This is a genomic window from Streptomyces sp. NPDC060049, from assembly GCF_042736715.1.
Lineage (GTDB): Bacteria > Actinomycetota > Actinomycetes > Streptomycetales > Streptomycetaceae > Streptomyces.
The window spans coordinates 1-56,465 of the sequence record NZ_JBHWVV010000017.1 but is presented as its reverse complement, the minus strand read 5'-3'; the positions used below and the strand labels follow the sequence as shown (position 1 = coordinate 56,465).

Genomic DNA, 56,465 nt, shown 5'->3' with positions numbered 1-56,465 from the left:
CCGACCGCGGGGACGGATCCGCGCGGACACCGCCCGGGCGTTCCGCGGACACCGCGAGGCGCCCGCCGCCTCACCGCCGCCGCTCGCCGCCGCCGGGGAGCGGCGGCGGCGAGAGCGCCGATGGCAGGGCCATGACACTGCGCTACGCCCGCCCTCGGCCTCCGGCCGCCGTGCCGGCGCGCGCCCCCGTCGAAGCCCGCGGAGCGGCCCCGAACAGCGGGAACGCGGTCGCCGCGAAGATCACGGACCGCCTTCCGCACCGTTCCCCCGATACCCCGGGGCCACTCCCGGGATCCCCCCGGATCCCGGCGTTCCGGAGCTTTCCAGCCGCGGGGATACAGCGGGCGAACCCCGGGTTACATCCTGGTTCCGACTGCCTGGCCGCCCGACCGCCGGCTACCCGACCGCCCGGCCTCCCGGGCCACGGCGGGCGGGCGGCGATCGGCAGTGGGCGGTCAGCCGGGAGGACTACTCCCCGGTCGGCGGCCCCGCTTCCGCCACCGGCTCCAGGAACCCCTGCTCCACCAGCATCCGGATCGCTTCCGGTGTCCGGTCCCGCAGGACCACGGGGTCCTGCTCCACCAGCTGCGCGATGGCGTCCAGGATCCGTCCCGCGCTCAGTGATCCGTCACACACACCGGCGAAGCCGGCCCCGACCGTGTCCACCTTGGTGGCGCGCCGCATCCCGCGGTGCTGCCGCAGCACCACGTGTTCCGGATCCTCCGCACCGGGGGCTCCGACCTGCTCCTGAACGACCTCCTCCGTCAGCCGGAAGTAGCCCGCCAGCAGGGACGCGTCGTCGTGGTCGCGGAGGTAGTCCTGCCGGGCGAAGTGCGCGAGGACGGTCTCACCGAGGGGCTGCTCCACCGAGTGCGGCCACTCCTCGACGACGATCGAGGGCTCCGCCGCCTCACTGCGGCGCAGCGTGATCCAGCCGAAGCCGACCGCCTTGGTCTTGCGGGCCTCGAACTCGTCCAGCCAGTCCTCGTACCGCTGCTCGTAGGCGGCCGGGTCGGAGCGGTGGTCGCCCGCGTCCCGCAACCACAACTCCGCGTACTGCGTGACGTCCTGCACGTCGCGCTGCACGATCCAGGCGTCGCATCCGCGCGGCACCCACGCCCGGACCCGGTCGTGCCAGTCCTCGCCCTCCACGTGCTGCCAGTTGCCGAGGAACTGCGCGTACCCGCCCGGGTTGAGCCGGGCGCCGGCCTCCTGGACCAGGGTCCGGCACAGGTCGTCGCCGCCCATCCCGCCGTCCCGGTACGTCAGTCGGGCTCCGGGCGAGATCACGAACGGCGGATTGGACACGATCAGGTCGTACGTGGCCCCGCCGACCGGCTCGAACAGCGATCCGGGGAGCAGCTCCGCCTCCGGGGCTCCGGAGAGCGCCAGCGTCAACCGGGTGAATTCCAGGGCCCGGGGGTTGACGTCGGTCGCGGTGACCCGGGTCGCGTGCTGCGCGGCGTGCAGTGCCTGGATCCCGGAGCCGGTGCCGACGTCGAGGGCCGAGCCGACCGGGATGCGGACGGTGATCCCCGCCAGGGTGGTGGAGGCCCCGCCGACGCCGAGGACCACACCCTCCTCGCGGCTGCCGATGCCCCCGGCCCCGCCGACGGCGCAGCCGAGGTCCGAGACGATGAACCAGTCCTCGCCCTCGGGACCGCCGTACGGGCGTACGTCCACGGTGGCGTGGACCTCGTCCCCCTCCCGGCGCAGCCAGCCGTCGGCCAGCGCCGCGTCGACGGGCAGCGCGGACGCGGCGTGCACGTACGGGACCGGCTGCTGGAGCAAGAACAGCCGGACCAGGCTCGCGAGCGGCCCGTCGCCGCGGTTGCGCGTGGCGCGCAGGGCGGGGACGGTCTCGCTGCGGGCGAGCGCCGCGTAGGCCGGGGCGCCGAGCATGTCGAGCAGCCCGTCGGCGGTGAAGCCCGCGGCGAGCAGCGCGGCGCGGAGCTCGGCGGCGCGGTCGGACGAGGGGAGGCGGGCGGGCAGACCGGAGGGAAGGCTGGTGGTACTCACCCGACCATTGTGGCCGCTGCGACCGGTATTCCCCGCGCCACGCGGCCTTCGGCGTGGACGCCCGTCGGCGCCGGCGCCACCGCCGGGGTGTTCGGGCCCGGGACGCTCCCCGACCGCGCGCAGGTCCGTACGCCCCGGGGACCAGGCCGTGGGGGCGCCGTGCGCGGCGCGGGTGACTGCGCGGCGGGGCCCGGACGCGCCGGGGCGGCCGGAGTCCCGTAGGACCCCGGCCGCCCCGGTCCGCGTACCACCGCCGTCAAGGAGGCGGCTCGCGCTACGGCTGCGCCTGCGACGGCGTCGTCACCTGACAGCCCTTCTGGCTGTTCATCGCCTTGTCCAGACCGCCCGCCTTGAGCTGGTCGAGCGCGTCCTTGCCGCCCTTGGTGGCTTCCTCCAGACCGCCCGCCACCTCCTTCAGCCCCTCGGCGAACTTGCCCTGGTCCTTGGCGTCGAGGGCGTCCATCTTCGCCTTCAGCGCGGTGTAGCCCTGCGACGTCTCCTCGAAGCCCTTGACCGCCGCGGTCTGGGTCTTCTCGCCGTCCTTGACCGGCGGAACTCCCGCGCTCTGCAGGGCCGCACCCATCGCCTTGTACGACTCGGACATGCTCCCGAAGGCCGCCGAGTCGGTCGACTGGACCTCCTCGGGCTTGCTGCTCTCGGTCGCCACCCGCTTGATGTCGGAGTTGGCCTGCTCGATCTTCTTGAGCTCGGACTGCCAGCTGTCGCAGACCTTCTTGGCCCAGGCGTCGGTCTTCTTGTCGCCGTCGTCCCCGCCGCAGCCGGACAGGACGAGCATCAGCACGGCACCGCCCGACACCGCGGCCGCAAGCTTCTTGTTCACCGGATTGGTCCCTTCGAAGGCTCTCGGCCCGGAAGATACACGCCCGCCATCCGGGAAACGCAAAGGCGGACGGACGGCGCGTCAGTACGCGCCGCCCGTCCGCCGTTCGGGCGTACGATCGAGTCGGTCCGATCTCCGGTCGGGAACCTCGGCCACGACCCCGGCCACGACCCCGGCCACGGCATCGGCATCGGCATCGGCATCGGCCACGACCTCGGTCGGTGACCCGGGTCGAGAGCTCCGGTCACGGGCCTCGGCCACGGCGTCGGCGTGAGCCGGACGCAGGAACCGGGGCCCCCGGCCCGCGTCCCCGAGCCTCCGTCAGGACGCCCGGGGCCGACGACTCAGGAGGAGACCGCCGCGGGGTCGCCCTGCTGGGCCGCCCGCTCGGCGGCCACGCCCTCGCCCTCGCCCTCGCTGTCGTCGCCGACCGCGATGCCGCGACGCTTGGAGACGTACACGGAACCGACGATGACTCCGATCGCGAGGATCGCGACGATCGCCCGCACCATCGGGTTGGTGTCGTCGCCGTAGCTGAACTGGATGACCGCCGGTGCGATCAGCAGCGCCACCAGGTTCATGACCTTGAGCAGCGGGTTGATGGCCGGACCCGCGGTGTCCTTGAACGGGTCTCCGACCGTGTCGCCGATGACGACCGCCTCGTGGGCCGCGCTGCCCTTGCCGCCGTGGTGCCCGTCCTCGACGAGCTTCTTCGCGTTGTCCCACGCGCCACCGGAGTTGGCGAGGAAGACCGCCATCAGGGTGCCGGTGCCGATGGCTCCGGCCAGGAAGGACCCGAGCGCGCCGACACCGAGCGAGAATCCGACGGCGATCGGTGTCAGGACGGCGAGCAGGCCGGGCGTGGCCAGTTCGCGCAGCGCGTCCTTGGTGCAGATGTCCACGACGCGCCCGTACTCGGGCTTCTCCGTGTAGTCCATGATCCCGGGGTGCTCGCGGAACTGGCGGCGCACCTCGTAGACGACCGCGCCCGCCGAGCGGGAGACGGCGTTGATGGCGAGGCCCGAGAACAGGAACACGACCGCCGCGCCCAGGATCAGGCCGACCAGGTTGTTGGGCTGAGCGATGTCCAGGCTGAGGTTCATCTCCCCGGCCTTGGCGCCGACGTCCCTGACCGCGTTGGCGATGGCGTCGTTGTACGAGCCGAAGAGCGCGGCCGCGGCGAGCACGGCGGTGGCGATCGCGATGCCCTTGGTGATGGCCTTCGTGGTGTTGCCCACCGCGTCCAGGTCGGTCAGCACCTGCGCGCCGGCGCCCTGGACGTCGCCGGACATCTCGGCGATGCCCTGGGCGTTGTCCGAGACCGGCCCGAAGGTGTCCATGGCGACGATGACGCCGACCGTGGTGAGCAGGCCGGTGCCGGCCAGGGCCACCGCGAAGAGCGCCAGCATGATCGAGGTGCCGCCGAGCAGGAACGCCCCGTAGACGCCGAGGCCGATGAGCAGCGCCGTGTAGACGGCGGACTCCAAGCCCACCGAGATGCCGGCGAGGACGACGGTGGCCGCGCCGGTCAGGGAGGACTTGCCGATGTCCCGCACGGGACGGCGGTTGGTCTCGGTGAAGTAGCCGGTGAGCTGCTGGATCAGCGCCGCGAGCACGATGCCGATGGCGACGGCGATCAGCGCCAGGACGCGCGGGTCGCCGGAGTGCCCGGAGATCGCGGGGTCGTCGACTCCGACGAGCTCCTTGTAGGTGGCCGGCAGGTACGCGTAGACGGCGATCCCGACGAGCACCAGCGAGATGACGGCGGAGATGAAGAAGCCGCGGTTGATGGCGGTCATCCCGCTGCGGTCGGTGCGGCGCGGGGAGACCGCGAAGATGCCGATCATCGCGGTGACGACCCCGATGGCGGGGACGATCAGCGGGAAGGCCAGACCCAGGTCGCCGAAGGCGGCCTTGCCGAGGATGAGGGCCGCCACGAGGGTGACGGCGTACGACTCGAAGAGGTCGGCGGCCATTCCCGCGCAGTCTCCGACGTTGTCGCCCACGTTGTCGGCGATGGTCGCGGCATTGCGCGGGTCGTCCTCCGGAATGCCCTGCTCGACCTTGCCGACCAAGTCGGCGCCGACGTCGGCGGCCTTGGTGAAGATGCCGCCGCCCACGCGCATGAACATCGCGATCAGGGCGGCGCCGAGGCCGAAGCCCTCGAGGACCTTGGGCGCGTCGGCGGCGTAGACCAGGACGACGCAGGAGGCGCCGAGCAGTCCGAGGCCGACGGTGAACATGCCCACCACGCCGCCGGTGCGGAAAGCGATCCGCATGGCCTTGTGGGAGACCTCGGTCAGGTCCTTGGCGGGCTGCCCCTCGGCGGGGGTGGCCTCGCGCGCGGCCGCGGCGACGCGGACATTGGCGCGGACCGCGAGCCGCATGCCGATGTAGCCGGTGGCGGCGGAGAAGAGCGCGCCGACGAGGAAGAAGGCGGAACGCCCCGCCCGCTGCGACCAGTCGTCGGCGGGGAGCAGGAAGAGCAGGAAGAACACGACCACGGCGAATACGCCGAGCGTGCGGAGCTGCCGGCCGAGGTAGGCGTTGGCGCCCTCTTGGACGGCGGCGGCGATCTCCTTCATGGAGTCGGTTCCCTCGTCGGCGGCGAGGACCTGGCGGACCAGGATCTGCGCGACGACGAGCGCGGCGATGGCGACGGCCGCGATGATGATCACGATGAGCCGATTGTCATCGGTGAGTACCGCGGATGCCAGGTCAGTGGTGCGACCGGGCGCGATAGGGGTGAAGAGCCCCGTCATTCGTCCTCCTTGACGTGATGAGCTCAAGATGTGGACGGATTGTAGGGAGCTCCACCCGATCAAAACAGTGCGCGGGAAACGGAATTGGCCTGCACTTGCTCCTCACCAATAGATCCGGTCACTCCATTACCCTCGAAAGTGGTAACGGGACAAAGGCATTGACGCCTGATCATCGATCTAGAAAACCCGCCGGAGCCGGGTCGGGATTTCGATCTACGGACACACGAAAGGCCCTGCTCGGCAGGGCCTTGAATAAGATCGAATGGAGATCCAACGGCGATCACCAAAAGATCAGGTGATCAAAGGATCAAAGGATCAGATGATCAGGGGGCCAGGGGGTCAAAGGGCCAGAAGAAGATCGGACGATACGTCGCCCCGCGCGGCCGGCACCATCGGGACCCACCGGAGCGGAGCCTCACCGCCTTACCGGCACCCACCCGTCCCCCGATCGGCAGACGGCCTAGCCGGGCGACTCACGGCACGCCCGGCAACCCCGGGGCACGAAGGCGCGCGGGAACGCCCGCGCGGTGGGAGATCACTCAGGCCGCGTCAGCCCCCGGCCACCACAGCCCCGCGGCCGCGTCAGCCGCTCGCCTGCGTCAACCAGTCGGGCGCGACGGCGGCGGGCCCGGAGGTCCTCGACCGGCCGCTACGCCGGCTCGGAGGAGGCCGACACGGGCCACCTCATCCGGATGGTCCCGCCCGACTCCCCGCTGATCACCTCGACGTCGTCGACGAGACCGCTGATCACCGCCAGGCCCATCTCGTCCTCGCCCTCGTGGTCGGGGTCCAGGACGGCGTCGATTCCGGGCACGCCGGAGGACGGACCGCCGCCCGGTCCGGGCACTTCGTCGCCGACCTCGATGGAGAACACCTTCTCCTCCTCGGTCAGCACCACCCGGACGGGCGCGGTCAGCCCGTTGCTGCGGTGCAGTCCGACGGCGCGCGTACAGGCCTCGCCCACGGCGAGGCGAACCTCGTCGAGGACGGCTTCCTCCACACCGGCCCGGCGCGCCACGGCGGCCGCGACCAGGCGGGCCGTCCGGACGTGTTCGGGCTGGGCGCTGAAGCGGAGTTCAACGGTGGCCATGCGCGTCCCCCTCGGACTACGGGCGTGCCTTACAGGGGCCCGGGCCGCCTATGGCCCGGTACCCCCCGCTCCTCATCGGCCGTTTCGCCGCCGAGAGCCGTCAGTCGGTGGCGTTGACGGCCTCTTCCACCGAGTTGTGGATGGGAAACACCTTGGTCAGACCGGTGATTCGGAAGATCTTCAGGATGCGCTCCTGGTTGCACACCAGTCGCAGCGAGCCCTCGTGCGCGCGGACGCGCTTGAGGCCTCCCACGAGCACACCAAGCCCGGTGGAGTCGAGGAAGTCCACTCGCTCCATGTCGACAACCAAGTGGTAGCTGCCGTCGTTCACCAACTCGACCAACTGCTCGCGCAGCTTGGGCGCGGTATACACATCAATCTCGCCACCGACCTCCACGACCGTACGGTCGCCGACAGTGCGAGTCGACAGGGACAGGTCCACGGATCCTCCAGCACCTTGCTATCGAGCGGCGCCCCCCAGGGGCCTCCCCACCCGAAGGTAGGCGAGGGATTGGCTGCCGCGATGGCATTCAATCACTTACCGGCAGGCGCGCACGACGCCTCGGGCCCATTGTCCCGCACGCCGGTGACACACTCGCTTCCAATGGCCAACACTCACCGTCCCGGTCCGCCCACGGCAGCCGCGGACGTCAGACCCACCCCCGGCACGGTTCTGGACCGGCTTTCACGGGGGCCTTCCCGTGCTGCGCGCATCACTCATACGGAGCACTTGCCCCCTCGGGCGGGTCGTCATGCGGTCTGGCCGGACCGCATCCGAACTGATGTCGTAGCCGCGATTCAGGCCGCCGGGATCGACCATCCGTGGGAACACCAGGCCGCGGTCGCCGAGCACGCCCTCGACGGCGAGTCCGTGGTCGTCGCCACGGGCACCGCCTCGGGCAAATCGCTGGCCTACCTCGCGCCCGTGCTCTCCGCCCTCGCGGACGGCTCGGAGGCCCCCAACGGGCGGGGCGCGACCGCCCTGTACCTGGCTCCGACCAAGGCACTCGCAGCCGACCAGCGGCGCGCCGTACGGGAACTGGCCGAGCCGCTGGGCAACGCCGTGCGCCCTGCCGTGTACGACGGCGACACCCCCTTCGAGGAACGCGAGTGGGTGCGCCAGTACGCCAACTACGTCCTCACCAACCCCGACATGCTGCACCGGGGGATCCTCCCGTCCCACCCGCGCTGGTCCTCCTTCCTGCGGGCCCTGCGCTACGTCGTGATCGACGAGTGCCACACCTACCGGGGCGTCTTCGGCTCCCACGTCGCCCAGGTGCTGCGCCGGCTGCGGCGGCTGTGTGCCCGCTACGGCTCCGAGCCCGTCTTCCTGCTGGCCTCCGCGACCGCGAGCGATCCGGCGGCCGCCGCGTCCCGGCTGACGGGCCTGCCGGTGGTGGAGGTCGCCGACGACGCCTCCCCGCGCGGCGAGGTCGTCTTCGCCCTGTGGGAGCCGCCCCTGACCGACCTCAAGGGCGAGCGGGGCGCCCCCGTACGCCGTACGGCCACCGCCGAGACCGCCGACCTCCTCACCGACCTGGTCGTACAGGGCGTGCGTACGGTCGCATTCGTCCGCTCCCGGCGCGGCGCCGAGCTGATCGCGCTGATCACCCAGGAGCGGCTCGCCGCGGTCGACCGCTCGCTGCCCGGGCGTGTCGCGGCCTATCGGGGCGGCTACCTGCCCGAAGAGCGCCGGGCCCTGGAACGGGCCCTGCACTCCGGCGAGCTGCTGGGGCTGGCCGCCACGACCGCCCTGGAGCTGGGCGTGGACGTCGCCGGCCTCGACGCCGTCCTGATCACCGGCTACCCGGGCACCCGTGCCTCCCTGTGGCAGCAGGCGGGCCGGGCCGGACGCTCGGGCCGGGGCGCCCTGGCGATCCTGGTCGCCCGCGACGACCCGCTGGACACCTACCTCGTCCACCATCCGGAGGCGTTGTTCCGGCGGCCCGTGGAGGCCACGGTCCTCGACCCGGACAACCCGTACGTCCTGGCCCCCCACCTGTGCGCGGCCGCGGCCGAGCTCCCCCTGACGGAGGCCGACCTCGCCCTCTTCGGCCCCGCGACGGCCGAGCTCCTCACCCAGTTGGAGGCGGCCAGACTCCTGCGCCGCCGGGCGGCGGCCTGGCACTGGACCCGCCGGGAGCGGGCCTGCGACCTCACCGACATCCGGGGCGGCGGTGGCCGCCCCGTACAGATCGTGGAGGCGTCCACGGGCCGGCTGCTCGGCACAGTCGACGAGCCGGCCTCGCACACCGCCGTCCACGACGGGGCCGTGCACCTGCACCAGGGCCGTACGTACCTCGTGCAGCACCTGGACCTGGAGGATTCCGTCGCGCTCGTCGAGGAGGCGGACCCGCCCTTCTCCACCACCGCCCGCGACACCACCTCCATCTCCGTCCTGGAGACCGAGACGGAGATCGCCTGGGGCAGGGGGCGGCTCTGCTTCGGCTCCGTGGAGGTCACCAACCAGGTCGTCTCCTACCTGCGCCGCAAGCTGATCACCGGCGAGGTGCTCGGCGAGTCCAAGCTGGACCTGCCGCCCCGCACCCTGCGCACCCGGGCCGTGTGGTGGACGGTCACGGAGGACCAGCTCGACGAGGCCCGGATCAACCCGGAGATCCTCGGCGGCGCCCTGCACGCCGCCGAGCACGCCTCCATCGGCCTGCTCCCGCTCTTCGCCACCTGCGACCGCTGGGACATCGGCGGGGTCTCCGTCCCGCTGCATCCCGACACCCTCCTCCCGACGGTCTTCGTCTACGACGGCCACCCGGGCGGCGCCGGATTCGCGGAGCGCGCCTTCCACACGGCCCGCGGCTGGCTGACGGCGACCCGCGACGCGATCGCCGCCTGCGAGTGCGAGGCCGGGTGCCCGTCCTGCATCCAGTCGCCCAAGTGCGGCAACGGCAACGACCCCCTCCACAAACGCGGAGCCCTCCGCCTCCTCACCCGCCTCCTGGCCGAGGCTCCCGAGACATCCGAGGCTCCCGAGGCTCCCGAGGCTCCCGAGACATCCGCCGCTGCCGCCTCACAGGCACCAGAGGCCGCCGTGGACGCCCCCGGAGCACCCCGGGCAACCGATGCACCCGAAGCCGCGTCACAGGCATCCGAAGCGCCCATAGACGCACCCGAGGCACCCGAGGCACCCGAGGCACCCGAGGCACCCGAGGCACCCGAGGCACCCGAGGCACCCGAGAGCTGACCCTGGCCCGGGCTCGCGCACCAGTCCCGCGATTGGCTGGTTCTCGACCCTCGCAGGCACCCGACCCGTGACCCGGCGCACCCTTCCACCGGGCCCGGCCCCGGACCCGGACGCCGCGCCTGCGGGACCCCGGGCCCGGTCGGCCGTCACCTCACGGGAGCTCCCGGGGCAGCGGGGGGCCCGCGCGGGAGCGCAGCTCCGGAGCGAACGGACCCGTCGGGGCGCGGGCCGTGACCTCCACGACCTCGCCCGTCACCACGCATCCGGTGATCCGCGCGGCTTGCGCCACCGCCACCCGTACCGCCGTGGCACAGGCCGCCTCCGGTCCGTGGGACCAGGTCGCCGCCGCGGCGAGGCCGGCCAGGTCGGCGGCCGCGGCGGCACGGTGCCGGGCCACCAGTGCCTGCCCGAGCAGGAGGACACCGCCGAACACCGCCACCAGCACGGTCACCACCACGACCCCCCACACCGTGGCCGACCCCCGCTCCGGGTCAGGCGCCCGAGCCCGAGCCCGCCCTTGCTCCCGGCTCACGGCGGTGGCCCCACGCTGTCCTCGGCCAGCGCGGCCGCCTGCGCGGTGAGCCGGACGGGCAGGGCGGCCGGGCCCGGGGCGGGGGCCGAGACGCGGATCTGCCAGAGGTCGCCCGTCCGCGACAGCTCCACCCGCGCCCCGGGCGGCGCTGCGGCCCGCGCCGCCGCCACCGCCCCTTCCGCCGGCTCCGACCGGGCCGCCGCCCGGGCACCGGCCCTGGCGGCGTCCACGCACCGGATCTGGGCGGCGGCCGCCATCAGCGCCCACACCAGCAGCGCCGCGAACAGCACCAGCGCCGGAATCACCAAGGCCGCTTCCGCCGTCACATATCCCCCGTCAGAACGGCGCATCGAGGGCCTTCCCGATGGTCGTCTGAAGTGCCGTCGAGACCACTTCACTCGTCACCACCTTGTACAGGACCGCCGCGAACGCACACGCCGCGATCGTGCCCATGGCGTATTCCGAAGTGGACATTCCCGCGTCACCCGCACGGCCGCTCAGCGCCGCCCGCACACGAAACCAGATGATCCTCATGACAACCTCCCGTTGATTCAGCTTTTTGACGTGATCTCAGATGGCGATGTGAGCCGGTATTACCGGTGTGATTCGAGGTGGATGTTCACGTGCCCGAGAGGAGACCGGAAGCCATTCCGATCACCACCGGCGCCACCCCGATCGCGAGGAAAGCGGGGAGGAAGCACAGCCCCACCGGCGCGGTGATCAAAACCGCCGCCCGCTGTGCCCCGGCCGCCGCACGACGCGTCCGGTCCGCACGGAGGGTCACCGCGAGCCGGGAGACCGTTTCCGCCGCGGGCGCCCCCGTACGAGCGGAGCGCTCCAGGCATTCGGCCAGCCCGCGGGCACCGGGTATCTCCGCCAACCTCCCCCACGCGGCTCCCGGTTCGCCGCCGAGCCGCAGTTCCGCCCCGGCCATGGCCAGCCGTTCGCCCACCGGGCCGCCCAGCGACTCCCCCACCACCTCGGCGGCGTCCACCGGGCCGGCTCCGGCCGCAAGGCACGCGGCCAGCAGGTCGGCGGCGAAGGGCAGTTGCCGTTCGGCCTCACCCGGGTCCACCCCGGCGGCCGGCCGGGGCCTCGCGAGCCATCTGCGGACCCCGAAGGCCGCCGCGCAGCCGGCCGCCGCGCCCAGGACGCCGCCGATCAGCACCCAGGCCGCCGCCAGTGCCCCGACCGGTCCGGCCCACACCGCCACCGCGCTCCGCAGCCGGGCCGCGACCAGCGGGCGCCGCCGCGCCGCTTCCACCGCGAGCAGGGACACGAGCCGGCGCCGGGCCGTACGCTCCCGGAGCCGCGCCGCCACCGCAGACGTCGTGCACAGTGCCGCCGCGAGGCACAGCGCCATCCCCAGCCTTTGGATCGCGAAGCCGTCCATCACCGCTCCCCCGTCCGTACGATGCGCCGGCACCACAGCAGCCCCAGCGTCTCCAGCGCCCCGCCCGCCAGCAGGCAGCCCCAGCCCGCCGGCGTGTGCAGCAGCACCCGCAGCGGATCGGCCCCCAGCCCGGTTCCGATGAGCAGGCCGACCATCGGCAGCAGGGCCAGTACCCCGGTCGTGGAGCGCGCTCCGGCCAGCTGGGCGCGCAGTGACTCCTTCCGGTCCCGCTCGGCCCGCAAGGCTCCTTCCAGCCGGTCCAGTCCGGCGGCCAGCCCCGCGCCCCCGTCCACCGAGACCCGCCAGCAGGCCGCCATCCCGGCCAGCCCCTCCGCGCCGGGCTCCCGCGCCGCCTGGCGCAGCGCCTCCGGGACGTCCCCTCCGAAGGCCGCCGCCGCCAGGAGTCCGGCCTGCTCGGCTCCCGGACCGCCCGGACCCGACACCGTCCGGCGCATCGCCGCGGTCAGCGCCCGGCCGGGCTGGGCGCCGGAGCGCAGCTCGCCCACCACCGCTCCGCACAGGGCCACCACCTCGGCGGCCCGCGCGGCCCTGGCCCGGGCGCGATGCCTGGTCCGCAGCCACCGGCGGACCAGGGGCAGCGCCGCCGCCCCGGCCACCATCGGGATCACCGATCCGCCCAGCAGCGCGAGGGCCAGTCCGGCCCCGAGGCAGGCCCACTCCCGGCGGTGCGCAGCGCCGCGCCGCACGGCGAGCACCAGCCGCTCCCCCCACACGGGCCCGCCCGGTACCGCCGGACCCGGCCCGGCCAGCGCCGCCTTGGCCCGCCGGGACACCCGGTCGCCCCCGGCCAGAGCCCAGGCGGCCGCCCCCGCGCACAGCACCCCGGTCAACACCGGCCCGGGGACCACCGCGGCCGCGCTCACCGGGCTCCTCCGAGCAGCGGGCGCAGCCGCTCCCAGCCCCGCTCCCTCACGAAGCCGCGGGCCGCCCAGCGCAGCGCCGGGACGGTGACGACGAGCCCGGCGGCGTCCCGCTCCAGCACGTGCACCTCGGCGACCCGGCGCCGGCCGGTCCGGTCCCGTACGAGGTGGACGACCAGGGTCAGCGCGGCCGCCAACTGGCTGTGCAGGGCGGCCCGGTCGAGTCCGGCCGCCGTACCGAGCGCTTCCAGGCGGGCCGGTACGTGGGCGGCGGCGTTCGCGTGGACCGTGCCGCATCCTCCTTCGTGGCCGGTGTTGAGAGCGGCCAGCAGGTCCGCGACTTCGGCGCCCCGGACCTCGCCGACGACGAGCCGGTCGGGCCTCATCCTCAGCGCCTGGCGGACCAGGTCGGCGAGGGTGACCAGGCCGGCGCCCTCCTGATTGGCCGGCCGGGTCTCCAGGCGCACCACATGCGGATGGTCGGGCCGCAGTTCGGCCGAGTCCTCGGCGAGCACGATCCGCTCTCCGGGACCGACCAGTCCCAGCAGGGCGCTGAGCAGCGTGGTCTTGCCGGTGCCGGTCCCGCCGGAGACCAGGAACGACAGGCGGGCCTCCACCATGTCCCGGAGCAACCGCTGGCCGCCGGGCGGCAGCGTCCCCGCCGCGACCAGTTCCTCCAGCGTGAACGCGCGCGGCCGGACCACCCGCAGGGACAGGCAGGCCGATCCGACGGAGACCGGCGGCAGTACGGCGTGCAGGCGTGTGCCGTCGGGCATCCGGGCGTCCACCCAGGGCCGGGCGTCGTCGAGCCGGCGGCCGGCGACCGAGGCCAGGCGCTGGGCGAGCCTGCGCACGGCATCGGCGTCGACGAAGGTCACGCCGGTCAGTTCGAGCCCGCCGCCTCGGTCCACCCACACCCGGTCGGGCGCCGCCACCAGCACGTCGGTGACCTCGGGATCGGCGAGCAACGGCTCCAGTGGGCCCGCACCGACCAGTTCGGAACGCAATGCGGCGGCGGCGCCCAGCACTTCCGTGTCGCCCAGCAGCCTGCCCTGTGCCCGCAGCGCCGCCGCGACCCGGGCCGGGGTGGGCTCCGCCCCGCTCTCGGCGAGCCGTTGGCGCACGGCGTCGAGCAGTACGGCGCTCATGCCGTCACCGCTCCTTGGGCGGAGCCGAGGGCGCGCTGCCAGAAGCCGTCGCAGAAGCGGGCCAGCGGGCCCCGTCCGTGGGAACCCGGTGGTTCTCCCTCGGCCACCCGGCCGGGGAGGCCCACCTCGACGGGCACCTCGCCGGCCAGTGGGGCTCCCAGCAGGGCGGCGACCGCTTCGGCGTCGAGCCCGCCGGGCACACGGCCCCGTACGACCACGCGGACGTCGCGGGCCGCCATCCGGACTCCGGCCGCCACCCGGCCGGCCGCGGCCACCGATCGCAGTTCGCCCGGCACCACCATCAGCACAAGGTCAAGCTGCGCCAGTACCTCGGCCACGGCCTCGTCGACCCGGCGCGGCAGGTCGACCACGACGACTCCGCCGCGCCGGCGTGCGGCGGCCACCACGGACCGCATCGCGGCGGGCGGCACCACCACCCGGTCCCCGCGGTCCCAGCTGAGCACCCGCAGGGCGTGCAGCTCGGGGAGGGATTCCGCGAGGGCTCCTGCCCCGACCCGGCCGCGCGAGCCCGCGAAGTCGGGCCAGCGCAGGCCTTCGGCGGCTTCGCCGCCGAGCAGGACGTCCATCCCGCCGCCGAGCGGGTCGCCGTCGATGAGGATGGTCCGCTCCCCGGCGCGGGCGGCCCGCAGGGCCAGGGCGCAGGCGAGGGTGGAGGCTCCGGCACCGCCGCTGCCGCCGATCACCCCGACGGCGAGGGCGGGACGCCCGGCCCCTTCCACGACGTCGGCGATGCGGTCGACGAGCCGGCTCTCGGCGTCGGGGAGCGTCAGTACCTCCTCGGCGCCGATCTCCAGCGCCCGCTGCCACACCCGGGGGTCGTCCAGGTCCCGGCCGACGAGGAAGACCCCGTCCCGCCGGGGCGCGCCGCGCACGTGCCGGGCGGCGTCATCACCGATCAGGATGAGCGGCGCGGACTCCCATCCGGCACCCGGGACGCTCCCGGTCCCACCGTCACCACCGGCTCCGCTTTGCTCCGGCACCGCCCGGTGCACATGCGGCTCGGCTCCCGCCGCGGCGCACAGCCGCAGCAGATCGTCGAGCAGCAGGGCGTCCTCGGTGATGATCAGCGGCCGTCCGCCGCCCGGTACGGGCCCCCTGGCACCGGCGTGCGGGCCGTCCCCGCCCCTCACCACGACATCCCGGAGTTCACACGACTTCGATCCAGCCACGATCTCCGCCTCCTTCTCACCGCATATCCCGCGCCGCGGACTTCGCGGCCGGAATCACCGTGACGGGATCGGGGAAAAGAAGTGGATCTTGCTCCAAAACTGTGGACAACCGGCCCATTGTGAATAACCGGCTCACCCCAACAGGTGAGTTCCAGAGCGCGGCGGAACCGCTACGCACGGTTACCAGTTGGACGGGGTGAGGGTCCTCGCCACGCGGGCCCACGGAAGAGGAGGAGGCCCGAGGAGTGATCACTTGGGGCGAAGACGGGGACACGAACCGCGTCCGGACATGCGACGACCCCCGCCGGGGGGGAGAGCGGGGGTCGTCCCCACGGTCCGACTCGGGGGGGGAGGAGCCAGACCGGGTTAGCACGGTCGCGAACGATCCGTGACTTCCATGGTGTACCCGAGAGGCTTCTCAAGCAAACCCACGCGCCACACTTTACGCCGAATGGTGGGCGCATATGCTCGGGGCGTGGAAAACCAGCCCCTGCCGCACTCCTTGCCTCGCACCGCAGCCTTCTTCGACCTGGACAAGACGGTCATTGCGAAGTCGAGCACTCTGACGTTCAGCAAGTCCTTCTACCAGGGCGGCCTGATCAACCGGCGGGCGGTGCTGCGCACCGCCTACACGCAGTTCATCTATCTGGCCGGCGGCGCCGACCACGATCAGATGGAACGGATGCGGGAGTACCTGTCCGCCCTGTGCAAGGGGTGGAACGTGCAGCAGGTCCGGGAGATCGTCGCCGAGACCCTGCACGACCTCATCGACCCGCTGATCTACGACGAGGCCGCATCCCTCATCGAAGCCCATCACACAGCCGGCCGCGACGTGGTCATCGTGTCCACCTCCGGCGCGGAAGTCGTCGAGCCCATCGGGGAGATGCTGGGCGCCGACCGCGTCGTCGCCACGCGCATGGTGGTGGGCGAGGACGGCTGCTTCACGGGCGAGATCGAGTACTACGCCTACGGACCCACGAAGGCGGAGGCCGTGCGCGAGCTCGCGGAGTCCGAGGGGTACGACCTCGCGCGCTGCTACGCGTACAGCGACTCGGCCACCGACATCCCGATGCTGGAAGCGGTCGGCCACCCGCACGCGGTCAACCCCGACCGCGCGCTGCGGCGCGAGGCGCTGGCACGGGAGTGGCCGGTGCTGGTCTTCAACCGGCCGGTACGCCTCAAGCAGCGGCTGCCCGGGCTGTCGATGCCCGCACGGCCGGCGCTGGTCGCCGCGGCGGCCGTCGGTGCGGCCGCGGCCACCGCCGGGCTGGTCTGGTACGCGAGCCGGCGGCGTGCCCTCGCCGCCGCCGCGTCGGCCTGACCCCGGATCCGCAGCCCGGGCTCCCCGGGCTGCGGCGGTCCTTCCGCGCACCTACGGGGCGGAGCGGGACGGGACGGGGGGATCACCCTGACCTGCGGCGATATTCCATGTCCGGTACGGACCATTACATGCCGAAAAGCAAAGAAATGCGGACAGGGGTTTCCCTCCGCTCAGAAGCGGAGTACAAAGGAGTCAACGGCCCGCGAGACCAAAGAACATCCGAGAGGATCATCTTTAAAACGCAGTAAGGCCCACGGACCGAAGCATGAACGCCGAGCACCCACGCGACGTCGACCCGTCGATTACGGGCCAGCCGCACCAGGTGACGGGCAAAGTTCCCGACCTGATGGGCAACCTTCGAGGACGCTTGGTAACTGGGCGTGAATGCCAGCGGCGACACCAGAGCAGTGTGGTGTCGCCGCAACCCATGTCCGGACCCCGTCGGGCCGCTCGGGCCCCTGATCAGGCCGCGCCGCGCTGGAGCGCCTCGCAGACCGCCGTCGATTCGCGGACCCCGAGCTCGATCGCGCGGCCGCAGTGCGCGATCCAGGCCGACATCCCTTCCGCGGTCCCGGAGACGTAGCCCCCGAAGGCCTCCAAGTAGGCCTCCCGGCCCTGTTCCGCGTGCCCGACCTCCGCCGGGCAGATCGCCTTCGGATCCAGACCGCTGTTGATCAGCACGATCCGCTCCGCGGTGCGGGCCACCAGGCCGTTGTACGAGCCGAAGGGGCGCAGGGCGAGCAGTTCGCCGTGCACCACCGCCGCCGTGACCAGTGCCGGAGCGGAGCCGCCCGCGATGATCAGGCGGGAGAGGCCGTCCAGGCGGCCCGCCACCTCCTCGGCGTCCGGGACGGGAAGGGCGATCAGGGGCTCGTCCACCGCTTCACCGGCGAGGCGGGGCCGGCCGACGACGTCACCGTCGGCCGTGGAGCCCGAGGCCACCAGGTGGAGCCGGGCCAGGACCCGCAGCGGCGACTGGCGCCAGATGCTCAGCAGTTGGCCCGCCTCGGCCGTCAGGCGCAGGGCGGCGCCCACCGTTCGGGCCTCCGCGTCCGAGCCGAAATCGGTGCGTCGGCGGACCTCCTCCAGCGCCCAGTCGGCCCCGGACAGCGCCGCGCTCCCGCGCGCGCCGCGCAGCGCGGCCTCGGAGGTGATCTCCCCGGCGCGGCGGCGCATGACGCGGTGGCCGTAGACCCGGTCCACGGCCTTGCGTACGGAATCCACGGACTCGGACACGCCCGCGAGAGCGGCCAGCGGGGCGAGCGGGTCGGCGGCGGCGGAACCAGAAGCGCTACTCATAAGTAGGGAGCCTACGCACTGCTCCCCCTTAGCACCGACCCCTCCTTGGAGTGGTCTTCTTCACTCAGCTAGGCAACGGAAAGACACCGACCCACTACGCTTGGTGAACATGAAGATCGCTTTCGTGGGGAAGGGCGGCAGCGGCAAGACCACGCTCTCGTCCCTTTTCATCCGTCACCTCGCCGCCAATGAAGCCCCCGTCGTCGCGGTGGACGCCGACATCAACCAGCACCTGGGCGCCGCGCTCGGGCTCAGCGACGAGGAGGCCGCCGCACTGCCCGCCCTGGGCGCGCACCTGCCCCTCATCAAGGAGTACCTCCGGGGCTCCAACCCGCGCATCGCGTCCGCCGACACGATGATCAAGACCACTCCGCCGGGCAGCGGCTCCCGCCTTCTGCGGGTCGACGAGGACAACCCGGTGTACGACGCCTGCGCGCGCACGCTGCTGCTCGACGGCGACCCCGTACGGCTGATGGCGACGGGCCCGTTCACCGAGTCCGATCTGGGGGTGGCCTGCTACCACTCCAAGGTCGGCGCGGTCGAGCTCTGCCTCAACCATCTGGCCGACGGCCCGGACGAGTACGTAGTCGTCGACATGACGGCCGGCTCGGACTCCTTCGCCTCCGGCATGTTCACCCGTTTCGACGTGACCTTCCTGGTCGCCGAGCCGACCCGCAAGGGCATCTCCGTCTACCGCCAGTACAAGGCGTACGCGCGGGACTTCGGGATCACGCTCAAGGTCGTCGGCAACAAGGTGCAGGGCCCGGAGGACATCGAGTTCCTGCAGGACGAGGCCGGTGAGGACCTGCTGGTCACCGTCGGGCACTCGGACTGGGTGCGGGCGATGGAGAAGGGCCGCCCGGCCGCCTTCGAGCTGCTGGAGGCGACGAACCGGCTGGCCCTGCAGTCCCTGCAGGACGCGGCCGACGACTCCTACGGCCGGCGCGACTGGGTCCGGTACACGGAGCAGATGGTCCACTTCCACCTGCGCAACGCGCAGAGCTGGGGCAACGCGAAGACCGGGGCCGACCTGGCGGAGCAGGTCGACCCCGGCTTCGTCCTGCGGGAGCACGCGGGGGCCGGCGCCCGGGAGGCGCCTGCGGCCGCCGGAGCGGTGGACGGGCTCCCGGACGGGGCCGGCGGCGGTCCGGAGGCCGCCGGGCTGCTCAGTCCTCGCTCTGACTCGCTTCGGCCGGCTCCGCAGCCGGCTTGACCCCGGCGGGGGCGGCCGGCTTCGCCGGCGGCCCCGCCGTCAGGAACTTGCTCCAGCCCTCCTTCGGCGCCTCGCCGACGTCGAGGGTGCGCATCCACGCCAGGGTCTTGGGGTCCTGGGCGTCCAGCCAGTCCGCGAGCTCGCGGAACGGCACGCAGCGGACCTCCTTCTGCGTGCACATGGTCTTGATGGAGTCCTCGACGGCGCGCATGTAGGTGCCGCCGTTCCAGGACTCGAAGTGGTTGCCGATGATCAGCGGTGCGCGGTTGCCCTGGTAGGTCCGCTCGAAGGCCTTGACCAGGCCGTCGCGCATCTGCTCGCCCCAGTACGCGTGCTGCGAGGGGTCGCCCTGCGTCGTCGTACCGGACTGGTTCACGAGGTAGTTGTAATCCATGCTGAGCGTCTCGAAAGCCCGGCCCGGCATGGGGACCAGCTGCAGCGGGATGTCCCAGAGGCCGTCCGTCTTCTTCGGCCAGATCTGCTTGCTGATGCCGCTGGAGTCGTAGCGGAAGCCGCCCAGCTCCTTCGCGGCCAGCATGAAGTTCTTCTGGCCTTCGAGGCAGGGGGTGCGGGCCCCGATCAGCTCCTTGTCGTAGTCGAAGGGGAGCGCCTCCAAGTTCTTCAGGCCCGGCGAGTTCGTCTTCCAGCTCTTGACGAAGGACTTCGCCTGCTTGATCTCGCTCTTCCACTCCTCGACGGACCAGGTCCCGACTCCGCCCTCGGGTCCGCAGAAGTGGCCGTTGAAGTGGGTGCCGATCTCGTTGCCCTCCAGCCAGGCGGCGCGCACCTGGGTGGCCGTGTCCTTGATGCCCTGCGGATCGCCGAAGCCGATGTCCGAGCGGCCCGAGGAGTGCTGGGGAGCGGTGTAGAGGGAACGCTTCTCCTCCGGGAGCATGTACACGCCGCTGAGGAAGTACGTCATACGGGCGTTGTACTTCTTGCCCACCTCGCGGAAGTGCGAGAAGAGCTTCTGGCTGTCCTCGCCCGCCCCGTCCCAGGAGTAGACGACGAACTGCGGCGGCTTCTCGCCGGGCTTGAGCTTCTGCGGCTTCTGCACGTTCGGCTGCAGGCCCGTGTACGCGGTCGAGCCGTCGCCGATGAGCCGGTTGACACTGCCCGGGGCCGGGGCTTCCGGGGCGGCGGCGCCCTTCGTGGCCTGCCCGCCCCGGCGCGAGTCGGGCTCCGAGGTGCTGCACCCGGCTGCTCCCAGGACCAGCGCCGTGGCGACCAGGCCGCCGGCGATCTTCTTCGTCGCGGCCTTCTTCGTGGTGGCAGTCATCCGCCCACCCCTTCCCTCGCAGTGCCATCGCAGGACTTCCGCGCCGCAACGTCCCATGCGGTCCGTTTAAAGGAAGGTGTGACAAGCCGGACAAAATGCTTAATCACTCTTGAGTGCTAATTTCTAGGCCATTTGCCCCCATAACCCACCACGGAGCTTTACTCTCCATTACCGTTCGTTTACCGAGTGTTGAGAATCCCGCCGCTTCAACCCTCCCCCGAGGAGACGGGACCTATGACAGCCATCACCGCCAGCACCCCCCAACCCCCCACCGCCAAGGACCTCCCCGCCGACCTCTCCGCTTCCATCGCGGTCTTCTTGATCGCCCTGCCGCTCTCGCTCGGCATCGCCCTGGCCACCGGCGCCCCGCTCCAGGCGGGACTCGTCGCCGCCGCGGTCGGCGGAATCGTGGCCGGGCGGCTCGGCGGAGCCCCGCTCCAGGTGAGCGGCCCCGCGACCGGACTCACCGTCGTCACCGCCGAGTTGATCCAGCACTACGGATGGCGCACCACCTGCGCGATCACGGTGCTCGCCGGCTGCTGCCAGCTCGGCCTCGCCGCTCTGCGGACCGCGCGCTCCGCGCTGATGGTGAGCCCGGCCATCGTCCACGGCATGCTCGCGGGCGTCGGTGTGACGATCGCTATCGCCCAGCTGCACATCGTCCTCGGCGGCACCCCTCAGAGCTCCGCCCTGGCCAATGTCCGCGGGCTGCCCGACCAGTTGGCCGACCTGCACCCGGCAGCGCTCGGCGTCAGCGCGCTCACCCTGGCCGTCCTGCTCGGCTGGTCCCGGCTGCCCGGGCGGGCGGGGCGGGCCTGTCGCAAGGTGCCCGCCGCGCTCGCCGCCGTCGCCACGGCCACGGTCTTCGCCTCGCTCGCCGGTCTCACCCTGCCCCGCGTGGACCTGCCGTCGTGGCGCAGCCACGCGCTGCCCGAACTGCCCGAGGGCCCGGTGCTCGGCATCATCGCGGCCGTACTGACCATCACCCTGGTCGGCAGCGTGGAATCGCTGCTCTCGGCGGTCGCCACCGACAAGCTGATCGCCGCCGAGCGCGGCAGGGGCAACCGACCCGCCCGGGCGGACCTCAACCGCGAGCTGCGCGGCCAGGGGACGGCGAACATCGTCTCCGGAGCACTGGGCGGACTGCCCGTCGCGGGTGGCGCCGTGCGCAGCATGGCGAACGTCAAGTCCGGTGCCGTCAGCCGCCGGTCGGTGATGCTGCACGGCCTCTGGGTGCTGATCGCGGCGGGAGCGCTCGTCCCCGCGCTCGACCTGATCCCGCTCGCCTCACTGGCCGCGCTGGTGATGGCGGTGGGCGTGCAGATGGTGAGCGCCACGCACGTGCGCACGGTCACGCGGCACCGCGAAGTCCTGGTCTACGCCACGACGATCACGGCCGTGGTGTTCGGCGGGGTCCTGGAGGGCGTCGCCATCGGCATCGCGGTGGCCGTCGCCGCGGCCCTGCACCGCCTCGCCCGGACCCGCATCACCATCGAGCGGCTCGACAGCGGGGCCCACCGGGTCTGGGCCCGGGGGCAGTTGACCTTCCTCGCGGTGCCGAGGCTCAGCCGGATGCTGAACCAGCTCCCCCACGACGGGCACGTGGTCATCGAGCTCGACGGCTGCTTCATCGACCACGCGGCCTACGAGACGCTCCAGGACTGGCAGGAGTCCCATGTGGCCCACGGGGGCACGCTGGAGGTCACCGGCCGGTCGAAAGCCACCATCGAGGAAGCCGAGGAGGCCCAGCGGGCCGATCGCGCGGAGCGGGCCCATCGGGGTGCGCAGCGCGGCGGTCACCACTGCTGCCGGCCCTGGACGCCCTGGCAGAACCACTGCGACCACCGGAGCGCGGTTCCCCGTACGGCCGACGAGCTCGCGAGCGACGCGGCCGCGCCTGCCGCACCCGCGCCGCCGGGCGCATCCCGCGGCCGCGGCGCCGGTCAGCTGGCCAACGGGATCAGCGCCTTCCAGCGGGACACCGCGCCGCACGTCCGGGACGAGCTGGCCCGGCTGGCCCGTGAAGGGCAGCAGCCCTCGCAGCTCTTCCTCACGTGCGCCGACTCCCGCCTGGTGACCAGCATGATCACGGCCAGTGGTCCCGGGGACCTGTTCACCGTGCGCAACGTCGGCAACTTGGTCCCGCTCCCCGGCGCCGAGTCCACGGACGACTCGGTCGCGGCGGCCATCGAGTACGCCGTGGACGTCCTCGAGGTCGACAGCATCACGGTGTGCGGGCACTCGGGCTGCGGCGCCATGCAGGCGCTGCTCAACTCCTCGCCCGGAGCGCCGATGACGCCCCTGCGGCGCTGGCTGCGGCACGGGCTGCCGAGCCTGCAGCGGATGGCCAGCCGCCATCACGCCTGGGCGCGGATCTCGGGCCGGCTGCCGGCGGACGCCGTGGAGCAGCTGTGCTTGACCAATGTGGTGCAGCAGCTCGAGCACCTGCGGGCGCACGAATCGGTGGCCCGCCGCCTCGCCGAGGGCACGCTGGAGCTGCACGGGATGTACTTCCACGTCGGCGAGGCGCAGGCCTACCTGCTGTCGGAGGGCGAGGACTTCTTCGACTGCCGGGTCTTCGACACCCCTGGTATGGGCGCGCTGCGCGGCTGAGGCGGGCGGCGCGGCCGAACACGCGGCGCCGGGCAGCACCCGGGCCCGATCAGGGTCTTTATCCGGCCATGGTCTTGTCCCGCCCGCGCTCCCGGGGCGGGTGGGGCCGCATGAACCGATACCCTCCCCTATCCGTGCCACCGAGTGGCCCCTTTCCGCACCTTGCAGCGGGGAAGGGGCCACTCGTGCGTCGGCCCAGCCGAGTAATAGGTCTACACCAATTTCCGGCAACCCCTTGTCACCTGGGCCATTGCCTGATGAGCTATGCCCGGGGACACAACGGACACCCTGGGAAAGGGAGATGTCGTGAGCAATGAAAGCCTGGCCAATCTGCTCAAGGAGGAGCGGCGGTTCGCACCGCCCGCCGATCTGGCCGCCGCCGCCAACGTGACGAAGGCTGCGTACGCACAGGCCGACGCGGACCGGCTGGGCTTCTGGGCCGAGCAGGCGCGGCGGCTGAGCTGGGACACCGAGCCGACCGAGACGCTCGACTGGAGCAACCCGCCCTTCGCGAAATGGTTCGCGGACGGCAAGCTGAACGTCGCGTACAACTGCGTGGACCGCCACGTCGAGGCCGGCAACGGCGACCGCGTGGCCATCCACTTCGAGGGCGAGCCCGGCGACAGCCGCTCGATCACCTACGCCGAGCTCAAGGACGAGGTCTCCAAGGCCGCGAACGCCCTGACCGAGCTGGGCGTGCAGGCCGGCGACCGCGTCGCCGTCTACCTGCCGATGATCCCCGAGGCGGTCGTCGCGATGCTCGCGTGCGCCCGCGTGGGAGCCGCGCACTCCGTGGTCTTCGGCGGTTTCTCCGCCGACGCCGTGGCCTCACGCATCCAGGACGCCGACGCCAAGCTGGTGATCACCGCCGACGGCGGTTACCGCCGCGGCAAGCCCACCGCCCTCAAGCCCGCCATCGACGAGGCCGTCGCCAAGTGTCCGCAGGTCGAGCACGTCCTCGTCGTGCGCCGCACCGGCCAGGACACCGCCTTCACCGGGGGCCGCGACGTCTGGTGGCACGAGATCGTCGAGCGGCAGTCCGCCGAGCACGCACCGCAGGCCTTCGACGCCGAGCACCCGCTCTTCATCCTCTACACCTCGGGGACCACGGGTAAGCCCAAGGGCATCCTGCACACCTCCGGCGGCTACCTCACGCAGGCGGCGTACACCCACCACGCGGTCTTCGACCTGAAGCCGGAGACCGACGTCTACTGGTGCACCGCCGACATCGGCTGGGTGACCGGGCACTCCTACATCGTCTACGGGCCGCTCGCCAACGGCGCCACGCAGGTGATGTACGAGGGCACGCCCGACACCCCGCACCAGGGCCGCTTCTGGGAGGTCGTGCAGAAGTACGGCGTCACCATCCTCTACACCGCGCCCACGGCGATCCGTACGTTCATGAAGTGGGGCGACGACATCCCCGCGAAGTTCGACCTCTCGAGCCTGCGCGTACTGGGCTCGGTCGGCGAGCCGATCAACCCCGAGGCCTGGATCTGGTACCGCAAGCACATCGGCGGCGACCGCTGCCCGATCGTGGACACGTGGTGGCAGACCGAGACCGGCGCGATGATGATCTCGCCGCTGCCGGGCGTCACCGCGACCAAGCCGGGATCGGCGCAGCGCGCGCTGCCCGGCATCGGCGCCACCGTCGTCGACGACGAGGCGAACGAGGTGGCGAACGGCGGAGGCGGCTACCTGGTCCTCACCGAGCCGTGGCCCTCGATGCTGCGCACCATCTGGGGCGACGACCAGCGGTTCATCGACACCTACTGGTCGCGCTTCGAGGGCAAGTACTTCGCGGGCGACGGCGCCAAGAAGGACGAGGACGGCGACATCTGGCTGCTCGGCCGGGTGGACGACGTGATGCTGGTGTCCGGCCACAACATCTCGACCACCGAGGTCGAGTCGGCGCTCGTCTCGCACCCCTCGGTCGCCGAGGCGGCTGTCGTCGGTGCGAACGACGAGACCACCGGCCAGGCCATCGTGGCCTTCGTCATCCTGCGCGGCAGCGCCACCGAGACGGATTCGCTGGTCGGCGAGCTGCGCAACCACGTCGGCGCCACGCTCGGGCCGATCGCCAAGCCGAAGCGGATCCTTCCGGTGCAGGAGCTGCCGAAGACCCGCTCGGGCAAGATCATGCGCCGTCTGCTGCGCGACGTGGCCGAGAACCGCGCGGTCGGGGACGTCACCACGCTCGCGGACTCCTCGGTCATGGACCTGATCCAGAGCAAGCTGCCGGCCGCCGGCAGCGAGGACTGAGGCAGCGGCTCGACCCGTACGCGGGCCGTGCGTGCGACCCGTACGACACGGTGGGAGGGGCATTCGGCGCAGCGCGCCGGATGCCCTTTTCGCACATAAAGTGAAGATCGCCGGATACATCCTCGCGTGCACCCTGTAGGGTCTCCGAAGCGTAAATGATCGCTCCACAGGGTGCGCCGGGAAGTCTGGTCGGCAACGTGCTTCGTCATGCCGTCCACCACCCCGGAGGTGCCACTCGTGGCCGCGCCCACCCCCACCGACCGCCACAGCCGCAAGTTCCTCGGCCGCCTCTCGCTGCCGGAGCGCCGCTTCGTGGCCGACGCCCTGCGTGCCGAGACGGTCGGCGGCGTACTGCTCCTCGTGGCCGCGATCGCAGCCCTCGTCTGGGCGAACGTCCCGGCCGTCTCGGCCGGCTACGACAGTGTCCGCTCGTTCCACATCGGCCCCGCCTCCCTCGGTCTGGACCTCTCGCTCCAGCACTGGGCAGCCGACGGCCTGCTCGCCATCTTCTTCTTCGTCGCGGGCATCGAGCTCAAGCGCGAGCTCGTCGCGGGCGACCTGCGCGACGCGAAGGCGGCCGCGCTCCCGGTGATCGCGGCCCTCTGCGGCATGGCCGTACCCGCGCTGGTCTACGTACTGGTCAACGTGCTCGGTGACGGCTCGATGGACGGCTGGGCGGTCCCGACCGCCACCGACATCGCCTTCGCACTCGCCGTGCTCGCCGTCATCGGCACCTCGCTGCCGTCCGCCCTGCGCGCCTTCCTGCTGACGCTGGCCGTCGTGGACGACCTCTTCGCCATCATGATCATCGCGGTGTTCTTCACCAGCGAGATCGACTTCCTGGCGCTCGGCGGCGCTCTCGCCGGCCTCGTCCTCTTCTGGTTCCTGCTCCGCGTCCGCGTCCGCGGCTGGTACGTCTACGTCCCGCTCGCCCTGGTGATCTGGGGCCTGATGTACAACAGCGGCGTCCACTCCACCATCGCCGGCGTCGCCATGGGCCTGATGCTGCGCTGCCACCGCGAGGAGGGTGAGGACCACTCCCCCGGCGAGCACATCGAGCACCTGGTCCGGCCCGTCTCGGCGGGCCTCGCCGTCCCGCTCTTCGCCCTCTTCTCGGCCGGCGTCTCCCTCTCCGACGAGGCCATCGCCCAGGTCTTCACCCGGCCCGAGACGCTCGGTGTGGTCCTCGGCCTGGTCGTCGGCAAGACCGTCGGCATCTTCGGCGGCACCTGGCTCGCCGCCCGCTTCACCAAGGCGGAGCTGAACGAGGACCTCGCCTGGCCGGACGTGCTCGCCGTCGCCACGCTCGCGGGCATCGGCTTCACCGTCTCGCTCCTCATCGGCGAACTCGCCTTCACCGACGACCCCGTCCTCACCGACGAGGTCAAGGCCGCCGTCCTGATCGGCTCGTTCATCGCCGCGATGGTCGCCTGCGTCATGCTCAAGCTGCGCAACCGCAAGTACAGGGCGCTCACCGAGGCCGAGGAGCTCGACGAGGACCTCGACGGCATCCCGGACGTCTACGAGCAGGACAACCCGGAGTACCACCTGCGGATGGCGAAGATCTACGAGGCCAAGGCGGCGGAGCACCTGCGCAGGGCCGCAGCGACCGGGGCCGCGGCGGCCGGATCCGGCGGCGCCGCAGCGGGCGGGTCCAGCACCGACGGCGGCCGTCCGGCATGATCTGAGTGACGGAGGACAGCCGTCGCCGACGGACGACAGAGGGAGAGAGCGATGAGCGCAGTGGACCAAGGGGCCCCAGGAGCCGAGCGCACACTCGGTCAGCTGGTCGCCTCGGCCACCGCCGAGATGTCCGCCCTGGTGCACGATGAGATCGCCCTCGCCAAGGTGGAGATCCGCCAGGACGTCAAGCGGGTGGGCATCGGTGGCACCGCGGGCGCCATCGCAGGAGTGTTCGCGCTCTTCTCCCTCCCCGTACTGAGCTTCGCCGCGGCCTACGGGATCCACAACCTCGGGCTCGGGCTGGCCTGGTCCTTCCTGATCGTCGGTGTGGCGTTCCTGCTGCTGGCCGGCCTGCTCGCGCTGCTCGCCGTCAGGAAGTTCAAGAAGGTCAGGCCGCCGGAGAGGTCCATCGCCTCGGTCAAGCAGACCGCGGCGCTCGTCGGGACGGTCAAGCCGCACCCGCGGCCGGTCAGTGATCAGGCCGTGGGTGTGGCACGCTCGTCTTCATGACAGCGCCCTCCCCGGCATCCGGCCCGTCCGGCACTCCCCCCACCACCGCCTCGGCGGTACGGCTCGACGTGCCCGGCGGGCGGACGGTGACGCACCGGGACGTCGCGGCCAACGGCGCGAGGTTCCACGTCGCCGAGGTAGGCGACGGGCCGCTGGTGCTGCTCCTGCACGGCTTCCCGCAGTTCTGGTGGACGTGGCGGCACCAGCTGACGGCCCTCGCCGACGCCGGCTACCGGGCGGTCGCGATGGACCTGCGCGGGGTGGGCGGCAGCGACCGCACCCCGCGCGGCTACGACCCGGCCAACCTGGCGCTCGACATCACGGGGGTCGTACGGTCCCTCGGCGAGCCCGACGCCGCCCTGGTGGGGCACGACCTGGGCGGCTACCTCGCCTGGACGGCGGCGGTGATGCGGCCCAAGCTGGTGCGCCGGCTGGTGGTGTCCTCGATGCCGCACCCGCGCCGCTGGCGCTCGGCAATGCTGTCCGACTTCGGGCAGACCCGCGCCAGTTCGCACATCTGGGGCTTCCAGCGCCCGTTCGTGCCCGAGCGTCAGCTCGTCGCCGACGACGGCGCGCTCGTCGGGGAGCTGATCCGCGACTGGTCGGGGCCCTGGCTGCCCGAGGAGGACGACGTCGCGGTGTACCGGCGGGCGATGTGCATCCCGTCCACCGCGCACTGCTCGGTGGAGCCGTACCGCTGGATGATGCGGTCGATGGCCCGGCCCGACGGACTGCAGTTCAACCGGCGCATGAAGCGCCCGGTGCGGGTCCCGACGCTGCACCTGCACGGCTCGCTCGACCCGGTGATGCGCACGCGCAGTGCGGCCGGTTCCGGGCAGTACGTCGAAGCCCCCTACCGCTGGCGGCTGTTCGACGGGCTCGGGCACTTCCCGCACGAGGAGGACCCGACCGCCTTCTCGACCGAGCTGATCAACTGGCTGAAGGATCCCGAGCCGGACCGCTGAGCACGGTCGGTGGCACGGGGCGTGACGCGTGGGGTGGCTTATGTGACAACCATTCAATTGCCTGGCGCATAGGCCAATTGGCCGCCTCCAACGCGATTACCGACCTTGGGGCCCGGGCAGAGCTCGGAGTATGAGCTGGACGCACGACTACGGTGACACCGCACACGAAAGCCGCTCGACGGTCACGCCGAGCACGCACAGGGGGCACGGCCAGGACGGCCACGACCTCCGACTCGGGATTCCGCACATCCTGCGCCGCCGGGCCCGCTGGGTGTCTGCGCGACTGCGGCACCAGCGCACGTAGACACCTCAGGGCCGGCAGGCGCCCGTGGAGCGGGGGCAGACACCCGGAGGGCCGGGCGGACCCCGGGAGCCCCGCGAACCGCCGCAGGGCCCCGTACGGGAGCCGTCAGAGGGCGCAGCCCTGACTCTCGACCCGCCGGTCGGCCGTCTTGCCGATCCTGATGTCGTCGCGGATCTCGTCCGCCGTCAGGGCGTAGCCGGTGTTGGGGTCGTCGAGGGACTTCGCGAAGACGACCCCGTACACCTTGCCCTCGGGCGTCAGCAGCGGGCCGCCGGAGTTGCCCTGGCGGACCGTCGCGTACAGGGAGTAGACGTCCCGGCGCACGGTCCCCCGGTGGTAGATGTCCGGGCCGTTGGCGTTGATCCGGCCCCGGACACGGGCCGCGCGGACGTCGTACGCGCCGTTCTCCGGGAAGCCGGCGACGATGGCGTCGCTGCCGCTGGTCGCGTCCTTGTCGCTGAACTCCAGGGCGGGCGCCCTCAGCTTGGGCACGTCCAGGACGGCGATGTCGCGCTCCCAGTCGTAGAGCACGACCTTGCCGTCGTAGACCCTGCCCTCGCCGCCGACCTGCACGGTCGGCTCGCCGACCCCGCCGACGACATGCGCGTTGGTCATCACCTTGCCCGGCGCGAAGACGAAGCCGGTGCCCTCCAGCACCTTGCTGCACGCGGGCGCGGTGCCGACGACCTTCACGATCGACTGCTTGGCACGCTCGGTCACGGGACTGCGCTCGAGCCCCGGATCGGGTGCCTTGACCTCGGTGATCGGCTCGTTGGAGAACGGGCTGAAAACCTGCGGGAAGCCGTTGCGGGCGAGGGTGGAACTGAAGTCCGAGAACCAGGTGTTCGCCTGCGCCGGGAGCACCCGCGACACGCCGAGGAGGACCTTGGAGTTGCGGACTTCCTTGCCCAGGGTGGGAAGTGACGTGCCGGCGAGAGCAGAACCGATCAGCCAGGCCACCAGCAGCATCGCGACCACGTTCACCAGGGCACCGCCCGTCGCGTCGAGCGCGCGGGCCGGGGACCAGGTGATGTGGCGGCGCAGCTTGCTGCCCAGATGGGTGGTCAGCGCCTGGCCGATCGAGGCGCAGATGATGATCGCGACGACGGCGATGACGACGACCGTGGTGGACACCTGGGTGCCGTTGTCGGTGACCCGGTCCCAGATCAGGGGCAGCAAGGACACGGCGACGAGGCCACCGCCGAGGAAGCCGATCACCGACAGGACGCCGACGACGAACCCCTGGCGGTAGCCGACGATCGCGAACCATACGGCGGCGAGCAGCAACAGGATGTCCAGCACGTTCACGTGTGCCACCGTCTCATGAGCGCCAGTCGAGCGGGACCTGGCGGGACCGGTCCCACGGCAGCTCCCAGCCCGCGAAGTGCAGGATCCGGTCGATCACTCCGGCGGTGAAACCCCAGACCAGGGCCGACTCGACGGTGAAGGCCGGACCCTGGAAGCCGCCGGGGTGGACCACGGTGACCCGGTGCTCGGGGTCCGTGAGATCGGCCACGGGAACCGTGAAGACGCGGGCGGTCTCGGCCGGGTCGACGACGCCGACCGGGCTGGGGGCGCGCCACCAGCCCAGCACCGGGGTCACGACGAACCCGCTGACCGGGATGTAGAGCCGGGGCAGCGCCCCGAAGAGCTGGACGCCGGCCGGGTCCAGGCCGGTCTCCTCCTCCGCCTCGCGCAGGGCGGCGCGCAGCGGGCCGGTGGTGTGCGGGTCGCCGTCCTCGGGGTCGAGGGCGCCGCCCGGGAAGGAGGGCTGGCCGGGATGGGAGCGCAGGGTCCCGGCGCGCTCGATGAGCAGCAGCTCGGGGCCGCGGGGGCCCTCGCCGAAGAGGATGAGCACGGCGGACTGGCGGCCACCGCCGTCCTCGGGCGGCAGGAACCGGCTGAGCTCGGTGGGGCGTACCGTCCGGGCCGCCTCGACGACGGGGTCCAGCCAGCCGGGCAGGCCCTGTACGCGGAGCTCGGTGCTGCCGGTGCTCCCGGCGCGCGGGGCACCGTACGGGCCGTGGCCCTCGTACGCCGCCGGGCCGGGACCCCCGCCCTGGACCGCGCCCCGGTCGGCGTCCCGGCCGTGGCCCTGGAGCCGGGCCGTGCCCCGGTGGTCGTCGTGGACGTGCTCCGGCGGCGCGTCCGCCTCGGCCACGCTCTCGTCCCGCGTTCCGCGCGTCATAGGCACCCCTGCTCCCAGTTGTCGCCGCCACCGGGACAACGCCGCCCCGGGCCGGATTCGTTCCTCCGCGGACCGCGTCAGGCCCTGTCCGCGCCCAGCGGCTGGGCCGGCAGGCCCGGGTAGTCCGGCGGCGGGCTCAGGCGCTGCCCCGGGCGGCCGCCCTTCTCGTACTTCAGCAGCTTGGCCGCCTTCTCCGGGTCGGTCTCGCCCTCCCCGTAGGACGGGCAGAGCGGGGCGATCGGGCAGGCGCCGCAGGCGGGCCTGCGCGAGTGGCAGATCCGTCGGCCGTGGAAGACCACGCGGTGCGAGAGCATCGTCCACTCGCTCTTGGGGAAGATCGCGCAGATCTCCGCCTCGACCTTCTCCGGGTCCTCCTGCTCGGTCCACTTCCAGCGCCGCACCAGCCGGCCGAAGTGGGTGTCGACCGTGATCCCTGGGACTCCGAACGCATTGCCGAGGACGACGTTCGCGGTCTTGCGGCCGACCCCGGGGAGCGTCACGAGGTCCTGGATCCGGCCCGGGACCTCGCCGCCGAAGTTGTCGCGCAGGGCCTGGGAGAGGCCGAGGAGGGCCTTCGACTTCGCCCGGAAGAACCCGGTCGGCCGGATGAGCTCCTCCAGCGCCTCGGGGGCGGCGGCGGCCATGTCCTCGGGCGTCGGGTAGGCGGCGAAGAGGGCCGGGGTCGTCTGGTTCACGCGCAGGTCGGTGGTCTGCGCGGACAGGACGGTGGCGACCAGGAGTTCGAAGGGGTTGCGGAAGTCGAGCTCCGGATGGGCGTACGGGTAGAGCTCCGCGAGCTCGCGGTTGATCCTGCGCGCCCGCCGCACCATCGCCAGACGGCTCTCCGGCTTCGTCCCGGCCTTCTTGACCTTGCTCTCTGCCATCCCCGAAGGCTACGCCGGACAGCCCGCCGCCCGTGGCCGGACGGGATCCCCGCCCCGGCGGGGTTTCTTGGCCGAAGCTTTGCCCGGAAGCGGGGGCGAAGGCTCCGGAGGGACCAAAGTCGCGGTATGTTCGCCCACGGCTGAATCTTTCGTCCCCATCACTCCTCCGCACCCCATGGACGGGGCCCCCACCGGCCTGTTGGACACCCGGTCGGTCCGGGGCCGAGCGCCGACACCCGCCCAGGACCTCAGGTAACACCACCCCGATCGGCCCCTCGCCGCACAGCACACCCGTACGTCCGGCATCCTTGTGATGAACGTGATTGATCGCACTGTTTGAGCCGTCCGGCAAAATGGGGGAGCGATCCCCTGGCCGGTCGACATAGGAGAGAGACTCGTGGACGACGTACTGCGGCGTGCCCCGCTCTTCGCGGCGCTCGATGACGAGCAGGCCGCGGAGCTCCGCGCCTCCATGGGCGAGGTGACCCTCGCGCGCGGTGACGCCCTGTTCCACGAGGGCGACCAAGGTGACCGGCTCTATGTCGTCACCGAGGGCAAGGTGAAGCTGCACCGCACCTCCCCCGACGGCCGCGAGAACATGCTGGCCGTCCTCGGCCCCGGCGAGCTGATCGGCGAGCTGTCGCTGTTCGACCCGGGCCCGCGCACCGCCACCGCGACCGCGCTGACCGAGGTCAAGCTGCTGGGCCTCGGCCACGGCGACCTCCAGCCCTGGCTGAACGCACGGCCCGAGGTGGCCACCGCGCTGCTGCGCGCCGTCGCCCGGCGCCTGCGCAAGACCAACGACCAGATGTCCGACCTGGTCTTCTCGGACGTACCGGGCCGTGTGGCCCGCGCCCTCCTCGACCTGTCGCGCCGCTTCGGCGTGCAGTCGGAGGAAGGCATCCACGTCGTGCACGACCTCACGCAGGAGGAGCTCGCGCAGCTCGTCGGAGCGTCGCGCGAGACCGTGAACAAGGCGCTGGCCGACTTCGCGGGCCGCGGCTGGCTCCGCCTGGAGGCGCGCGCGGTGATCCTGCTGGACGTGGAACGGCTGGCGAAGCGCTCGCGCTGACGCATACGGCTTCGTGAAGGGTCCTGCCCGTACCTCGGGCGGGGCCCTTTCGCGTGGCCCGCGTCCCCCCGAGGCGTCCGCCTCCGGGCCCGCTCGAAGGCCGCCCGGCCGGATCCGACCGGGCCTGGGGCACAGTGGACCCATGGAGCACAAAGGTCTGGACGCCTACGGGTGCTTCGAGCGCGAGGGGTCCCTCGGACAGGTGCGGGCGCAGTTCAAGGGGGTCGTCGCCGCCGCGCGCGAGCGGATCGGGGAGGCGTACGGACGGCGGCTGCACAGCGCCTACCTCTACGGTTCGGTGCCGCGCGGCACCGCCCGGCCCGGGCGGTCCGACCTGGACCTGCTGATCGCCCTGCAGCACGAGCCCGCGCACCAGGACCGCGACACCGCCGAGGTGCTGGCACGGGGTCTCGACGAGGACTTCGCGGAGATCGACGGGGTCGGCATCCTGCTGTACGGCAAGGACCGGCTGCTGAGCGAGCAGGAACGTTTCGACCTGGGCTGGTTCCTCGCCTGCCTGTGCACCCCGCTGCTCGGCGGCGACCTCGCCGAGCACCTGCCGCGCTACCGTCCGGACAGCCTGCTCGCCCGCGAGACCAACGGCGACCTGGCCGACCTGCTGCCCCGGATGCGGTCCAAGGTCGAGGACGCGGCCACGCCGCAGGAGTACCGCACGCTCTGCAGGAGCTTCTCGCGGCACCTCGTGCGGACCGGGTTCACCCTGGTCATGCCCCGGTGGGGCGGCTGGACCAGCGACCTCGTGGAGTCCGCGGAGGTCTTCGGGCGGTACTACCCCGAGCGTGCCGCCCAGATGCGGGCCGCGGCCGCCGCCGCGCTGGACCCGGTGGCGGACCCGGCCGTCCTGCGCGGATTCGTGGAGGACCTCGGGCCGTGGCTCGCCGACGAGTACGCGGCCCGGCACGGGACCAAGACGCCCCGGATCCCGGCCTGAGCCGTCCCGGCTACTCCGGGCGCCCCGGGATCAGCCCGTGGTCCCGCAGGTACTCGAGCTGCGCCCGTACGGACCACTCCGCGGCGGGCCACAGCGAGCGGTCCACATCCGCGTAGACGTGCGCGACGACGGCCTCGGGGGTGGTCAGACCGTTCTCGACGGCCGTCTCGATCTGCGCGAGGCGGTGCGCCCGGTGGGCGAGGTAGTACTCCACCGCGCCCTGCGCGTCGTCCAGGACCGGCCCGTGGCCCGGGAGCACCGTGCGGACCCCGTCGTCGACCGTCAGGGACCGCAGCCGGCGCAGGGAGTCCAGGTAGTCGCCCAGGCGCCCGTCGGGGTGCGCGACGACGGTGGTCCCGCGCCCCAGGATCGTGTCGCCGGTCAGGACCGCGCGGTCGGCGGGCAGGTGGAAGCAGAGCGAGTCGGCGGTGTGGCCGGGGGTCGGGACCACGCGCAGCTCCAGTCCGCCGGTGCGCACGACGTCCCCGGCGGCGAGGCCCTCGTCCCCGAGGCGCACGGCGGGGTCGAGTGCGCGCACCTTCGTACGGGTCAGCTCGGCGAAGCGGGCGGCGCCCTCCGCGTGGTCGGGGTGGCCGTGGGTGAGGAGGGTGAGCGCGACCCGTTGGCCGGCCTCCTCGGCCGCGGCGATGACCGCCCGCAGGTGTACGTCGTCCAGCGGGCCCGGGTCGATGACGACGGCCAGGTCGGAGCCGGGCTCGGAGACGAGCCAGGTGTTGGTCCCGTCGAGGGTCATCGCGGAGGCGTTCGGGGCCAGGATGTTCACGGCGCGGGCGGTCGCGCGTCCGGAGACGACCATTCCGCGGGGCTGGCCCGGCAGGGCTGCGGCGTCGGTCATGCGGGGGCTCCTCCGGGGCTCGCGAGGCGGACGCGCTTGGTGAACTCGTCGTGGCCCGGCCAGCTGAGCACCAGCTCTCCGTCCTCCATGGCGGCCCGGGCCAGGACCGGGGCCAGGTCTTGCCCGGAGGCGGCGGCGAGGGCCTCGGCGGCGCTCGCGTACGGCTCCAGGGAGCGCAGGGTGGTGATGGTGGGCGGCATCATCAGCAGCTCGCCCTTGTCGTAGCCGGCGGCTGCGTCGGCGGGCCGGATCCACACCGTGCGGTCAGCCTCGGTGGAGGCGTTGCGCGTGCGCTGGCCCTCCGGGAGGGCGGCGACGAAGAACCAGGTGTCGTAGCGGCGCGGCTCGAACTCCGGGGTGATCCAGCGGGCCCACGCGCCGAGGAGGTCGGAGCGCAGGACGAGGCCCCTGCGGTCGAGGAACTCGGCGAAGGAGAGCTCGCGGGCGACGAGGGCCGCGCGGGCGGCCTCCCATTCGTCGCCGGTGGTGTCGCCGACGACGGTGTCCGCGGATTCGCCGGCGAGCAGGACCCCGGCCTCCTCGAAGGTCTCGCGGACGGCTCCGCACACGATCGACTGGGCGGTGGCCGGGTCGGTACCCATCCGGTCGGCCCAGTCGCGGCGGCTCGGGCCGGCCCAGCCGATGCCGCGGTCCTCGTCGCGGGGGTCGACACCGCCGCCGGGGTACGCGTACGCGCCGCCGGCGAAGGCCATGGAGGCGCGCCGGCGGAGCATGTGGACGGTGGGGCCGGTGTCGCCTTCGCCGTCCCGCAGCAGCATGACGGTGGCGGCGCGCTTGGGCGGGACCGGGGTGAGGGCCCCGTCGGCGAGCGCGCGGATGCGGTCGGGCCACTCCGGCGGATACCACTGGCCTCCGGCGGGGGTGGCGGGGTCCTGCGACGGCTGGTGTTCCTGACCATTCGGCATGGCGGGATGCTACGGCCATCCGGCCCGATGTTCGAGGGCCACCCGCCGGGGGCCGCGACCGGGCCCGTGCGGAGGGCCGCGTCGTCACAGTGGTGCCCGGCCCCACTGTGACGGCGCGACCTCGGGACGTGCGGGGAACGTGTCAGGAAGGGAGCAGCTCTACCTGGATCTCGATCTCGACCGGCGCGTCCAGCGGGAGCACCATCACGCCGACCGCGCTGCGCGCGTGGACGCCGCGGTCGCCGAGGACCGCGCCCAGGAGCTCGCTCGCGCCGTTCAACACGCCCGGCTGGCCGGTGAAGTCGGGGGCCGAGGCGATGAAGCCGACGACCTTCACGACACGCGCGATCTTGTCGAGGTCGCCGACGACGGACTTCACCGCGGCCAGCGCGTTGAGCGCGCAGGTCGCGGCCAGCTCCTTGGCCTGCTCCGGCGAGACCTCGGCGCCGACCTTGCCGGTGACCGGCAGGCTGCCCTTGACCATCGGGAGCTGGCCCGCGGTGTACACGTACGCGCCCGACCGCACGGCCGGCTGGTACGTGGCCAGCGGCGGGACGACCTCGGGCAGCGTCAGCCCGAGCTCGGCCAGCTTCGCCTCGACGGCGCCGCTCATGCCGACTTCTCCCGCTTCAGGTACGCCACGAGCTGCTCGGGGTTGTTCGGCCCGGGTACGACCTGGACGAGCTCCCAGCCGTCTTCGCCCCAGGTGTCAAGGATCTGCTTGGTGGCGTGGACCAGCAGCGGGACGGTCGCGTATTCGAACTTCTTGGTCATGGAAGCGAGGGTAGTGCCTGCCGTGCGGCCCCCCGCCACCACCGCCGCCACCCCGGAGGAATTAGGCTCGTGCCCTGTGAGCAGGCTCCAGGTGGTCAGCGGCAAGGGCGGCACCGGCAAGACCACGGTCGCCGCCGCACTCGCGCTCGCCCTCGCGCGCGAGGGCAAGCGGACACTTCTGGTGGAGGTCGAGGGCAGGCAGGGCCTCGCGCAGCTCTTCGGCGCGGAGGCGCTCCCGTACGAGGAGCGGAAGATCGCCGTGGCTTCGGGCGGCGGCGAGGTGTTCGCGCTCGCCATCGACGCCGAGCGGGCGCTGCTCGACTACCTCCAGATGTTCTACAAGCTCGGCTCGGCCGGCCGGGCCCTCAAGAAGCTCGGCGCCATCGACTTCGCGACGACCATCGCGCCGGGGCTGCGGGACGTCCTGCTGACGGGCAAGGCCTGCGAGGCGGTGCGCCGCAAGGACAAGGCGGGCCGGTACGCCTACGACCACGTGATCATGGACGCTCCGCCGACCGGGCGGATCACCCGCTTCCTGAACGTCAACGACGAGGTGGCGGGCCTGGCCCGGTTCGGGCCCATCCACAACCAGGCACAGGCCGTCATGAAGGTCCTCAAGTCCCCCGAGACGGCCGTGCACCTGGTCACCCTGCTGGAGGAGATGCCCGTGCAGGAGACCGCGGACGGGATCGCCGAACTGCGGCAGGCGGGCCTGCCGGTGGGGCGGGTCGTGGTCAACATGGTCCGGCCGCACCACCTCGACGAGGACGCCCTGCGCGCCGCCGCCGGGGAGCACCGCTCCGACGTGGCCAAGGCGCTGTCCCGGGCCGGTCTCGGCGGTGCCCGGCGCGGCGGGCTGGCCGAGCGGCTGGTGGACCCGCTGCTCTCGCAGGCCGTGGAGCACGCGAGCCGCGTGGAGCTGGAGCGCGCCCAGCGGGCCGTGCTGGAGGAGTTGGGCGTTCCGGCGTACGAACTCCCCCTGCTCGGGGCGGGAATGGACCTGGCCGGGCTCTACGGGCTCGCCGCGGAGCTGCGCAAGCAGGTGGGCGAGGAATGAGCGAGGCCATGAACGCGAGCATGGGGGCGCCGCCGCGGCTGGCCGTGGACGGGCTGCTGGACGATCCGCGGACCAGGATCATCGTGTGCTGCGGGGCCGGCGGGGTCGGCAAGACCACGACGGCGGCGGCGCTCGGGGTGCGGGCGGCGGAGCGCGGGCGCAAGGTGGTCGTCCTGACCATCGACCCCGCGCGCAGGCTGGCGCAGTCGATGGGGATCGACTCGCTCGACAACACCCCGCGCAAGGTCTCCGGGGTGTCGGGCGACGGCGGCGAACTGCACGCCATGATGCTCGACATGAAGCGGACCTTCGACGAGATCGTCGAGGGCCACTCGGATCCCGAGCGGGCGCAGGCCATCCTCGCCAACCCCTTCTACCAGTCCCTGTCGGCCGGTTTCGCGGGCACGCAGGAGTACATGGCGATGGAGAAGCTGGGGCAGCTGCGCTCCAGGGACGACTGGGACCTGATCATCGTGGACACGCCCCCGAGCCGGTCCGCGCTGGACTTCCTGGACGCGCCGGGCCGCCTGGGCTCCTTCCTGGACGGGAAGTTCATCCGGGTGCTGATGGCTCCGGCGAAGGTGGGCGGCCGGGCGGGGATGAAGTTCCTCAATGTCGGCATGTCGATGATGACCGGCACGCTGAGCAAGCTGATGGGTGCCTCGCTGCTGAAGGACGTGCAGACCTTCGTGGCGGCCATGGACACCATGTTCGGCGGCTTCCGCACGCGCGCGGACGCGACCTTCCAGCTGCTACAGGCTCCCGGTACGGCCTTCCTCGTGGTGGCCGCGCCCGAGGCGGACGCCCTGCGCGAGGCGGCGTACTTCGTCGAGCGGCTGGCCGCGGAACGGATGCCGCTGGCCGGGCTCGTACTGAACCGGGTGCACGGCAGTGGCGCCGACCAGCTGTCCGCGGAGCGGGCGTTGGCGGCGGCAGAGAATCTTGAGGACGGCGGCATTGTCGATCAGGAGTCCGGGAATGCTGGACTTCATGACACGGACAGCGACGCCGACGTGGACGAGATCACGGCAGGACTGCTGCGCCTGCACGCGGAGCGCATGCAGGTGATCGCGCGCGAACAGCGCACGCGCGACCGCTTCACCTCGCTTCACCCCGAAGTGGCGGTGGCCGAGGTGGCCGCCCTGCCCGGCGACGTACACGACCTCGCCGGGCTGCGGGCCATCGGAGAGCGACTCGCGGCCGGGGTTCCGGCCGGAGCTTAGGCGTCCGTACGCGGCCCCCTGGCTGGGGGCGGCCGTACGCGGGACGGCTCGGGTGATCTACCCGGCCGCCGCGTAGCTCTCGTACGGAACGTCGATCTCCTCGTCGACATCCACGGTGAGGATGCCCGTACTGCGCTCGTACTCAGTGCGCGCGGTTTCGAGCAGTCGCCGCCACGAGGTGACGGTGGGACGCCGGCGCAGCAGCGCACGTCGTTCCCGCTCGGTCATTCCGCCCCACACTCCGAACTCGACACGATTGTCGAGCGCGTCGGCCAGGCATTCGGTCCGCACCGGACATCCGGTGCACACCGCCTTGGCCCTGTTCTGTGCCGCTCCTTGAACGAACAGTTCATCCGGATCGGTAGTGCGGCAGGCTGCCTGCGCACTCCAGTCGGTAACCCAGCCCATCCCGGCGCCGTCCTCTCCCGAATCGAGGCTCCCCCACGGCGGTAGCGGCATATTCACCGCTGCCAGTTGAGGACGTTACGGAAGGTGGGCACAGTGCAACACCCCCGACGGGCCCAATCTTGAATGGCCCGAACGGACTATGGGTAAGCGGCAGATCACCCGACGGAGTGATCCTGCGACATGCCCGACCATTCCGGCGATTCGGGTGAAATCGGCGGGGCAACCTGATCACGGAAGGCGAGATTCGGACATGCGTCCACCCCATTCGGGAAGGGTGAAAAACAAGCCGAGGGGTTGATGTCCCACCGCACTGCTGTGACAGTTGAGGACAGCTTAGGCCAAGGCATTCGCGCGTGTCCGGCGAATCAGAACGTAGGCTGCCCCCTATGGGAAAGAAGCGCTCGGGCGGCGGGCTCACGGGGCCACAGCAGGCCGCCAAGTTCCTCGGTGTGTCCGTTCTCGCCGGAGTTGTGCTCGCGGGCATCGCGATCCCGGGCGCGGGCGCCCTGGGTCTCGCGGCCAAGGGAACGGTCGAAGGGTTCGATGAGATCCCGGCCAATCTCAAGACGCCTCCACTGAGCCAGCGCACCACGATTCTGGACTCCGAGGGTGGCTTGATCGCCACGGTCTATTCACGTGACCGGCAGGTGGTCCCCCTCACGGCCATCTCCCCGTACATGCAGAAGGCGATCGTCGCGATCGAGGACTCTCGTTTCTACGAGCACGGCGCGGTCGACCTCAAGGGCATCCTGCGCGCGGTCAACCGCAACGCCCAGGAGGGCGGCGCGGCACAGGGCGCGTCGACGCTGACGCAGCAGTACGTCAAGAACGTCTTCGTCGAGGAAGCCGGAGACGACGAGACGAAGGTGCGCGAGGCCCAGGAGAAGAGCCTCGGGCGAAAGATCCGCGAGCTGAAGTACTCGATCCAGGTCGAGGAGGAGCTCGGGAAGAAGAAGATCCTCGAGAACTACCTCAACATCACCTACTTCGGCCAGCAGGCGTACGGAATCGAATCCGCCGCCCAGCGCTACTTCAGCAAGCCGGCCAAGGACCTGACCCTGGACGAGTCGGCGCTGCTGGCGGGCGTGGTGCAGTCGCCGAGCCGGTTCGACCCGGTGAACGACTCGCAGGAGGCGATGAAGCGCCGCAACGTCGTCCTCCAGCGGATGGCCGACACAAAGGACGTCTCGCAGGCCGAGGCCGACGCGGCGAAGGCGAAGCCGGTCCAGCTGAAGGTGACCAAGCCGAAGAACGGCTGCATCACCGCCGTCAAGGGCTCCGGCTTCTACTGCGACTACGTCCGCAACACGTTCCTCGACGACACCGCCTTCGGCAAGACCCGCGAGGAGCGGGCGAAGGTCTGGAACCAGGGCGGCCTGACGGTCCGCACGACCCTGGACCCGCAGTCGCAGGAATCGGTCAACGAGTCCATCAAGGACCACGTCGACCAGGACGACAAGGTCGCGACTGCCGTCACCCTCGTCCAGCCCGGCACCGGCCGGGTCCTCGCCATGGGGCAGTCCAAGCCGTACGGCTTCGGCAAGAACGAGACCCAGATCAACTTCTCGGTGGACAAGAAGATGGGCGGCTCGAACTTCGGCTTCCCGACCGGCTCCACCTTCAAGGCGTTCGTCGCGGCCTCCGCCATCGAGCGCGGTCTGCCGCCGACGAAGATGTACAACGCCCCCTACGACATGGACTATCCGAGCCCGGTGCAGACCTGCGGCGTCAAGCCCTGGGTCAACACGGCCAGGGACCGGGTGGAGAACGAGACCGAGTCCGAGGTCGGCCCGTACGGGATGAAGGAGGCGATGGCCAAGTCGGTCAACACCTACTTCGTGGAGATGATCTCCGAGATGGGCCTGTGCCCCGTCACCGAGATGACCACCAAGCTCGGCGTGATCCCGGCCAACGGCACCAAGCTCCCCGAGGTCCCGGCCATCGCGCTCGGCACCGAGGGCATGTCCCCGCTGACCATGGCCAACGCCTACGCCACCTTCGCCAACCGCGGCGTGTACTGCACCCCGGTCGCCATCGAGTCGATCACCGACTCGCACGGCAAGGCGCTGACGGTGCCGAAGTCCAAGTGCGACCGCGCGATGTCGGAGAAGACCGCCGACACCATCAACACGCTGCTGCTCGGCGTGGTCGACTCCGGTACGGGCCAGCAGGCGGGCCTGACCGACCGCCAGAGCGCGGGCAAGACCGGTACCACCGACAGCCGGTACAACGCCTGGTTCGTCGGTTACACCCCGAACATGTCCGGCGCGACCTGGGTCGGCTCCGGCGGCTCCAAGCAGGTGTCGATGGAGAACATCACCATCGGCGGCCGGTACTACGACAAGGTCTTCGGCGGCGGGCTGCCCGGCCCGATCTGGAAGCAGGCGGTCTCCGGCGCGCTCGCGGGCCGCGAGGCTCCCGGCTTCGCCACCGTGAACATCCCCGACACCCCGAGCCCCGCCGCGGGCGGCAGGCCCGCCGCCGGCAAGCCCAGCAAGCCCGGCAGGCCGGGCCGCGACGGCAAGCCCGGCGACGGGCAGCCGGGCGGCCAGCAGACCGCCGGGACCACGGGCGGAAACCCGGGCGGCACGGGCGGGACCGACGACCCGCTCGGCGGGATCGGCTTCCCGCCGGGAATCATCGGCGGCCGCGAGCGGTAGCCGCGCGGCAGCCCGCAGGCAGACAAAAGGGAGGGCCTCCACCGGATCCGGTGGAGGCCCTCCCTCATGCCCCGTGCGAGACGGTCTAGGACAGGTGCTTCTTGACCGCGGCGGCGACGCGCCCGCCCTCCGCCAGTCCGGCGACCTTCGGGTTGACGATCTTCATCACGGAGCCCATGGCCCGCGGTCCCTCGGCGCCCGCCGCCCTGGCCTCCTCGACGGCCTGCGCCACGATCGCGTCGAGCTCGTCGTCGCCGAGCTGCTTGGGGAGGTAGGTGTCGAGGAACTCACCCTCCTCGGTCTCGCGCGCGGCCTGCTCGGGACGGCCACCCTGCGCGAAGGCGTCGGCCGCCTCACGGCGCTTCTTCGCCTCCTTGGCGATCACCTTGAGGACTTCCTCGTCGGAGAGCACACGGGCTTCCTTGCCCGCGACCTCCTCCTTGGTGATGGCGGAGAGGGTCAGGCGCAGCGTGGATGAGTGCAGCTCGTTCCGTGCGCGGATGGCGGTGGTGAGGTCTTCCTGGAGCTTGGCCTTGAGCGTGGTCATGACCCGAGTCTGCCAGGTGCGGGGGCCCCGGCGCCCGTTCCTTTCCGGGTGGGCCCGCCGGTCTGCGAACATGAGGGCATGCGTGCGCGTTACGGAGTACCCCTGAAGGTCACCGCCGGGATCGCCGCGGCGGGGGCAGCCGGACTGGCCTACGCCGCCGGATTCGAGGCGCGGTCCTTCCGCCTGCGACGGGTCACCGTGCCGGTGCTCCCGCACGGGGCGCGCCCGCTGCGCGTCCTGCAGGTCTCGGACATCCACATGGTGGTCGGGCAGCGCAAGAAGCGCGCCTGGCTCCAGTCCCTGGCCGGGCTGCGCCCCGACCTCGTCGTGAACACGGGCGACAACCTGTCCGACACGGAGGGCGTGCCGGAGGTGCTCGACGCGCTCGGCCCGCTGATGTCCTTCCCCGGCGTGTACGTCTTCGGGTCGAACGACTACTACGGGCCCCGCCTGCGCAACCCCGGGCGCTACCTGATCGAGAAGACGCAGGGCCGGCACGGGCTGAACGGCAACGCGCCGGTCGTCGGCGCCGTCCACAACCCGTGGGAGGAGATGCGGGACGCCTTCGACGCGGCCGGTTGGCACAACCTCACCAACACCCGGGCCCGGCTCAAGCTCGACGGGCTGGAGCTGGCCTTCACCGGCCTGGACGACCCGCACATCAAGCGCGACCGCTACGAGCGGGTCGCGGGCGGGCCCGAGGCGGACGCGGACTTCTCGATGGCCGTGGTGCACGCCCCGTACCTGCGGGTCCTCGAGGCCTTCACCGCCGACCGGTACCCGCTGATCCTGGCCGGCCACACGCACGGCGGGCAGCTGTGCATCCCCTTCTACGGCGCCCTCGTCACCAACTGCGACCTGGACACCAAGCGGGTGAAGGGCCTCTCGACCCACGAGGCGGAAGGCCACCGCTCGTACCTCCACGTGTCGGCGGGCTGCGGCACCAACCGCTTCACCCCGGTGCGGTTCGCGTGCCCGCCCGAGGCGACACTGCTGACCCTGACCCCGAAGGCCTGACGGCGCGCGGGCCGGCGCCGTCCTGGACTTGCCGCCGCCCCGCGCGTGAAAACCGGATTTCGTCTCCGGCCGAGGGTCCGCTAAAGTAATCGATGTCGCCAGGGCAGCAAGCGCTGCAACGGTGGACATCGGGGTGTAGCGCAGCTTGGCAGCGCGCTTCGTTCGGGACGAAGAGGTCGTGGGTTCAAATCCCGCCACCCCGACTTCGTAAGACCAGGTCAAGGGCTTGATCCACTCGGTGGGTCAGGCCCTTCCTGCGTCTCTAGGTCTTCTTCGCGCGTCCTCCTGCCGGTTGAGCGTGCCCGAGCCCGAGGTCTGTGCCCCCGTGCCTTCTTCCCGTGACTCCCTGGCCGTCCGGCTGCCCGGCTTCCTCCGTCCCGCGCGGCCGGCCTGGCTCTCGCCGAAGGTCTTCCGTACCGAGGTCCTCGCCGGTCTGGTCGTCGCGCTGGCGCTGATCCCCGAGGCGATCTCGTTCTCGATCATCGCCGGGGTGGATCCGGCGATCGGGCTGTTCGCCTCGTTCACGATGGCCGTCGTGATCGCGTTCGTCGGCGGGCGTCCGGCGATGATCTCCGCCGCGACCGGCGCCGTGGCGCTCGTGATCGCTCCGCTGAACCGGGAGCACGGGCTGGGCTACCTGGTCGCGGCGGTGATCCTGGCCGGCGTCTTCCAGATCGTGCTCGGCGCGCTCGGCGTGGCGAAGCTGATGCGGTTCATCCCGCGCTCGGTGATGGTCGGCTTCGTCAACTCGCTGGCCATTCTCGTCTTCATGGCCCAGGTCCCCGAACTGCTCGGCGTTCCCTGGGCGGTCTACCCGCTGCTGGCGGGCGCACTGGCGCTGATGGTGTTCTTCCCGAAGGTCACGAAGGCGGTCCCGGCGCCGCTCGTGTCCATCGCCGTCCTCACCGCGGTCACCGTGGCAGCGGGCATCGCCGTCCCGACCGTCGGCGACAAGGGCGCACTGCCGTCCGCGCTGCCGGTGCCGGGCCTGCCGGACGTGCCGCTCACCCTGGACACGCTGACCCTCATCGCCCCGTACGCGCTGGCCATGGCGCTCGTCGGGCTGATGGAGTCGCTGATGACGGCGAAGCTGGTCGACGAGATCACCGACACGCGGTCCTCGAAGACGCGGGAGTCCGTCGGCCAGGGCATCGCGAACATCGTCACCGGGTTCTTCGGCGGCATGGGCGGCTGCGCGATGATCGGCCAGACGATGATCAACGTGAAGGTGTCGGGTGCCCGGACGCGGCTGTCGACCTTCCTCGCCGGCGTCTTCCTGATGGTGCTGTGCATCGCCTTCGGGCCGGTGGTCTCCGACATCCCGATGGCGGCCCTCGTGGCCGTCATGGTCATGGTCTGCTTCGCGACCTTCGACTGGCACTCCATCGCCCCGAGGACGCTCAAGCGGCTGCCCGTCGGCGAGAGCGCCGTCATGGCCGTCACCGTCGTGTGCGTGGTCGTCAGCCACAACCTGGCCGTGGGCGTCGTCGTCGGCTCCGTCACCGCGATGGTCGTCTTCGCCAGGCGGGTCGCGCATCTGGCGAACGTCACCTCCGTCCTGGATCCGGACGGCAGCCAGGTCGTCTACTGCGTGACCGGCGAGCTGTTCTTCGCCTCGTCGAACGACCTGGTCGAGCAGTTCGACTACGCCGGCGACCCGGACGAGGTGGTCATCGACCTCTCCGCCGCCCACATATGGGACGCCTCTTCCGTGGCCGCGCTCGACGCGATCGAGCACCGCTACGCCCAGCGCGGCAAGAACGTGGAGATCACCGGCCTGAACGGACCCAGCGCCCGCCTGCACGGGACGCTCAGCGGCGAACTCGCCGGCGGCGGCTGAGGATCCGTCGCCCGGGCGACCCCGGTCGGGCCGTGGTCAGCGGGCGGGCTTCAGCCTGCGCAGGGTGTAGCCGGTGTTCGCAGGATCCAGGGGCTTGGTGGCCTGCTTGAAGAGGTGTTCGGCCCGCTCGTAGGACAGGCGGCGGCGGCCCGTGTCCGGACACAGGTCGGCTGCCGCGGGGGTGCGGGCGGGGCCGGGGCGGCGGTCGGAGAGGAACACCGGCCCCCTCGTCCGGTCGGCCAGCAGCAGGGGGAGGAGGCGGGCGGTCCCGGAGCGCCAGTGCAGCCAGGCGCCGCCCGTGCGGGCCCGGCGGTCGTCCAGGTCCAGGTCCTCGACGTTCAATGACAGGGCGGCCCTCGCTCCGGCCGCCGACTCGTGCAGGAGTCTCCACAGGACCTGTTCGCGCAGCGCCAGGTCCGGGCTGCTCCACAGCGCGTCGAGCTGCGCGCGGTCCAGCGGTCGCGAGCGGGGCCGGGTCTCGGCGCGGCGCTCCAGCCCCGCCGCGAGGTCGTCCAGGGCCGCCCAGGCACAGAAGGACCGCACGGCCGAGCGGTGCCGGTTCCAGGTCGCGGCCGCCGCCCCGCCCCAGGCCGCGGAGAAGACCCCGGTCACCTGGTCGACGGTCAGGGAGGCGAGCGGCAGCTGATCGCCGAGGCTCAGGCGGAGGCGGCGCAGGGTCTGCCCGTAGGAGCGGACGGTCGCCGCGTCGAGGTCGCCCCGGCCCAGGAACGCACGGGCGCTCGCGCCGAGGGTCGATCGCGGTGGATCGGCGGCGGCGTATTCGTCCGCGCGCCGGCGCAGGAAGGTGCGCTCGGCGGCGTTCCTGGTGAGGGAGGCCGCCCGCTGGAACTCCAGGCGCGCCTCCTCTCGGCGGTCCAGCCGGGCCAGGAGGTCTCCCCTGACGCTGGGGAGGAGGTGGTAGTCGCGCAGGGCGGGATCGGTGATCAGGGAGTCGACGAGGTCGAGCCCCGCCTGGGGTCCGTGCGCCATGCCGAGCGCCACCGCGCGGTTGAGCCGCACGATCGGGGTCGGCAGCAGCCTGGCCAGGGCCCCGTACAGGGCCGCTATCTGCGCCCAGTCGGTGTCCTCGCTGGTCCGCGCCTGGGCGTGGCAGACGGCGATGGCCGCCTGCAGGACGTACGGGCCGGGCGCGGCGCCGATTTCCCTCGCCCGCAGCATGGCGGCGAAGCCGCGCCGGATGAGCAGTTGGTCCCAGCGCCCCCGGTTCTGCTCGTGCAGCTGGACGGGCTCGCCCGAGGGTCCGGTGCGTGCGGCCGCGCGGGACGCCTGGATCTCCATCAGGGCGACCAGGCCGTGCACTTCGGCTTCCCGGGGCGCCAGCTCGGCGAGCAGCCGTCCCAGCCGCATGGCTTCCAGGCAGAGGCCCGGCCGCATCAGGTCGTCGCCGGAGGTGGCCGAGTAACCCTCGTTGAAGATGAGGCAGATGACGTCCAGTACGGAGGAGAGGCGCTCGGCCAGCTCCGCGCCGTCCGGCAGATCGAACGGAACGCGTTCCTCGGCCAGCGTCCGCTTGGCACCGGCGATGCGCTGGGTGATCACCGGTCCGGTGACGAGGAAGGCCCGCGCGATCTCCTCCGCCGTCAGACCGCCGAGCAGGCGGAGCGTCAGCGCGGCCCGGGCCTCGGCCGGCAGTACGGGGTGGCAGGAGATCAGCATCAGCCGCAGGACGTCGTCCTGCACGGGATCCCGACCGGGGTCGGGGCGGGGGTCGTCAAGGGGGCCGTGGTGGAGGCCGTGCCCGGGGTCCTGCGGCTGCCCCAGCTCGTGGGCGAGTTGCTCGTGCTTGCGTTCCAGGCGCTCGGAACGGCGGATGTGGTCCACGGCGCGGCGCTTGGCGATGGCCGTCAGCCAGGCACCGGGGTTGTCCGGGACACCCGAGGCGGGCCACTGTTCGAGCGCGGCGACGAGCGCGTCCTGGGCCAGTTCCTCGGCGAGGCCGACGTCCCGGACCATGCGCGTGAGGCCGGCGATGATCTTCGCCGACTCGAGTTTCCAGACCGCGACGATCGTTCGATGGGCATCCGGCACAGGCCGATGACAGCACCCGCCCGGCTCGCTCGCAAGCCGGGCGGGTGACCGTACCCGCTCAGGGGCCGAAGACCTGCTGGACCACGCTCTCGCCGTCCCCGACGATCCTGCGGAAGCGGCGGGCCAGCTCGATCGCCTCCTCCTTGGAACGGACCTCGATCAGCGCGAAGCCGGCCACGGCCTCCTTGGCCTCGGCGAACGGCCCGTCCATGACCGTGATCTCGTCGCCGACGGAGGTCAGCCGGACACCGCCCGGTTCCAGACCCCCGGTGGCCAGCAGGACGCCGGAAGCCGTCAGCTCCTCGATGAACCGGCCCATCTCGAGGTACAGCTTCTCGTCGGGGGCGGTGTCGGAGGGCTTGGTGGTCATCAAGTAGCGCATGGCTGCTCTCTCTTCTGGTGGTCCGGTGCTTGTCGGCATGGCTCGTGGTGGTGCGTCCCGGGGCGCTTCCCGCTCTGCGCCCCTTGTGTTGCTGCTTCTACGTCGAACGGTCGATGTGACAGGGAACGGCCGCATTCCCTGTCACATCGCCGGATCGACGTCCGGGCGAGAACCGAGCACGCCGATCCCGGGAGGGAAACCCGCCATGACCACCGTCCAGCTCCCCACCGCCCCCACCGCCACCTCCGCCTCCCCCCGCGCCCTCCTCGGCATCGCGGTCGTGGCGCAGCCCCTCTGGGCGGTCGTCGCCCTGACCCAGGCCGCCACCCGCGAGGGCTACGACATCACCCGCCACCCGCTGAGCGCGCTGAGCAACGGCTCGCTCGGCTGGCTCCAGATCGCCAACTTCGTACTCTCGGGCGTCCTGACCGTCATCGGGGCCACCGGCCTGCGCCGGGCCATGCTCGGCACTCCCGGTGGCACCTGGGCGCCCCGGCTGGTGCGGATCAGCGGGATCGGAATGATCGCCGCGGGAGCCTTCGTGATGGATCCGGCCGACGGCTTCCCCGTCGGCACCCCGTACGGGATGCCCGCCTCGCTCAGCTGGCACAGCTACGCCCACTTCGCCGCCGGCTCGATCACCTTCACCGCGCTGATCGCCGCCTGCTACGTACTGGGCCGCCACTACGGCCGCGCGGGGAACCGCGGCCGGGCCCTCGCCTCCCGCGTCGCCGGCACCGCGCTGCTGCTCGGCAACGGCTGGGCGATGAGCGGCGGCACGGCGGGCACCCTGACCCTGGCCATCGGTGTGGTCACCGCGATGGCGTGGATCTCCGCGACCGCCTACCGGTACCGCCGCGGCCTCTGATCTCCGCGACCGCCCACCGGTACCGCCGCGGCCTCTGATCCGCGGCGGGCCGCCGAACGCGCGCGGCCGCGCCCCGAACGAACCCCGCGCCGCCGGAACCCGGGACGCCCGTCCCGCGACTACCTGCGTGCGTGACACGACGCCGGTGGACAGCGGAGGGGTGTGGGATGGGCGGGCTGGACGTGCGGATGGAGGGGGTGGGGTGCCGGCACGGGCGGGTCGAGGCCGTGGCCGACGTCGACCTGGAGATCGCGGCCGGCGAGCGCGTCGCGCTGACCGGGACCAACGGCTCGGGCAAGACCACGCTGCTGCGCGCCGTACTGGGACTGCACCGGCAGGTCAGCGGCTCGATCCTGGTCGGCGGCCGGCGCACGGACGCGGCCTGGCGGCGCCGGGCGTGCGCGTGGATCCCGCAGAAGCCCGCCGGCGGCCGCTTCCCCCTGCTGGGCGGCGAGCTCCTCGCCAGCAGCGGTGACCCCCTCGCGGCCGCCGAGGCCGCGGACCGGCTGGGCGTGGGTCCGCTGACCGGGCGGCCGCTGCACACCCTGTCCGGCGGGCAGTTGCAGCGGATGTACCTGGCCCGCGCCATCGGCTGCGTGGCCGCGGGGGCCGGCGTACTGCTCGCCGACGAGCCGACCGCCGCCCTCGACTTCGCCGGTCAGGACGAGGCCGCCGACGTACTCACCGCACTGCCCGTGACCCTCGTCGTGGTCACGCACGACAGGGCGCTCGCGGAGCGCTGCGACCGCGTGCTGGAGATGGCCGCCGGCCGGCTGCGGGAGGTCCGGTGAGCACCACCCTGGCCGGCGCCGACCTCGGCACCCTGCTGCAGCTGGTCCCCGTCCAGAGGGCGGGCTTCGCCCTGCTGCTGGCCGCCGTCGGGCTGCCCGTGATCGGGGTCGTCATCGTCGGGCTGGACATCATGCCGGTGCGGTTCGCGATGATGCACGTCGCCCTGCTGGGCATCGCCGTCGGCCTGCTCACCGGGCTGGACCCCATGCTGTGCGCGCTGGTGGCCTGCGCCCTGGCCGGAGCCGGCGTCGCGCCGCTGGCCCGGACGCCGGACGGGCTGTCCGGGGCGATGGGGCTGCTGATGAGCCTGGCGATCGCCGCCGCGCTCCTGGTCCTGGCGGTCTCCGGGGTGAACGCCTCGGGTGCCTTCGCGCTGCTGTGGGGGTCGATCCTGTCCGTCGGCGCGGCGGACCTGGTGGTGCTCGGGGTGCTGGCCGTACTGGTACCCGGACTGTTCTGGTGGCGGCGGCGCGATGTGGCGCTGCTGCTGTACGACCGTGAACTCGCGCAGTGTTCGGGCGTGCCGGTGCGGGCGCTGACCGCCGTACTGCTGGTGCTCGTCGCCGTCGCGGTCGCCGGGGCCATCAAGCTCACCGGGGCCCTGCTCGTCGACGCCCTGACCCTGCTGCCCGCCCTGGCCGCCCGTCGGCTGGGCACCTCGCTGAGGTCGATCACCGGGTGGGCGGTCGCCATCGGCGTCTTCGTGAACCTGACCGGCTTCCTCATCGCCCTCTGGCTGGACTGGCCGCCCGGTCCGGTCCTCGTCCTCACCGCGGGGATCCTCGTCCTCGCGGTCCATCTCGTTCCCGAACGGAGAATCAGCTCATGGCGTCCGCAACCCGCGTCCGCGGCACTTCCCTCCTCACACTGAGCACGGCCCTGGGCCTGGCACTGGCCCTGGTGACCGGCTGCGGCGACAGCGACAGCGGCGACGGCGACGGTGGCTCCGCCGCGGGCGGCAAGCCCGTCGTCGTCGTGACCACCACCTGGGAGGGCGCCTTCGCCAAGGCAGCCGGCGCCGAGGACGTCAAGGTGATCGTGCCGCAGTCCGTGCACCACGCACCGGACTACGACCCCAAGCCCTCCGACCTCGCCGCCGTCGCGAAGGCCGACTTCGTGCTGTACGCGCCGTTCGAGCCGTACGCAGCGAAGATCAAGGAGGCGGCCGGGTCGAAGGCCGAGCTGGTGGAGGTGGCCCTCGACAACGACGCCGACAAGGTCAAGGCCGAAGTCGCCCGACTGGGCGAGCTGTTCGGCACCCAGGCCGCCGCCGCGAAGTGGACGGCGGCTTTCGACGCCGAGTACGGACGGGTCTCGCAGGAGGTCCGGGCCGCGTGGCCGGGCGGCAAGAGTCCCGCGGTCGTCAGTCAGGTCTTCTCGGCCTGGTCGGCGAAGCTGGCCGGCGCCACCCCGGTCGGCACCTACGGCCCCGAGGCGGTCACTCCGGTGCAGCTGGCCGAGCTGTCCGCGAAGAAGCCGGACCTGGTCCTGGACAACGCGCACATGTCGACCGGGACCGTCCTGCCCGACTCGGGCGCGAGGCAGGTCGAGATCGTCAACTATCCGGGGACGGACCTCGACCTGCTGCCGGTCTACCGCGACGCGGGCACCGTACTGAAGAAGGCCATGGGCGGATCTTCTTCCTGACGCCGGAGCCGGCGGTCGCCCGCGAACGGCCTTCGGCGCCGGGCGGGCGCGGGCGGGGCGGTCCCTCGGGGACCGCCCCGCCCTGCGTCATGCGTCGCCCGCCCTCGTCACGCGTCCGCTCCGGCCCTCGTCACGCGTCCGCTCCGGCCCTCGCCAGGCGTTCGCGCAGGGCCGCGCGGTCGGGTTTGCCCGCCGGGGTCAGCGGGAACTCCGCCACCACCAGGAGCCGTTCGGGGTGCTTGCGGCGCTCCAGGCCGCGCAGGCTGAGGTGTTCGCCCAGCGAGCCGAGGGTGGGGGTCCGCGGGCCGCGCGGTACGACGCACGCGGCGAGCCGCTCGCCCATCACCTCGTCCGGTACTCCGACGCAGACGATGTCCCGTACCTGGGCGTGGGAGGACAGCTCGCGTTCGACTTCGGCGGGGCTGATGTTGGCGCCGCCGCGGATGACGATGTCCTTGAGGCGGCCGACGACGCGCAGGACGCCGTCCTCGTCGATGAGCCCGAGGTCTCCGGTGCGGACCCAGCCCCCGGGGGTGCGGTACCGGGCGTCCAGGTCGGGGGAGGCGACGTAGCACATGGGTGTCATGGGGCCGCGCGCGATGATCTCCCCGATCTCGCCGTCGGGAAGCGGTTCGTGCGTCCGGGTGTCGGCGATGCGGATGTCCGCGACCCGGGGGTCGGGCCGGCCGGCGGCGACACCCGCGCCGTCGGGCTCCGCTTCCGGGGTGCCCGCTTCGAGGCCGGTGTGGCAGTTGACCCCGTCGGCCGAGCCGTAGAGGTTGACCACCGGGCAGCCGAAGACGCGGCTCGCCTGCTCGGCCGTGGTCCCGTCGAGGGGGGCGCCGCCGAGGATCACGGCGGTGGGGGTGGGCAGTTCGGCGGCGACGGCCGCTGCGGGGCCGGTGCCGGGTCCGGTCGCGCCCCTCTCCGCGGCCTCCGCCTCCAGGCGGTCGAGCATCATGCGGATCATCGTCGGCACGCCGAGGATGTGGGTGGGCCGGTGCTCGCGGACCGCGGCGAGGGCCGCCTCCGGGGTGAAGTGGTCGAGCAGGACGAGGGTTCCGCCGTGCCGGGCGAGGGTGACGGCGGTGCCGTTGGAGCCGAAGGCGGAGGCGAGGGGGACGAGGAAGAGGCAGCGGGGCGGTGTCCCGTCGGGCATCAGCGCGGCGAGGAAGTTGCCGCGGCCGCCGGCGAGCGCGTTGTGGGAGTACGCGATCATCTTCGGATCCGATTCGGAGCCGGACGAGACCAGGATGCGGGCGGCGCTGTCGGGATCGGGTCGGGCGGGCACGAAGGCGGCCGGGTCGGAGCGCAGCAGCGTGGCGAGCTGAATCGTTCCCTCAGGCGCGCTGCCCACCGGCCCGGCGGCGATCACGTGGCGCAGCGCGGGCAGTTCGGCGGCCAGGTCCCGCAGCTCGGCGGCGTGCCGCTCGCCCCGGTGCTCCACGGCGGCGATGACCGCTACGGCCTCGGCCCGGCGCAGCAGGCCCCGGGCCTCCGCGCGGCCGCGGCCGACGGGGAAGGGCAGGACCACCGCGCCGAGGGCGGCCAGGGCCAGGTCCGCGATGACCGCGCTGCGCCCGCTCGGAAGCTGTACGCCGACCACGTCACCCGGCCCTATGCCGAGCTCCCCCAGCCCGGTGGCCAGACTGCGCACCTTGCGGTCCAGCGCGGTGTAGCAGAGCTTGCCCTTGGCGTCGATGATCGCGGTGTGGTGCAGGTCGGCGATCTGGCGGGCCCGGAAGAGGCTGTAGAGGTCGAGGTCGGGACAGGTCCCGTCGACCGCCCAGGAGCGGCGCAGGCCGGCGGGCAGCAGGTCGTGCAGGGCGACGGTCATCGGAAGCTCCAGGGGTCGGGAACGGCGGGGGCACCGTGCGCGTCGCGGCTGATCGAGCCGGCGAAGCGCGGGTCGTCGTGCAGGTCGGCCAGGTCGGTGGTGACGGCGGTCGCCGACAGTCCGCGCCCGCGCAGCGCGAGCAGGGCGTCCTCGGTGCTCAGGCCGGCGAGGCCCACGGCGGCCCCCGCGCACGCGCCGGCGTCCGCGTCGGCGGGGGCGATCCAGCCGTCCGCGGTTTTCAGGGGCGTACGGAATCCCGCGGCCCGGCGCGGGTCCTCCCCGCGCCGGGCCCGGCGCAGGGCCGGGAGGGTGAGCACGTCGGCGGCTCCCAGCAGGGAGGAGTCGACGCGCACCCCGCGCCCGGTGCTCTCGCGCAGCAGCAGCCCCGCGAGGACGGCCTCGGTTCCGAGCAGCCCGCCCAGTACGTCGAGCAGGGTCATCAGGGAGGGCGCGGGTACCTCGCCTCCGGGACGGGCGGCCTCGCCGACCCCGGTGCGGGCCTGCACCATGAAGTCGGTGCCCATCGGGGCGTCGGCGATCCGGCCCGTCCCCCAGCCGCCGGTGTACGCGTACACGAGCGCCGGGTTGACCGCCGCGAGGTCGTCGTGGTCCAGGCTCAGCTCTGCGGCTTTGCCCGGCGCCCAGTTGTGCAGGAAGACATCGGCGCCGGCCGCCAGTTCCCGGAGGCGGAGCCGGTCCCGGGGGGACTTGATGTCGATCTCCACGGCCCGCTTGCCCCGGTTCAGCGCGAGCCAGCGGGCGGAGACGCCCGAGCAGGCGGGCGGCATTCCCCGCAGCGGGTCACCGCCCGGCGGCTCGATCCGGACGATCTCGGCGCCGAGCAGCCCGAGCAGGTGGGCCGCGAGCGGCGCCTGGATCCGGCGACCGGCCTCCAGCACGGTCAGCCCCGCCAGAGGGGCGTCGGGCCTGGGTGCGGCGGGGGCGGTGTCGGGGTGCCGGGGGCCGCAGCCGTACGGGGCCAGGGACCAGGGGGCGGCGCCGTCGTGTTCGGCGGCCCGCTCGGCAAGGCTCCGGAGCCGGCAGACCTCGGCCCCCGAGGCCGCCGCCGCGTCCCGGATCCGCTGCCAGCCGTGGCCGCGGGTGACGGCGTGCAGTGCGTCGGGGATGGGGGCGCACGCGGTGGCGTAGCGGAACTGGAAGGGCCGCCAGCCGGCGCGTACCGCGTCGGCGGGGGCCTGAAGGGCCCGCCAGAACGCGGCCCAGGCGCCCGGGTCGAGGGTCTCCAGCTCGAAGAGCGTGCCGTCCGCGGCCGTGAAGGGCGGTCCGCCCGCGGCCAGTTCGGCGGCTTCGCCCTCGTCGGCTCCGGCGGCCGCGAGGTACTGGGAGACGACCAGCAGCCCGGCCCGGTCGACATACGTGTCCACGCCGGCGGGCGAGCCGCCCCTGGCCCGGGCGAGCAGGCCGGCGAGCAGGCCCTGCGTGGTGAGGACGGCCGTGGCGGTGAGGGCGTAGTCGATGCCCAGGCCGTGCGGGGCGCCGTCACGGCGTCCGTGCACGGCCATGATGCCGGTGGCGGCCTGCGCGGTCGCCTCGTCGGTGACGCCGGTGCCCGACGGGGTGTCCGCCGTGTGCGGGGCCGCCGACCAGGCGATCGTGGCGGTGGCAGTGGCGGTGGCCTCCTCGGCGCAGGCGGTGTCCGCGCCGCCGCCGAGGGTGATCCGGCCCGCCCGGTCGTGCCCCGGCGCGGCCGGACCCGTACCGGCGGCGGCTCCCAGCAGCTTCAGGTGCCCGGCCACCGGGCCGGTGAGGGCGGCCGGTCCCGAGGCGGTGAAGTGCAGGCCGTCGAGCGGCCGAGCGGTCCGGGTGACGACTGGTGACGCCATGCCTCTCCTCTTCTCCGGGCCCCGGCGGTGGGCCGGTGCCACTGCTGATCCGTCCGCGGGAACCAAGGGGCGGGCGCACCCGACCAGTTCCCCGGGGAGGCAGTCGCACTGCCGTTCCCACGGGTTCCCGGCGGGCTGGAGGAAAGTGGTGGAGGACGCGATGGCGCGGAACGCAGCGGCGGGCTCCCGCTCGACGGAGTTGCGCGGCCGGGTGGCCGCCTTCGTGCGGGAGCGGGTCATGCCCCTCGAGCCCGTGCTCGACGCGGGTGGCCCGGCAGCGGCGACCGCCCTGCGGGAGGTGCAGGACGAGGCGAGGGCGGCGGGCCTGTGGGCGCTGCCGCTCCCCGCCGAACTGGGCGGCCAGGGCCTCGGACTGGCCGCGTACGCGCGGCTCGCCGAAGCCGAGGGGGCGAGCGACCACGGACCGGCCGCCCTGGGATCGGCGTCGCTGCTGGACGCGACGATGCTGCGGCGCCACGGCGGCGAGCGGGTGCGCACCCTCTACCCGGGGCGGCTGACGGCCGGGGAGCTGCGGGCCTGCTACGCCATGACGGAGCCGGACGCACCGGGCACCGACCCCTTCCTCACCGCCACGCGGGCCGTCGAACAGGCCGACGGGAGCTGGGTGGTGAGCGGCCGCAAGTGGTTCACCTCGCACGCCGCCGAAGCCGACCTGGTCACCGTACTCGTCCGCACCGACGGGGAGCCGGCCGACCGTTCGGGGCTCTCCCTGCTCGTCGTCCCCACCTCGGCGCCCGGGTTCCGGGTGGTGCGCGAGCTCCCCGTGTTCGGGGCGTCCGGGCAGTGGGAGATCGAGTTCGACCGGGTCCGCGTGCCCGCCGACCACCTCCTCGGCGAACGCGGCCGGGCCCTCGACATCGCCGCAGAACGGCTCCAGTTGGGCCGCACGCTGCGCTGCCTGCGCTGGCTCGGCCAGGCGCAGCGCGCCTTCGACCTCATGTGCGAGCGTGCGGGCTCCCGTACGGGCTCGCGCGGGGCGCTCGGCGGCCACCAGCTCGTCCAGCAGCACGTCTTCGAGGCGCTCCTCGCCCTGCGCACCACCCGTCCCCTCGTCCACGAGGCCGTGGCCAGGCTCGACGCCGGGCTGGACGCGCACGTCGAGGTGGGCCTGGCCAAGGTGGCGGCCGCGCGGATGCTCCAGCGGGTGACGGACTCCGCGATCCAGGTCCACGGCGCGGCCGGCCTCGGCCCCGACACCGCACTGCCCGCCCTCTACCGCTCCGGCCGCACCGCGCGCATTCTCGACGGCCCGGACGAAGTCCACATCACGGGGGTGGCGCGGCGGGTCCTGCGGGGGTACGGGGTGTAGCGCGGGCACGGCCGGCAGTCGGGGACGGCGCGTCGGGCCGGGGGCGGGCGGGCGGCGCGCCGGGCAGCAGGCGGGCGGTTGCGCCGGAGAGCAGGCGGGCGGGCGGGCGGCGCGCCGGGCAGCAGGCGGGCGGTCAGATGTCCCGGAGGTCGATCAGCCCGGTCAGTTCCGCCAGCCCGAGCGCCAGGAAGAAGGTGCCCCAGACCAGTTCGTGTCGGACCGCGATGCCCTTCCCGGCGTCGTAGCAGCCGTCCAGCAGCCTGCCCCGCGACAGGTGTACCCCGGCCAGGCGCTCCAGGATCTCGACCGCGCGAGCCGCGTACCGCGCGGCTCCGGGGCCCGGGACGCGGGCGAGCTTCAGCAGCGCGACGGCCGTGATGGCGGCGGCCGAGGTGTCGAACGGACCGTCGGGACGCCCCTCGTCGGCCGGGGGGACGAGCGCGGCGTCCGGCCCCGCCCACGCGTCGGCCAACCGCTCCGCCAGCGCCTGCGGACTCCCCGTCAGCAGCCCCGCGACGTCCGGCCGGTGCAGTACGTCGGCCAGCGCCAGCAACAGCCAGGCCCGGCCCCGGCTCCACCCGGCCGGGGGGTCCCCGCACGCCCGCCACCCCACCCCGGCCACGAACTCCCAGGCCGGTACGAGGCCGGGGGCGAGGGCCGGACCGGGGCCGGGGGCGAGGGCCGGGCCGGGGGCGGGGGCGAGGGCCGGGCCGGGGGCGGGGGTCGAGCCGGGGGCGAGGGTCGAGCCGGGCGCGAGGGCTGGGCCGGGGGCGGGGGCCGGGCCGGGGCCGGGCGCGGGGGCCGGGCC

At 72.7% G+C, this 56,465-nt stretch carries 47 protein-coding genes, 1 tRNA gene and 1 pseudogene; 21 read left to right on the top strand and 28 right to left on the bottom strand.

The features are described 5' to 3' along the window. Positions 1–468 precede the first annotated feature (468 nt). The 5 genes from ACFWBY_RS28150 to bldG all read right to left on the bottom strand — a co-directional run bounded on the left by ACFWBY_RS28150 (position 469) and on the right by bldG (position 7,154). Positions 469–2,019 (bottom strand): methyltransferase, encoded by a 1,551-nt coding sequence (locus tag ACFWBY_RS28150; protein ID WP_385331052.1) that lies wholly within the window; start codon positions 2,017–2,019, stop codon positions 469–471. A gap of 274 nt (positions 2,020–2,293) precedes the next feature. After that, positions 2,294–2,860, bottom strand: coding sequence for a small secreted protein (locus ACFWBY_RS28145; protein WP_385331049.1), 567 nt, complete (start codon positions 2,858–2,860; stop codon positions 2,294–2,296). Positions 2,861–3,204: 344 nt separating this feature from the next. Beyond that, positions 3,205–5,622: a sodium-translocating pyrophosphatase gene (locus ACFWBY_RS28140; protein ID WP_385331046.1), complete on the bottom strand. Its 2,418-nt coding sequence runs from the start codon at positions 5,620–5,622 to the stop codon at positions 3,205–3,207. A 649-nt stretch (positions 5,623–6,271) separates the two neighbouring features. Further along, entirely contained in the window at positions 6,272–6,712 is a 441-nt protein-coding gene (locus ACFWBY_RS28135; RefSeq protein WP_385331044.1) for an ATP-binding protein, read from the bottom strand. Between the two features lie 100 nt (positions 6,713–6,812). Next, a complete protein-coding gene (bldG, locus tag ACFWBY_RS28130) occupies positions 6,813–7,154 on the bottom strand; it encodes an anti-sigma factor antagonist BldG (protein WP_112451865.1) in 342 nt (113 codons plus the stop codon). An 81-nt stretch (positions 7,155–7,235) separates the two neighbouring features. Here bldG and ACFWBY_RS28125 point away from each other — a divergent pair, with 81 nt between their 5' ends. Continuing rightward, a complete protein-coding gene (locus ACFWBY_RS28125) occupies positions 7,236–9,911 on the top strand; it encodes a DEAD/DEAH box helicase (RefSeq protein WP_385331040.1) in 2,676 nt (891 codons plus the stop codon). Between the two features lie 151 nt (positions 9,912–10,062). Here ACFWBY_RS28125 and ACFWBY_RS28120 read toward each other — a convergent pair whose 3' ends face one another. The 7 genes from ACFWBY_RS28120 to ssd form a co-directional block, all read right to left on the bottom strand. Further along, positions 10,063–10,368, bottom strand: a complete 306-nt coding sequence (locus tag ACFWBY_RS28120) for an Rv3654c family TadE-like protein (RefSeq protein WP_385331037.1) — start codon at positions 10,366–10,368, stop codon at positions 10,063–10,065. A 71-nt stretch (positions 10,369–10,439) separates the two neighbouring features. Continuing rightward, complete coding sequence (locus ACFWBY_RS28115) at positions 10,440–10,769, bottom strand: TadE family type IV pilus minor pilin (protein WP_385331034.1); 330 nt, start codon at positions 10,767–10,769, stop codon at positions 10,440–10,442. 10 nt (positions 10,770–10,779) lie between these two features. After that, positions 10,780–10,977 carry a DUF4244 domain-containing protein gene (locus ACFWBY_RS28110; RefSeq protein ID WP_385331032.1) on the bottom strand — a complete coding sequence of 66 codons (198 nt, stop codon included), beginning with the start codon at positions 10,975–10,977 and terminating at the stop codon, positions 10,780–10,782. An 85-nt stretch (positions 10,978–11,062) separates the two neighbouring features. Further along, positions 11,063–11,836: a type II secretion system F family protein gene (locus tag ACFWBY_RS28105; RefSeq protein ID WP_385331030.1), complete on the bottom strand. Its 774-nt coding sequence runs from the start codon at positions 11,834–11,836 to the stop codon at positions 11,063–11,065. Next, positions 11,836–12,720 (bottom strand): type II secretion system F family protein, encoded by an 885-nt coding sequence (locus tag ACFWBY_RS28100; protein WP_385331027.1) that lies wholly within the window; start codon positions 12,718–12,720, stop codon positions 11,836–11,838. The genes ACFWBY_RS28105 and ACFWBY_RS28100 overlap by 1 nt, the downstream gene beginning before the upstream one ends. Continuing rightward, a complete protein-coding gene (locus ACFWBY_RS28095) occupies positions 12,717–13,865 on the bottom strand; it encodes a TadA family conjugal transfer-associated ATPase (protein ID WP_385331025.1) in 1,149 nt (382 codons plus the stop codon). Before ACFWBY_RS28095 ends, ACFWBY_RS28100 begins: the two co-directional genes overlap by 4 nt. Continuing rightward, a complete protein-coding gene (ssd, locus tag ACFWBY_RS28090) occupies positions 13,862–15,019 on the bottom strand; it encodes a septum site-determining protein Ssd (protein ID WP_385331326.1) in 1,158 nt (385 codons plus the stop codon). The genes ACFWBY_RS28095 and ssd overlap by 4 nt, the downstream gene beginning before the upstream one ends. 487 nt (positions 15,020–15,506) lie before the next feature. On the opposite strand from ssd, the gene ACFWBY_RS28085 reads away from it, so the two are divergent. Further along, entirely contained in the window at positions 15,507–16,376 is an 870-nt protein-coding gene (locus ACFWBY_RS28085; RefSeq protein WP_385331022.1) for an HAD family hydrolase, read from the top strand. 462 nt (positions 16,377–16,838) lie between these two features. Here ACFWBY_RS28085 and ACFWBY_RS28080 read toward each other — a convergent pair whose 3' ends face one another. Next, on the bottom strand, positions 16,839–17,675 hold the full coding sequence (locus tag ACFWBY_RS28080) for an oxidoreductase (protein WP_385331021.1): 837 nt from the start codon (positions 17,673–17,675) through the stop codon (positions 16,839–16,841). Positions 17,676–17,784: 109 nt separating this feature from the next. Between ACFWBY_RS28080 and ACFWBY_RS28075 the strand changes: the two genes are divergently transcribed. Beyond that, entirely contained in the window at positions 17,785–18,888 is a 1,104-nt protein-coding gene (locus ACFWBY_RS28075; protein ID WP_385331018.1) for an ATP-binding protein, read from the top strand. On the opposite strand, the gene ACFWBY_RS28070 is transcribed toward ACFWBY_RS28075, so the two are convergent. Next, on the bottom strand, positions 18,842–20,167 hold the full coding sequence (locus ACFWBY_RS28070) for a hypothetical protein (RefSeq protein ID WP_385331015.1): 1,326 nt from the start codon (positions 20,165–20,167) through the stop codon (positions 18,842–18,844). The genes ACFWBY_RS28075 and ACFWBY_RS28070 overlap by 47 nt on opposite strands. 234 nt (positions 20,168–20,401) lie before the next feature. Here ACFWBY_RS28070 and ACFWBY_RS28065 point away from each other — a divergent pair, with 234 nt between their 5' ends. From ACFWBY_RS28065 to ACFWBY_RS28045, 5 genes are all read left to right on the top strand, one after another. Beyond that, positions 20,402–22,780, top strand: a complete 2,379-nt coding sequence (locus tag ACFWBY_RS28065; RefSeq protein WP_385331012.1) for a SulP family inorganic anion transporter — start codon at positions 20,402–20,404, stop codon at positions 22,778–22,780. 264 nt (positions 22,781–23,044) lie between these two features. After that, positions 23,045–25,042 carry an acetate--CoA ligase gene (gene acs / locus ACFWBY_RS28060; RefSeq protein WP_385331009.1) on the top strand — a complete coding sequence of 666 codons (1,998 nt, stop codon included), beginning with the start codon at positions 23,045–23,047 and terminating at the stop codon, positions 25,040–25,042. 207 nt (positions 25,043–25,249) lie between these two features. Then, positions 25,250–26,725 carry a Na+/H+ antiporter NhaA gene (nhaA, locus tag ACFWBY_RS28055; RefSeq protein ID WP_385331006.1) on the top strand — a complete coding sequence of 492 codons (1,476 nt, stop codon included), beginning with the start codon at positions 25,250–25,252 and terminating at the stop codon, positions 26,723–26,725. 51 nt (positions 26,726–26,776) lie between these two features. Then, positions 26,777–27,235 carry a phage holin family protein gene (locus tag ACFWBY_RS28050; protein WP_385331003.1) on the top strand — a complete coding sequence of 153 codons (459 nt, stop codon included), beginning with the start codon at positions 26,777–26,779 and terminating at the stop codon, positions 27,233–27,235. Further along, a complete protein-coding gene (locus tag ACFWBY_RS28045) occupies positions 27,232–28,200 on the top strand; it encodes an alpha/beta fold hydrolase (RefSeq protein WP_385331000.1) in 969 nt (322 codons plus the stop codon). Before ACFWBY_RS28050 ends, ACFWBY_RS28045 begins: the two co-directional genes overlap by 4 nt. Before the next feature lie 409 nt (positions 28,201–28,609). Here ACFWBY_RS28045 and ACFWBY_RS28040 read toward each other — a convergent pair whose 3' ends face one another. The 3 genes from ACFWBY_RS28040 to nth all read right to left on the bottom strand — a co-directional run bounded on the left by ACFWBY_RS28040 (position 28,610) and on the right by nth (position 31,576). After that, on the bottom strand, positions 28,610–29,812 hold the full coding sequence (locus ACFWBY_RS28040; RefSeq protein ID WP_385330997.1) for a MarP family serine protease: 1,203 nt from the start codon (positions 29,810–29,812) through the stop codon (positions 28,610–28,612). A 13-nt stretch (positions 29,813–29,825) separates the two neighbouring features. Further along, positions 29,826–30,692: an NUDIX hydrolase gene (locus tag ACFWBY_RS28035; protein WP_385330994.1), complete on the bottom strand. Its 867-nt coding sequence runs from the start codon at positions 30,690–30,692 to the stop codon at positions 29,826–29,828. Positions 30,693–30,769: 77 nt separating this feature from the next. Continuing rightward, on the bottom strand, positions 30,770–31,576 hold the full coding sequence (gene nth / locus ACFWBY_RS28030) for an endonuclease III (protein ID WP_385330991.1): 807 nt from the start codon (positions 31,574–31,576) through the stop codon (positions 30,770–30,772). 397 nt (positions 31,577–31,973) lie between these two features. Here nth and ACFWBY_RS28025 point away from each other — a divergent pair, with 397 nt between their 5' ends. Together ACFWBY_RS28025 and ACFWBY_RS28020 are read left to right on the top strand one after the other, a co-directional pair. Further along, complete coding sequence (locus ACFWBY_RS28025; protein WP_385330988.1) at positions 31,974–32,648, top strand: Crp/Fnr family transcriptional regulator; 675 nt, start codon at positions 31,974–31,976, stop codon at positions 32,646–32,648. 142 nt (positions 32,649–32,790) lie between these two features. Continuing rightward, positions 32,791–33,600 (top strand): nucleotidyltransferase domain-containing protein, encoded by an 810-nt coding sequence (locus tag ACFWBY_RS28020; RefSeq protein ID WP_385330985.1) that lies wholly within the window; start codon positions 32,791–32,793, stop codon positions 33,598–33,600. A 10-nt stretch (positions 33,601–33,610) separates the two neighbouring features. Here the strand turns inward: ACFWBY_RS28020 and ACFWBY_RS28015 are convergent, their stop codons facing one another. From ACFWBY_RS28015 to ACFWBY_RS28000, 4 genes are all read right to left on the bottom strand, one after another. Next, complete coding sequence (locus ACFWBY_RS28015; protein WP_385330982.1) at positions 33,611–34,456, bottom strand: MBL fold metallo-hydrolase; 846 nt, start codon at positions 34,454–34,456, stop codon at positions 33,611–33,613. Then, complete coding sequence (locus tag ACFWBY_RS28010) at positions 34,453–35,382, bottom strand: NUDIX hydrolase (protein ID WP_385330979.1); 930 nt, start codon at positions 35,380–35,382, stop codon at positions 34,453–34,455. The genes ACFWBY_RS28015 and ACFWBY_RS28010 overlap by 4 nt, the downstream gene beginning before the upstream one ends. A 142-nt stretch (positions 35,383–35,524) precedes the next feature. After that, positions 35,525–35,995, bottom strand: coding sequence for a RidA family protein (locus ACFWBY_RS28005; protein WP_385330977.1), 471 nt, complete (start codon positions 35,993–35,995; stop codon positions 35,525–35,527). Then, positions 35,992–36,156, bottom strand: coding sequence for a DUF4177 domain-containing protein (locus ACFWBY_RS28000; RefSeq protein ID WP_107089134.1), 165 nt, complete (start codon positions 36,154–36,156; stop codon positions 35,992–35,994). The genes ACFWBY_RS28005 and ACFWBY_RS28000 overlap by 4 nt, the downstream gene beginning before the upstream one ends. A 76-nt stretch (positions 36,157–36,232) precedes the next feature. Here ACFWBY_RS28000 and ACFWBY_RS27995 point away from each other — a divergent pair, with 76 nt between their 5' ends. Together ACFWBY_RS27995 and ACFWBY_RS27990 are read left to right on the top strand one after the other, a co-directional pair. After that, a complete protein-coding gene (locus ACFWBY_RS27995; protein ID WP_385330974.1) occupies positions 36,233–37,213 on the top strand; it encodes an ArsA family ATPase in 981 nt (326 codons plus the stop codon). Then, positions 37,210–38,436, top strand: a complete 1,227-nt coding sequence (locus ACFWBY_RS27990) for an ArsA family ATPase (protein WP_385330971.1) — start codon at positions 37,210–37,212, stop codon at positions 38,434–38,436. Before ACFWBY_RS27995 ends, ACFWBY_RS27990 begins: the two co-directional genes overlap by 4 nt. A 57-nt stretch (positions 38,437–38,493) precedes the next feature. Here the strand turns inward: ACFWBY_RS27990 and ACFWBY_RS27985 are convergent, their stop codons facing one another. Next, positions 38,494–38,844 (bottom strand): WhiB family transcriptional regulator, encoded by a 351-nt coding sequence (locus ACFWBY_RS27985; RefSeq protein ID WP_385331324.1) that lies wholly within the window; start codon positions 38,842–38,844, stop codon positions 38,494–38,496. Positions 38,845–39,230: 386 nt separating this feature from the next. Between ACFWBY_RS27985 and ACFWBY_RS27980 the strand changes: the two genes are divergently transcribed. Further along, positions 39,231–41,504: a transglycosylase domain-containing protein gene (locus ACFWBY_RS27980; RefSeq protein WP_385330968.1), complete on the top strand. Its 2,274-nt coding sequence runs from the start codon at positions 39,231–39,233 to the stop codon at positions 41,502–41,504. An 85-nt stretch (positions 41,505–41,589) separates the two neighbouring features. On the opposite strand, the gene ACFWBY_RS27975 is transcribed toward ACFWBY_RS27980, so the two are convergent. Next, on the bottom strand, positions 41,590–42,051 hold the full coding sequence (locus ACFWBY_RS27975) for a GatB/YqeY domain-containing protein (protein WP_385330966.1): 462 nt from the start codon (positions 42,049–42,051) through the stop codon (positions 41,590–41,592). A gap of 78 nt (positions 42,052–42,129) precedes the next feature. Between ACFWBY_RS27975 and ACFWBY_RS27970 the strand changes: the two genes are divergently transcribed. The 3 genes from ACFWBY_RS27970 to ACFWBY_RS27960 all read left to right on the top strand — a co-directional run bounded on the left by ACFWBY_RS27970 (position 42,130) and on the right by ACFWBY_RS27960 (position 44,908). After that, positions 42,130–43,068, top strand: coding sequence for a metallophosphoesterase (locus tag ACFWBY_RS27970; RefSeq protein ID WP_385330964.1), 939 nt, complete (start codon positions 42,130–42,132; stop codon positions 43,066–43,068). Between the two features lie 129 nt (positions 43,069–43,197). Next, positions 43,198–43,271: transfer RNA gene (locus ACFWBY_RS27965), tRNA-Pro, on the top strand. Positions 43,272–43,393: 122 nt separating this feature from the next. Further along, positions 43,394–44,908, top strand: coding sequence for a SulP family inorganic anion transporter (locus ACFWBY_RS27960; protein WP_385330961.1), 1,515 nt, complete (start codon positions 43,394–43,396; stop codon positions 44,906–44,908). A gap of 36 nt (positions 44,909–44,944) precedes the next feature. Here the strand turns inward: ACFWBY_RS27960 and ACFWBY_RS27955 are convergent, their stop codons facing one another. Beyond that, a complete protein-coding gene (locus tag ACFWBY_RS27955) occupies positions 44,945–46,957 on the bottom strand; it encodes a DUF6596 domain-containing protein (RefSeq protein WP_385330958.1) in 2,013 nt (670 codons plus the stop codon). A 58-nt stretch (positions 46,958–47,015) separates the two neighbouring features. Then, the gene (locus tag ACFWBY_RS27950) at positions 47,016–47,339 is read right to left on the bottom strand and encodes a YciI family protein (RefSeq protein WP_385330956.1); all 324 of its coding nucleotides are present in this window, start codon (positions 47,337–47,339) and stop codon (positions 47,016–47,018) included. 205 nt (positions 47,340–47,544) lie between these two features. Between ACFWBY_RS27950 and ACFWBY_RS27945 the strand changes: the two genes are divergently transcribed. The 4 genes from ACFWBY_RS27945 to ACFWBY_RS27930 all read left to right on the top strand — a co-directional run bounded on the left by ACFWBY_RS27945 (position 47,545) and on the right by ACFWBY_RS27930 (position 50,646). Then, on the top strand, positions 47,545–48,207 hold the full coding sequence (locus ACFWBY_RS27945; RefSeq protein ID WP_385330953.1) for a DUF998 domain-containing protein: 663 nt from the start codon (positions 47,545–47,547) through the stop codon (positions 48,205–48,207). Between the two features lie 167 nt (positions 48,208–48,374). Next, complete coding sequence (locus tag ACFWBY_RS27940) at positions 48,375–48,998, top strand: metal ABC transporter ATP-binding protein (RefSeq protein ID WP_385330951.1); 624 nt, start codon at positions 48,375–48,377, stop codon at positions 48,996–48,998. Beyond that, positions 48,995–49,870 carry a metal ABC transporter permease gene (locus tag ACFWBY_RS27935; RefSeq protein ID WP_385330948.1) on the top strand — a complete coding sequence of 292 codons (876 nt, stop codon included), beginning with the start codon at positions 48,995–48,997 and terminating at the stop codon, positions 49,868–49,870. Before ACFWBY_RS27940 ends, ACFWBY_RS27935 begins: the two co-directional genes overlap by 4 nt. Further along, the gene (locus ACFWBY_RS27930; protein WP_385330945.1) at positions 49,825–50,646 is read left to right on the top strand and encodes a metal ABC transporter solute-binding protein, Zn/Mn family; all 822 of its coding nucleotides are present in this window, start codon (positions 49,825–49,827) and stop codon (positions 50,644–50,646) included. The genes ACFWBY_RS27935 and ACFWBY_RS27930 overlap by 46 nt, the downstream gene beginning before the upstream one ends. Before the next feature lie 130 nt (positions 50,647–50,776). Here the strand turns inward: ACFWBY_RS27930 and ACFWBY_RS27925 are convergent, their stop codons facing one another. Both ACFWBY_RS27925 and ACFWBY_RS27920 read right to left on the bottom strand, forming a co-directional pair. Continuing rightward, on the bottom strand, positions 50,777–52,483 hold the full coding sequence (locus ACFWBY_RS27925; RefSeq protein ID WP_385330943.1) for a class I adenylate-forming enzyme family protein: 1,707 nt from the start codon (positions 52,481–52,483) through the stop codon (positions 50,777–50,779). Continuing rightward, positions 52,480–54,327: a CoA transferase gene (locus tag ACFWBY_RS27920; RefSeq protein WP_385330940.1), complete on the bottom strand. Its 1,848-nt coding sequence runs from the start codon at positions 54,325–54,327 to the stop codon at positions 52,480–52,482. Before ACFWBY_RS27920 ends, ACFWBY_RS27925 begins: the two co-directional genes overlap by 4 nt. A 160-nt stretch (positions 54,328–54,487) precedes the next feature. On the opposite strand from ACFWBY_RS27920, the gene ACFWBY_RS27915 reads away from it, so the two are divergent. Beyond that, positions 54,488–55,657 (top strand): acyl-CoA dehydrogenase family protein, encoded by a 1,170-nt coding sequence (locus ACFWBY_RS27915; RefSeq protein WP_385330938.1) that lies wholly within the window; start codon positions 54,488–54,490, stop codon positions 55,655–55,657. 133 nt (positions 55,658–55,790) lie between these two features. Here the strand turns inward: ACFWBY_RS27915 and ACFWBY_RS27910 are convergent. After that, a pseudogene (locus ACFWBY_RS27910) lies at positions 55,791–56,465 on the bottom strand (sugar ABC transporter permease); the annotation flags it as partial.

Bases quoted from the DNA above. Each gene is read 5' to 3' on its own strand.
- ACFWBY_RS27915 (WP_385330938.1), top strand. From the start codon at position 54,488: ATGGCGCGGAACGCAGCGGCGGGCTCCCGCTCGACGGAGTTGCGCGGC.
- ACFWBY_RS28085 (WP_385331022.1), top strand. From the start codon at position 15,507: ATGGTGGGCGCATATGCTCGGGGCGTGGAAAACCAGCCCCTGCCGCAC.
- ACFWBY_RS28125 (WP_385331040.1), top strand. From the start codon at position 7,236: ATGGCATTCAATCACTTACCGGCAGGCGCGCACGACGCCTCGGGCCCA.
- ACFWBY_RS27990 (WP_385330971.1), top strand. From the start codon at position 37,210: ATGAGCGAGGCCATGAACGCGAGCATGGGGGCGCCGCCGCGGCTGGCC.
- ACFWBY_RS28110 (WP_385331032.1), bottom strand. From the start codon at position 10,977: ATGAGGATCATCTGGTTTCGTGTGCGGGCGGCGCTGAGCGGCCGTGCG.
- ACFWBY_RS27950 (WP_385330956.1), bottom strand. From the start codon at position 47,339: ATGCGCTACTTGATGACCACCAAGCCCTCCGACACCGCCCCCGACGAG.
- ACFWBY_RS28005 (WP_385330977.1), bottom strand. From the start codon at position 35,995: ATGAGCGGCGCCGTCGAGGCGAAGCTGGCCGAGCTCGGGCTGACGCTG.
- nhaA (WP_385331006.1), top strand. From the start codon at position 25,250: ATGCCGTCCACCACCCCGGAGGTGCCACTCGTGGCCGCGCCCACCCCC.
- ACFWBY_RS27925 (WP_385330943.1), bottom strand. From the start codon at position 52,483: ATGACCGTCGCCCTGCACGACCTGCTGCCCGCCGGCCTGCGCCGCTCC.
- ACFWBY_RS28045 (WP_385331000.1), top strand. From the start codon at position 27,232: ATGACAGCGCCCTCCCCGGCATCCGGCCCGTCCGGCACTCCCCCCACC.
- ACFWBY_RS27940 (WP_385330951.1), top strand. From the start codon at position 48,375: ATGGGCGGGCTGGACGTGCGGATGGAGGGGGTGGGGTGCCGGCACGGG.
- ACFWBY_RS28080 (WP_385331021.1), bottom strand. From the start codon at position 17,675: ATGAGTAGCGCTTCTGGTTCCGCCGCCGCCGACCCGCTCGCCCCGCTG.
- ACFWBY_RS28135 (WP_385331044.1), bottom strand. From the start codon at position 6,712: ATGGCCACCGTTGAACTCCGCTTCAGCGCCCAGCCCGAACACGTCCGG.
- nth (WP_385330991.1), bottom strand. From the start codon at position 31,576: ATGGCAGAGAGCAAGGTCAAGAAGGCCGGGACGAAGCCGGAGAGCCGT.
- ACFWBY_RS28140 (WP_385331046.1), bottom strand. From the start codon at position 5,622: ATGACGGGGCTCTTCACCCCTATCGCGCCCGGTCGCACCACTGACCTG.
- ACFWBY_RS28010 (WP_385330979.1), bottom strand. From the start codon at position 35,382: ATGCCGAATGGTCAGGAACACCAGCCGTCGCAGGACCCCGCCACCCCC.
- ACFWBY_RS27930 (WP_385330945.1), top strand. From the start codon at position 49,825: ATGGCGTCCGCAACCCGCGTCCGCGGCACTTCCCTCCTCACACTGAGC.
- ACFWBY_RS28095 (WP_385331025.1), bottom strand. From the start codon at position 13,865: ATGAGCGCCGTACTGCTCGACGCCGTGCGCCAACGGCTCGCCGAGAGC.
- ACFWBY_RS28105 (WP_385331030.1), bottom strand. From the start codon at position 11,836: ATGGACGGCTTCGCGATCCAAAGGCTGGGGATGGCGCTGTGCCTCGCG.
- ACFWBY_RS27945 (WP_385330953.1), top strand. From the start codon at position 47,545: ATGACCACCGTCCAGCTCCCCACCGCCCCCACCGCCACCTCCGCCTCC.
- ACFWBY_RS27975 (WP_385330966.1), bottom strand. From the start codon at position 42,051: ATGACCACGCTCAAGGCCAAGCTCCAGGAAGACCTCACCACCGCCATC.
- ACFWBY_RS28035 (WP_385330994.1), bottom strand. From the start codon at position 30,692: ATGACGCGCGGAACGCGGGACGAGAGCGTGGCCGAGGCGGACGCGCCG.
- ACFWBY_RS27985 (WP_385331324.1), bottom strand. From the start codon at position 38,844: ATGGGCTGGGTTACCGACTGGAGTGCGCAGGCAGCCTGCCGCACTACC.
- ACFWBY_RS28070 (WP_385331015.1), bottom strand. From the start codon at position 20,167: ATGACTGCCACCACGAAGAAGGCCGCGACGAAGAAGATCGCCGGCGGC.
- ACFWBY_RS27970 (WP_385330964.1), top strand. From the start codon at position 42,130: ATGCGTGCGCGTTACGGAGTACCCCTGAAGGTCACCGCCGGGATCGCC.
- ACFWBY_RS28075 (WP_385331018.1), top strand. From the start codon at position 17,785: ATGAAGATCGCTTTCGTGGGGAAGGGCGGCAGCGGCAAGACCACGCTC.
- ACFWBY_RS28015 (WP_385330982.1), bottom strand. From the start codon at position 34,456: ATGACCGACGCCGCAGCCCTGCCGGGCCAGCCCCGCGGAATGGTCGTC.
- acs (WP_385331009.1), top strand. From the start codon at position 23,045: ATGCCCGGGGACACAACGGACACCCTGGGAAAGGGAGATGTCGTGAGC.
- ACFWBY_RS27920 (WP_385330940.1), bottom strand. From the start codon at position 54,327: ATGGCGTCACCAGTCGTCACCCGGACCGCTCGGCCGCTCGACGGCCTG.
- ACFWBY_RS28065 (WP_385331012.1), top strand. From the start codon at position 20,402: ATGACAGCCATCACCGCCAGCACCCCCCAACCCCCCACCGCCAAGGAC.
- ACFWBY_RS27980 (WP_385330968.1), top strand. From the start codon at position 39,231: ATGGGAAAGAAGCGCTCGGGCGGCGGGCTCACGGGGCCACAGCAGGCC.
- ACFWBY_RS28020 (WP_385330985.1), top strand. From the start codon at position 32,791: ATGGAGCACAAAGGTCTGGACGCCTACGGGTGCTTCGAGCGCGAGGGG.
- ACFWBY_RS28050 (WP_385331003.1), top strand. From the start codon at position 26,777: ATGAGCGCAGTGGACCAAGGGGCCCCAGGAGCCGAGCGCACACTCGGT.
- ACFWBY_RS28000 (WP_107089134.1), bottom strand. From the start codon at position 36,156: ATGACCAAGAAGTTCGAATACGCGACCGTCCCGCTGCTGGTCCACGCC.